This window comes from Kribbella sp. NPDC050820, from assembly GCF_040653975.1.
Taxonomy (GTDB): Bacteria; Actinomycetota; Actinomycetes; order Propionibacteriales; family Kribbellaceae; genus Kribbella.
In genome coordinates, this window is sequence record NZ_JBFAHB010000002.1 from 228598 (window position 1) to 286268 (window position 57671).

47 protein-coding genes and 1 pseudogene (2 of these 48 only partly in view) are annotated in these 57671 nt (G+C 69.2%); 31 read left to right on the plus strand and 17 right to left on the minus strand.

The window, feature by feature from the left end; translation table 11 throughout:
- From AB0H36_RS03395 to AB0H36_RS03405, 3 genes are all read right to left on the minus strand, one after another.
- On the minus strand, nt 1-879 hold the beginning of the coding sequence (locus AB0H36_RS03395) for a heparinase II/III family protein (RefSeq protein WP_360515725.1). 1089 nt of this gene lie to the left of the window's left edge; the window shows 879 of its 1968 coding nt (coding positions 1-879); it begins with the start codon at nt 877-879; its stop codon lies beyond the left edge, outside the window.
- A gap of 358 nt (nt 880-1237) precedes the next feature.
- The gene (locus AB0H36_RS03400) at nt 1238-1603 is read right to left on the minus strand and encodes a universal stress protein (RefSeq protein WP_360515728.1); all 366 of its coding nucleotides are present in this window, start codon (nt 1601-1603) and stop codon (nt 1238-1240) included.
- A 15-nt stretch (nt 1604-1618) separates the two neighbouring features.
- Nucleotides 1619-3001: a sugar porter family MFS transporter gene (locus AB0H36_RS03405; protein ID WP_360515731.1), complete on the minus strand. Its 1383-nt coding sequence runs from the start codon at nt 2999-3001 to the stop codon at nt 1619-1621.
- Between the two features lie 202 nt (nt 3002-3203).
- On the opposite strand from AB0H36_RS03405, the gene AB0H36_RS03410 reads away from it, so the two are divergent.
- Genes AB0H36_RS03410 through AB0H36_RS03425 form a run of 4 tightly spaced genes read left to right on the plus strand, consistent with a single transcriptional unit; the run spans nt 3204 to nt 7052 of the window.
- Nucleotides 3204-4142: a TIM barrel protein gene (locus AB0H36_RS03410; RefSeq protein ID WP_360515734.1), complete on the plus strand. Its 939-nt coding sequence runs from the start codon at nt 3204-3206 to the stop codon at nt 4140-4142.
- Nucleotides 4139-5122, plus strand: a complete 984-nt coding sequence (locus AB0H36_RS03415; RefSeq protein WP_360515737.1) for a Gfo/Idh/MocA family oxidoreductase — start codon at nt 4139-4141, stop codon at nt 5120-5122. The genes AB0H36_RS03410 and AB0H36_RS03415 overlap by 4 nt, the downstream gene beginning before the upstream one ends.
- Nucleotides 5119-5985: a sugar phosphate isomerase/epimerase gene (locus AB0H36_RS03420; protein WP_360515740.1), complete on the plus strand. Its 867-nt coding sequence runs from the start codon at nt 5119-5121 to the stop codon at nt 5983-5985. The genes AB0H36_RS03415 and AB0H36_RS03420 overlap by 4 nt, the downstream gene beginning before the upstream one ends.
- A gap of 20 nt (nt 5986-6005) precedes the next feature.
- Nucleotides 6006-7052, plus strand: coding sequence for a LacI family DNA-binding transcriptional regulator (locus AB0H36_RS03425; RefSeq protein ID WP_360515743.1), 1047 nt, complete (start codon nt 6006-6008; stop codon nt 7050-7052).
- A 3-nt stretch (nt 7053-7055) separates the two neighbouring features.
- Here the strand turns inward: AB0H36_RS03425 and AB0H36_RS03430 are convergent, their stop codons facing one another.
- The 3 genes from AB0H36_RS03430 to AB0H36_RS03440 are packed head-to-tail and all read right to left on the minus strand — an operon-like array spanning nt 7056 to nt 11361.
- Complete coding sequence (locus AB0H36_RS03430; protein WP_360515746.1) at nt 7056-8678, minus strand: alpha-L-arabinofuranosidase C-terminal domain-containing protein; 1623 nt, start codon at nt 8676-8678, stop codon at nt 7056-7058.
- Nucleotides 8675-10174 carry a sulfatase-like hydrolase/transferase gene (locus AB0H36_RS03435; RefSeq protein ID WP_360515749.1) on the minus strand — a complete coding sequence of 500 codons (1500 nt, stop codon included), beginning with the start codon at nt 10172-10174 and terminating at the stop codon, nt 8675-8677. Before AB0H36_RS03435 ends, AB0H36_RS03430 begins: the two co-directional genes overlap by 4 nt.
- Nucleotides 10171-11361 carry a hypothetical protein gene (locus tag AB0H36_RS03440; protein WP_360515752.1) on the minus strand — a complete coding sequence of 397 codons (1191 nt, stop codon included), beginning with the start codon at nt 11359-11361 and terminating at the stop codon, nt 10171-10173. The genes AB0H36_RS03435 and AB0H36_RS03440 overlap by 4 nt, the downstream gene beginning before the upstream one ends.
- Nucleotides 11362-11537: 176 nt before the next feature.
- Here AB0H36_RS03440 and AB0H36_RS03445 point away from each other — a divergent pair, with 176 nt between their 5' ends.
- From AB0H36_RS03445 to AB0H36_RS03470, 6 genes are all read left to right on the plus strand, one after another.
- On the plus strand, nt 11538-12566 hold the full coding sequence (locus AB0H36_RS03445) for a LacI family DNA-binding transcriptional regulator (RefSeq protein WP_360515755.1): 1029 nt from the start codon (nt 11538-11540) through the stop codon (nt 12564-12566).
- A 77-nt stretch (nt 12567-12643) separates the two neighbouring features.
- Nucleotides 12644-14137, plus strand: coding sequence for an extracellular solute-binding protein (locus AB0H36_RS03450; RefSeq protein WP_360515758.1), 1494 nt, complete (start codon nt 12644-12646; stop codon nt 14135-14137).
- Entirely contained in the window at nt 14134-15093 is a 960-nt protein-coding gene (locus AB0H36_RS03455; RefSeq protein WP_360515761.1) for a sugar ABC transporter permease, read from the plus strand. Before AB0H36_RS03450 ends, AB0H36_RS03455 begins: the two co-directional genes overlap by 4 nt.
- Nucleotides 15090-15917 carry a carbohydrate ABC transporter permease gene (locus AB0H36_RS03460; protein WP_360515764.1) on the plus strand — a complete coding sequence of 276 codons (828 nt, stop codon included), beginning with the start codon at nt 15090-15092 and terminating at the stop codon, nt 15915-15917. Before AB0H36_RS03455 ends, AB0H36_RS03460 begins: the two co-directional genes overlap by 4 nt.
- Nucleotides 15914-17707, plus strand: coding sequence for a glycoside hydrolase family 2 TIM barrel-domain containing protein (locus AB0H36_RS03465; RefSeq protein ID WP_360515767.1), 1794 nt, complete (start codon nt 15914-15916; stop codon nt 17705-17707). The genes AB0H36_RS03460 and AB0H36_RS03465 overlap by 4 nt, the downstream gene beginning before the upstream one ends.
- A gap of 10 nt (nt 17708-17717) precedes the next feature.
- Nucleotides 17718-19157 (plus strand): sulfatase-like hydrolase/transferase, encoded by a 1440-nt coding sequence (locus AB0H36_RS03470; protein ID WP_360515770.1) that lies wholly within the window; start codon nt 17718-17720, stop codon nt 19155-19157.
- On the opposite strand, the gene AB0H36_RS03475 is transcribed toward AB0H36_RS03470, so the two are convergent.
- Genes AB0H36_RS03475 through AB0H36_RS03485 form a run of 3 tightly spaced genes read right to left on the minus strand, consistent with a single transcriptional unit; the run spans nt 19154 to nt 23168 of the window.
- Entirely contained in the window at nt 19154-20134 is a 981-nt protein-coding gene (locus tag AB0H36_RS03475) for an HAD family hydrolase (protein ID WP_360515773.1), read from the minus strand. The two genes, AB0H36_RS03470 and AB0H36_RS03475, sit on opposite strands and share 4 nt — an antisense overlap.
- A complete protein-coding gene (locus AB0H36_RS03480; RefSeq protein ID WP_360515776.1) occupies nt 20131-21807 on the minus strand; it encodes a SulP family inorganic anion transporter in 1677 nt (558 codons plus the stop codon). The genes AB0H36_RS03475 and AB0H36_RS03480 overlap by 4 nt, the downstream gene beginning before the upstream one ends.
- Complete coding sequence (locus tag AB0H36_RS03485) at nt 21804-23168, minus strand: chloride channel protein (RefSeq protein ID WP_360515779.1); 1365 nt, start codon at nt 23166-23168, stop codon at nt 21804-21806. The genes AB0H36_RS03480 and AB0H36_RS03485 overlap by 4 nt, the downstream gene beginning before the upstream one ends.
- 184 nt (nt 23169-23352) lie before the next feature.
- Between AB0H36_RS03485 and AB0H36_RS03490 the strand changes: the two genes are divergently transcribed.
- Together AB0H36_RS03490 and AB0H36_RS03495 are read left to right on the plus strand one after the other, a co-directional pair.
- Nucleotides 23353-24384: an LLM class flavin-dependent oxidoreductase gene (locus tag AB0H36_RS03490; protein ID WP_360515782.1), complete on the plus strand. Its 1032-nt coding sequence runs from the start codon at nt 23353-23355 to the stop codon at nt 24382-24384.
- A 4-nt stretch (nt 24385-24388) separates the two neighbouring features.
- Nucleotides 24389-25066 (plus strand): NADPH-dependent F420 reductase, encoded by a 678-nt coding sequence (locus AB0H36_RS03495; protein ID WP_360515785.1) that lies wholly within the window; start codon nt 24389-24391, stop codon nt 25064-25066.
- Between the two features lie 226 nt (nt 25067-25292).
- Here AB0H36_RS03495 and AB0H36_RS03500 read toward each other — a convergent pair whose 3' ends face one another.
- Together AB0H36_RS03500 and AB0H36_RS03505 are read right to left on the minus strand one after the other, a co-directional pair.
- On the minus strand, nt 25293-27698 hold the full coding sequence (locus AB0H36_RS03500; protein ID WP_360515788.1) for a LuxR C-terminal-related transcriptional regulator: 2406 nt from the start codon (nt 27696-27698) through the stop codon (nt 25293-25295).
- 14 nt (nt 27699-27712) lie between these two features.
- Complete coding sequence (locus tag AB0H36_RS03505) at nt 27713-28381, minus strand: VOC family protein (protein WP_360515791.1); 669 nt, start codon at nt 28379-28381, stop codon at nt 27713-27715.
- Between the two features lie 111 nt (nt 28382-28492).
- On the opposite strand from AB0H36_RS03505, the gene AB0H36_RS03510 reads away from it, so the two are divergent.
- On the plus strand, nt 28493-28693 hold the full coding sequence (locus tag AB0H36_RS03510; RefSeq protein WP_360515794.1) for a hypothetical protein: 201 nt from the start codon (nt 28493-28495) through the stop codon (nt 28691-28693).
- Between the two features lie 859 nt (nt 28694-29552).
- On the opposite strand, the gene AB0H36_RS03515 is transcribed toward AB0H36_RS03510, so the two are convergent.
- Entirely contained in the window at nt 29553-31040 is a 1488-nt protein-coding gene (locus tag AB0H36_RS03515; RefSeq protein ID WP_360515797.1) for a DUF222 domain-containing protein, read from the minus strand.
- Nucleotides 31041-31441: 401 nt separating this feature from the next.
- Here AB0H36_RS03515 and AB0H36_RS03520 point away from each other — a divergent pair, with 401 nt between their 5' ends.
- From AB0H36_RS03520 to AB0H36_RS03530, 3 genes are all read left to right on the plus strand, one after another.
- Nucleotides 31442-33358, plus strand: coding sequence for an acyl-CoA dehydrogenase family protein (locus AB0H36_RS03520; protein WP_360515800.1), 1917 nt, complete (start codon nt 31442-31444; stop codon nt 33356-33358).
- 206 nt (nt 33359-33564) lie between these two features.
- Nucleotides 33565-35619, plus strand: a complete 2055-nt coding sequence (locus AB0H36_RS03525) for an AAA family ATPase (protein ID WP_360515803.1) — start codon at nt 33565-33567, stop codon at nt 35617-35619.
- 49 nt (nt 35620-35668) lie between these two features.
- Entirely contained in the window at nt 35669-36946 is a 1278-nt protein-coding gene (locus AB0H36_RS03530; protein ID WP_360515806.1) for a hypothetical protein, read from the plus strand.
- Nucleotides 36947-36979: 33 nt separating this feature from the next.
- Here AB0H36_RS03530 and AB0H36_RS03535 read toward each other — a convergent pair whose 3' ends face one another.
- The 3 genes from AB0H36_RS03535 to AB0H36_RS03545 all read right to left on the minus strand — a co-directional run bounded on the left by AB0H36_RS03535 (nt 36980) and on the right by AB0H36_RS03545 (nt 40391).
- A complete protein-coding gene (locus AB0H36_RS03535; protein WP_360515809.1) occupies nt 36980-39169 on the minus strand; it encodes a hypothetical protein in 2190 nt (729 codons plus the stop codon).
- Between the two features lie 29 nt (nt 39170-39198).
- Nucleotides 39199-39513, minus strand: a complete 315-nt coding sequence (locus tag AB0H36_RS03540; RefSeq protein ID WP_360515812.1) for a hypothetical protein — start codon at nt 39511-39513, stop codon at nt 39199-39201.
- A 74-nt stretch (nt 39514-39587) separates the two neighbouring features.
- Complete coding sequence (locus AB0H36_RS03545; RefSeq protein WP_360515815.1) at nt 39588-40391, minus strand: TIM barrel protein; 804 nt, start codon at nt 40389-40391, stop codon at nt 39588-39590.
- A 76-nt stretch (nt 40392-40467) separates the two neighbouring features.
- Between AB0H36_RS03545 and AB0H36_RS03550 the strand changes: the two genes are divergently transcribed.
- The 8 genes and pseudogenes from AB0H36_RS03550 to AB0H36_RS03585 all read left to right on the plus strand — a co-directional run bounded on the left by AB0H36_RS03550 (nt 40468) and on the right by AB0H36_RS03585 (nt 49882).
- Nucleotides 40468-42567, plus strand: coding sequence for an alpha-amylase family protein (locus AB0H36_RS03550; protein WP_360515818.1), 2100 nt, complete (start codon nt 40468-40470; stop codon nt 42565-42567).
- Nucleotides 42567-43400, plus strand: a pseudogene (locus AB0H36_RS03555) (2-hydroxy-3-oxopropionate reductase); the annotation flags it as partial. The gene AB0H36_RS03550 and the pseudogene AB0H36_RS03555, both read left to right, overlap by 1 nt.
- A gap of 40 nt (nt 43401-43440) precedes the next feature.
- Nucleotides 43441-45213, plus strand: coding sequence for an alpha-amylase family protein (locus tag AB0H36_RS03560; RefSeq protein WP_360515821.1), 1773 nt, complete (start codon nt 43441-43443; stop codon nt 45211-45213).
- Between the two features lie 10 nt (nt 45214-45223).
- Nucleotides 45224-46519: an ABC transporter substrate-binding protein gene (locus AB0H36_RS03565; protein ID WP_360515824.1), complete on the plus strand. Its 1296-nt coding sequence runs from the start codon at nt 45224-45226 to the stop codon at nt 46517-46519.
- Nucleotides 46519-47418 (plus strand): sugar ABC transporter permease, encoded by a 900-nt coding sequence (locus AB0H36_RS03570; protein ID WP_360515827.1) that lies wholly within the window; start codon nt 46519-46521, stop codon nt 47416-47418. The genes AB0H36_RS03565 and AB0H36_RS03570 overlap by 1 nt, the downstream gene beginning before the upstream one ends.
- A 10-nt stretch (nt 47419-47428) precedes the next feature.
- The gene (locus AB0H36_RS03575) at nt 47429-48253 is read left to right on the plus strand and encodes a carbohydrate ABC transporter permease (RefSeq protein ID WP_360515830.1); all 825 of its coding nucleotides are present in this window, start codon (nt 47429-47431) and stop codon (nt 48251-48253) included.
- The gene (locus tag AB0H36_RS03580; RefSeq protein WP_360515833.1) at nt 48250-49167 is read left to right on the plus strand and encodes a D-2-hydroxyacid dehydrogenase; all 918 of its coding nucleotides are present in this window, start codon (nt 48250-48252) and stop codon (nt 49165-49167) included. The genes AB0H36_RS03575 and AB0H36_RS03580 overlap by 4 nt, the downstream gene beginning before the upstream one ends.
- A gap of 49 nt (nt 49168-49216) precedes the next feature.
- On the plus strand, nt 49217-49882 hold the full coding sequence (locus AB0H36_RS03585; protein ID WP_360515836.1) for a GntR family transcriptional regulator: 666 nt from the start codon (nt 49217-49219) through the stop codon (nt 49880-49882).
- Here the strand turns inward: AB0H36_RS03585 and AB0H36_RS03590 are convergent.
- Nucleotides 49879-51417, minus strand: a complete 1539-nt coding sequence (locus AB0H36_RS03590; RefSeq protein WP_360515839.1) for a PucR family transcriptional regulator ligand-binding domain-containing protein — start codon at nt 51415-51417, stop codon at nt 49879-49881. The genes AB0H36_RS03585 and AB0H36_RS03590 overlap by 4 nt on opposite strands.
- 111 nt (nt 51418-51528) lie before the next feature.
- Here AB0H36_RS03590 and AB0H36_RS03595 point away from each other — a divergent pair, with 111 nt between their 5' ends.
- The gene (locus AB0H36_RS03595; protein ID WP_360515842.1) at nt 51529-53031 is read left to right on the plus strand and encodes a CoA-acylating methylmalonate-semialdehyde dehydrogenase; all 1503 of its coding nucleotides are present in this window, start codon (nt 51529-51531) and stop codon (nt 53029-53031) included.
- Nucleotides 53024-54370, plus strand: a complete 1347-nt coding sequence (locus AB0H36_RS03600) for an aspartate aminotransferase family protein (protein WP_360515845.1) — start codon at nt 53024-53026, stop codon at nt 54368-54370. The genes AB0H36_RS03595 and AB0H36_RS03600 overlap by 8 nt, the downstream gene beginning before the upstream one ends.
- Here the strand turns inward: AB0H36_RS03600 and AB0H36_RS03605 are convergent.
- Nucleotides 54367-54720, minus strand: coding sequence for a hypothetical protein (locus tag AB0H36_RS03605; RefSeq protein WP_360515848.1), 354 nt, complete (start codon nt 54718-54720; stop codon nt 54367-54369). The two genes, AB0H36_RS03600 and AB0H36_RS03605, sit on opposite strands and share 4 nt — an antisense overlap.
- Nucleotides 54721-54786: 66 nt before the next feature.
- On the opposite strand from AB0H36_RS03605, the gene AB0H36_RS03610 reads away from it, so the two are divergent.
- The 5 genes from AB0H36_RS03610 to AB0H36_RS03630 form a co-directional block, all read left to right on the plus strand.
- On the plus strand, nt 54787-55980 hold the full coding sequence (locus tag AB0H36_RS03610) for a protein kinase (protein WP_360515851.1): 1194 nt from the start codon (nt 54787-54789) through the stop codon (nt 55978-55980).
- A gap of 160 nt (nt 55981-56140) precedes the next feature.
- Nucleotides 56141-56353, plus strand: a complete 213-nt coding sequence (locus tag AB0H36_RS03615; RefSeq protein WP_360515854.1) for a DUF6458 family protein — start codon at nt 56141-56143, stop codon at nt 56351-56353.
- Nucleotides 56354-56370: 17 nt separating this feature from the next.
- Entirely contained in the window at nt 56371-56598 is a 228-nt protein-coding gene (locus tag AB0H36_RS03620) for a hypothetical protein (RefSeq protein ID WP_360515857.1), read from the plus strand.
- A gap of 84 nt (nt 56599-56682) precedes the next feature.
- Nucleotides 56683-57525: a hypothetical protein gene (locus tag AB0H36_RS03625; RefSeq protein WP_360515860.1), complete on the plus strand. Its 843-nt coding sequence runs from the start codon at nt 56683-56685 to the stop codon at nt 57523-57525.
- Between the two features lie 5 nt (nt 57526-57530).
- Nucleotides 57531-57671 carry part of the coding region annotated (locus AB0H36_RS03630; RefSeq protein ID WP_360516045.1) for an SRPBCC family protein on the plus strand (this coding region is incomplete at its 3' end). The annotated region continues 965 nt past the right edge of the window, so 141 of the 1106 annotated nt are shown.

Sequence of the window (57671 nt, forward strand, 5' to 3'; positions counted from 1 at the left end):
GGCGTACCCGATCGACTGCTCGTTCGTCGATCCCTGCACGTCGATCGCGGTCGTGATCGCCTCGGTCAGCCGTTCGACGGCGAGCGTCTTCAGCTCGGGCCGGCCGAGCGTGCAGCCGACGCCGAACATCGCGATGCTCTCGTCCGTGCCGTGGTTCGACGGCCCGCTCCAGACCTCCGTCATGAACCTGGCGTGGTCGAGCAGCGCCTGATCGAGCCAGGCGTACTGCGGCGGGAGTTGCCGGACCTTCAGACCCGACAGCACCGCCTGGCGCGCACAGATCAGCACGTTGGTCCGATGCATGGTCGACTCCCACGCGCCGACGTCGCCCTTCCACGAGTACGGGTTGTCCCGCACCCAGTCCTGGATGATCGCCATGACGTGCGTCAGTGCCTGTCGGTCACCTTTCCCGCCGGCGGTGATGCCCTGCCCGAGCCACCGCAGCGAGTGCAACCACATGTACCAGCTCGGCTTGCTGTACGGATCCGACCGCCACCGGACGTCGCCGTTCCCGTCACCCACCTGGTACGGCGGATCGTCGCCCCAGGCAAACGTGTCCCGCAGCAGCATCGGCAGCGGCACCTTCGCTTCGATCCCGCTGAAACCGGCGCACTGATAGGTCCCGGTCCGCGCAACGGGCGTCGACCCGGAGGAGGACGGCGACTTGGACGGCGACGGCGCTGGGCTGCTGACTGGTGGCTCACTGGGGCTGGGCGACCCCGGAGCCGTGGCCGCCACACTCCGCTCTCGCTGCTTCGGCATCAGCACCGTCACCGCGCCCGCAAACGCGACAGCGCACACGACCAGGCACACCACAGCCAGCCCGACCGTGCTCCCCGCCCGCCGCGACGACACCCCAGTCACCCCCACCCGCCCCACCGGTCTAACGGTGTATACCAGAACCGTCCCAGCCGATCCAGTACCAGTAAAGACGCAGTGGACCCCACCAAAGGCTGCACCGCCGCCCGAACTCAGTCGTACTGCGCTTGCACGATGTCGAGAAGGAGCTCGTCGTAGCCCCGGTAGCCGACCCCGAGCAGCCACTCACTGCGGACCCGACCAGCCCGATCACGGTACTGGCCGGGGATCCACCGACGTGGCCGATCAGCTCCTGAACCCGTTCGACGAACACCAGCCGGTCCAGCCGGTCCGAGCCCAACGACTCGATCGGCTCGTCGACCCACCAGTTCCCCTCCCCACCCCACATGCCAGAGCATGCCCCACCACGAGCACTTCGTCAGTCCCGGTCCTCATTGATCTTCACGGCGAGGACCGGGATGGGGGATTCGAGCAGGAGGCGTTGGCTGATGCTGCCGAGGAGAGCCTTGCCGACCGGGGACCGGCGCTTGACCCCGATCACCAGCCGGCGCGCGCCGTACTCCTGGATGTCGGCAAGCACCGCGTCGGCCGGGTCCCGGTCGGACCTGCCGTGCCGCTCCAGGACGGTGACCTTGGTGGTCGAGGGGATGGACGACGTGTCCAGGGGTTTGAGCGCGAGGTTGACGGCGACCAGATCGGTGCCGAGCAGGTCGGCTTCGGCGGCCGCGGCGGCAAGGGCGGCGACGCCTTCGGGGCTGTCGGGTACGGCGACCATCACAGTCATCGGGGTACGACCTTTCTACGTGTGCGCGGCCTTGAACGAGTCCTCGAACTGTTCGAGGGTGACGCCCCGGGTTTCGGGGACTGAGGTGGCGATGAAGATCAGGGCGAAGACGCCGAGACCGGCGAAGATGAAGAAGGTGGGGGCGATGCCGACCGAGGACACCACCGGGGGGAAGCCGAAGGCGACGCCGGCGTTGGCGATCCAGAGGCAGAAGACGCAGACGCCCATCGCGAAGCTGCGGATCTTCAACGGGAACATCTCGGCCAGCAGCAGCCACACCAGGGGGCCGATGGTGCCCTGCATCGAGAACACGAACAGGACCGCGAACACCAGCAGCACGTACGGTTTTGCCGCGTTGTCCGGCATCAGCAGCGCGGTCAGCCCGACCAGCAGGTGGAAGCTCGTGGTGAGAGCGAAGCCACCGAGCAGCATCGTCCGGCGGTTGATCTTGTTCATCACCAGGATGCCGACCGAGATACCGAGCACGCTGGCCAGACCGAACAAGGTGTTCCCGAGGATCGCGGCCTCCGCCGAGAAGCCGGCATCCTCGAGCAGTTGACTGCCGTAGTACATGATCGAGTTGATCCCGGTGAATTGCTGGAACACCCCGAGCCCGATCCCGATCAGCAGCAACCGCCGGATCCACGGCACCGCCAGGTCCGCCCAGCCGCCGGTCTGCGCCGCCTTCTCCTCCTCAGCGAGCGCCCGTACTTCGGCCAGCTCAGCCTCGGCCCGCTCGGGCGAGCGCACCTGCTTCAGCACGGCCAGCGCCTGCGGGTCCCGGTCCTGTGACGACAACCACCGCGGGCTCTCCGGCATCCGCAGCATGCCGAGGAACAGCAGGATGGCCGGCAGTACAGCGACCAGCAGCATGAACCGCCAGACCGAGTCGTGCTCACCCCAGAGCTGGAAGATGATCGCGTTGACCACGAAGGCCGCGAACTGACCGGACACGATCATCACCTCGTTGCGGGTGACCAGGCTGCCGCGTCGTTCGTACGGCGACACTTCGGCCAGGTACACCGGGACGGTCGCGGAGGCGCCGCCGACCGCCAGCCCGAGGATGAACCGGAAGATCGCCAGCACCTGCCAGGTCGGCGCGAGCACGCAGCCGAGCGTGCCGAGGGCGAAGATCGTGGCCAGCATGAGGATGTTGTGCCGGCGGCCGTACCGGTCGGACAGCCGGCCGCCGATCAGCGCGCCGAACGCGGCGCCGAAGATCAGGATGCTGACCACGAAGCCCTCGGTGAACGCGGTCAGGCCGAGGTCTTCCTTCATCGGGGCCAGCGCGCCGTTGATGACCCCGGTGTCGTACCCGAACAGCAGGCCACCGAAGGTGGCGACCACGGCGATCAGTCCCAGCCGGCGTGAGTGCGGGCCTGGGACGTCGGCGGGCAAGGTTGGATGGTGCTCCCCGGAAGTGCTGGTGGACTGTGTCATGGCGTACCTTCCGTTCCGCTACTAGCACGTGCTAGGCGTGATGTGGTCCGAGACACTAGGGCGGGGTCCGGAGTGCGTCAATAGCTCGTGCTGCCGTGGATTAGCACGTGTTAGTAGCTGAGGTCTTGACAGGACTAGCACGTGCTAGTTCTGATGAGGTGTGACCAAACTTTCCAAGCTCCGGCTCGGTACGGCGCCCGACTCCTGGGGTGTGTGGTTCGCCGACGATCCACACCAGGTGACCTGGGACGTCTACCTCGACGAGATCGCCGCGGTCGGCTACGTCCACACCGAGCTCGGTCCGCAGGGCTTCCTGCCGCAGGACCCCGAACAGTTGAAGGACGAGCTGGCCAGGCGCGGCCTGTCGGTCTGCGGCGGCACGGTCTTCGCCGCGCTGCACCAGGGCGCCGACGCGTTGCAGAAGGCGAAGGCCGACTTCGGCCGGGAGGCCAAGTTGCTCGCGGCCCTCGGCGCCGAGTACCTCGTGCATGTCCCGGAGCAGTACACCGACATGCACACCGGCGCGGCAACCCAGGATGCCGAGATCGACCCGGACCAATGGAAGAACCTGGTCACCGGCACCGACGAGTTGGCCCGCTACCTCTACGAGTCGTACGGCGTGAAGCTCGTCTTCCACCCGCACGTCGACACGCACGTCGACACCCAGCAGCGCATCGAACGCTTCTTGGCCGACACCGACCCCGAGTTGGTGAACCTCTGCCTGGACACCGGCCACATCGCGTACTGCGAGGGCGACAACCTCGAGATCGTCGAGCGCTTCCCGGAGCGGATCACCTACGTCCACCTCAAGTCGGTTGACCCGGCGGTCCGGGCCCGCGCCCTGGCCGAGAACCTGCCGCTGTCCGAGGCAGTCAAGCTCGGCGTGATGTGCGAGCCGCCGTACGGCGAACCCGACATGCCACCGCTGCTGGAGGCACTCGGCGGCCTGGACCGCGAGATCTTCTGCGTCATCGAGCAGGACCTCTACCCGGTCGAGCCGCACATCCCACTCCCGATCGGGGCACGCACCGCCGGGTACTACGCCGGCTGCGGCCTCGGTCCAATCCGCCGCTGGCCCTACGCGCCGGAGCAGTCATGACAGTCGCCATCGGAGTCATCGGCACCGGCATGATCGGTACGTCGCACATCCGTCGGATCACCGGCTCACTCTCGGGAGCCCGGATCAGCGCCGTCACCGACGCGGATCTCGCAGTGGCGAAGCAGGTGGCCGAGGATCTGCCGGACGCCGAGGTGTTCGACACCGGCCAGGCGCTGATCGGGTCCGGCCGCGTCGACGCCGTACTCGTCACCTCGTGGGGACCGACGCACGAGGAGTTCGTGCTCGCGGCGATCGCGGCCGGCAAGCCGGTGTTCTGCGAGAAGCCGCTCGCCACCACCGCCGACGCGTGCCGGCGCATCATCGCCGCCGAGGTCGCGGCCGATCGTCGGCTCGTCCAGGTCGGATTCATGCGCCGCTACGACGCGGCGTACCGGCGGCTCAAGGCCGAGATCGAGTCGGGCGCACTCGGTGCACCGCTCATCTACTACTCGGCACACCGCAACCCGGCCGTGCCGAGCACCTACACCCGTGAGATGGCGATCGTCGACACCGCCGTGCACGACTTCGACATCGCTCGCTGGCTGCTCGGCGAGGAGCTTGTCGCGATCCGCGTCGTACCGGCGAAGCCGAACAGTCTCGGCAACGGTCTCCAGGATCCGCTGCTGATGATCGTGGAGACCGAGAGCGGCGCCCTGGTGAACGTCGAGACGAGCGTCAACATCCGCTACGGCTACGACATCCGCGGCGAGGCCGTGGGGGAGAAGGGGACCGCCACGCTCGCGGGTCCGGCCCGGGTGCCGGCCGACTGGCGGGAGCGGTTCACTCCCGCCTTCGACACCGAACTGCAGGAGTGGATCGACGCGATCGCCTCCGGCGCGGAGCCGGCCGGGCCGTCGTCCTGGGACGGTTACGCGGCCACGGTGGTCTGCGACGCAGGCGTGAAGTCCCTGGACACCCTCGACCGGGTGCCCGTCGTCCTCGGCGCCAAGCCGGCGCTCTACGAAAGGTCCGTGCGATGAAGATTGCCCTCGACCCGTACATGTTCCGTACGACGCCGTTGCTCGAGCTGCCCGGTCTCGTCGCCGACCTGGGCTACGAGTACATCGAGCTGTCCCCGCGGGACGACTTCACCCCGTTCTTCCTGCGCCCGCGCGCCAACGACGCAACCGTCAGCGCGTTCAAGAAGGCCCTCGACGCGGCCGGCGTCCAGGTCGCCTGCCACTTGCCGCTCTACAGGTGGTCCGGCCCGGACGAGGACGAGCGCCAGGCCGCCGTCCGGTACTGGAAGCGGGCGATCCAGCTGACCGTCGAGTTGGACTGCCGGGTGATGAACTCGGAGTTCAACGGCCGCCCCGAACAGGCGAGTCGCAGCGAAGGCATGTTCTGGAAGTCGCTCGAGGAACTCCTCCCGGTCTTCGAACGCGAGGGAGTCGAGCTCAGGCTGGAGCCGCACCCGGACGACTTCGTCGAGAACGGCCTGGTCGCCATCGACATGATCCGCGGCATCAACTCCCCGCTGGTCAGCTTCCTGTACTGCGCCCCGCACACCTTCCACATGGGCGGCAACATGGTCGAGATCCTGACCTACGCCGGCCCACTCCTGACGCACCTGCATCTGGCCGACTCGTTCGACCACACCGCGTCGTCCGGACTGCGCTACATCGTCAACCCACCCGGCTCGACCGCCCGCGTCCACCAGCACCTCGACATCGGGCAAGGCGAGGTCGACTGGGACACCTTCTTCACCACCCTCGGCCAGCTCGGCTTCGGCGACCGCGACGACACGATCATGACCTCGTGCGTGTTCGCCTGGGAGGACCGCGCCCGCGACTCGGCGACGTTCATGCGCGAGACCATCGCGAAATACGTCAGCGCCTGGTGATCGCAGGTTAGCCTTCCCCGATGAGCGAAGGAGATCCGATGGAGGCGCGCCGCCCGCCTACCATGGCCGACATCGCGGCCCACGTCGGCGTCTCCCGGCAGCTCGTCTCGCTGGTGCTGCGCGATGCGCCAGGTGCGAGTGACGAGACGCGGCGACGGGTTCGCGATGCGGCGAAGGAGCTCGGGTTCAGTCCGCACGTGGGCGCGCGGTCGCTCCGGCGCGCCCGCAGCAAGGACCTCGGCGTTGTCTTCGCGCCCGCTCACTCGACCGAGCCGGAGATCGTCGAGGCGATCTACCCGGCGGCCGCCGCGCGCGGGTACGACGTGATCCTCAGCGCGCAGACCTCGACGCACAGCACGGACCAAGCCGTCGACGAGCTGCTCGGCCACCGCTGCGCCGCGCTGATCGTGATCGGCTCGGACCTCGACCACTCCGGCCTCCGGTCACTCGCCGAGCGGAGCCTCGTGCCCGTGGTCGACGTCGGCCAGGGCAAGCGCAACCAGTACTACGACATCGTCCGATCCTCGGGAGACAAGGGAATCGAGGAACTGGTCGACCACCTGGCCGAGCTGGGCCACCGCGTTGTCACCTACGTGGACCCATCCGCCATGCCGGCGGGCGCGCTGCGCCGCCGCGGGTACGAGCGCGCGATGAAACGCCACGGCCTGCCCACCGACATCCTGTCCATGCCGGGCGACTACACAGCAGGCAACTACTTCGAGGAAGCCGGCTCGACCGCCGCACACCAACTCCTGCGGCGACGCAAGCTTCCGACGGCCGTGGTCGCTCCGAACGACGACACCGCCGTCGGCCTTCTCCACACCCTCGTCCGCAACGGCGTCCGCGTCCCCGACGACGTGTCCGTGGCCGGCTTCGACGACGCCCCCATCGCCCGCCTCACCTCGGTGGACCTGACCAGCGTGCGCCAGGACCCTGGCCTGATGGGCGTGTCCGCAGTCGAGGCCGCCGTACGGCGAGTCGAGCAGGGCGGCGTACGGCCGCGGGAGACCGTCGTCGAGACATCGCTCGTCATCCGGAGCAGCACCGCGGCACCCCGCCGCCGATGACCTCTAGAGCACGTACGACAGCAGCGTGATGCTGTGCGGCGGGAAGTCGTAACCGTCGACCGGGACCTTGACCGTTCCGCGGTCGCGGAGTGCGACCCGATCGGGGGCGCTCAGGCTGTTCGAGGCCAGTACGTCGTCGACGTCCACGCCGAGGTCCTTGATCGACACCTCCGGCGGAAGCGCGTTGGCCCGGCCGTCCAACGCGATTGTGGCCCGCACCGTTGAGCTCCGATGCCGGTTGATCACCGCCAGCCGGACCGACCTGCCGTCGGCGGTCTCCGTAGCGGTCACGTCGAGGTCGGGGATGGTCGCCGTACGGGTCTGGAAGCCGCCGGTGTGGTCCCGCTCATCACCCTGCCGTACGGCGGCCAGCCGGCTGGGCGACCGTACGTCGGCAGCGAGCGCAACCGGACCGAGGTGGTTCTGGTACAGGTCCCACACGTGGTACGTCGCCGCGCGGACAGCCCCACCTGGTCGAGCCACGACGACGCCGTTCGCGTTGAGCAGGTTGACCGTGTTGGCCATCGTCACCGGCACTTCCAGCCCGCTGGCCCGGTGCAACGCGTGGAACACGCCGGCGTAGAACAGCGCATCCGCCAGCGTCCGCGGGCTCCAGCGGTTGACGCGGTGCGGGCCGTCCGTCGCCAGGCCATGCAGGTCGCGGTCGGCGGTCCCGCCGTCGTCCGACGGCTGTGGCGCGGGCCAGGCCGAGGGCTCGACGTGCCGGATGTTCCACTCGTCCAGCGCCAGGCCGAGCGGTCGTTGCGTCCCGTTGCGGGCGGCCAGGTCGGTGACGAGTGCCGAGTAGTTCTGGATCTCCTGCTCGAAGTACTGCGACTGGGCAACGATCGCGTCGTACTCGTCCGCGCCGTCGATCAGTTGCGTGGTGGCGCCGTAGAGGTGGAACGAGAGGTAGTCCACCTGGTCGCCGACCGCCTCGAGCACAGCGCTCGTCCAGCCCTGCCGGTCGTCGGTCAGCCCGACCGCGATGAACTTCAGCGACGGGTCGACCGCACGCATGAATCGAGCGTGCTCCCGAGCATCCGCGGCGTACCGGCTCGCGGTCCGGTGACCCATCTGCCAGCGCCCGTAGACCTCGTTGCCCAGGCCCCAGTACTTCACGCCGTACGGCGAGGGATGGCCGTTCGCGGCGCGTTGCCGGGTGAACGACGTGTCGCCGGCATAGGTGGTGTACTCGACCCAGCGGACTGCCTCGTCGACATCCCGGCAGCTGTGTGCGAGGTACGGCTCGGTGCCCACCTCAGCGCACCAGGCGAGGAACTCGTCGGTCCCGAAGTGGTTCGACTCCTCCTCACCCCACGCCAGCTCCAGCCGGCGCGGCCGGGAGTCCCGCGGACCGATGCCGTCCTGCCAGTGGTAGGCCGACGTGAAGTTCCCGCCCGGCCAGCGGACGACCGGCAGTCCGAGCTCACGGCACAGCTCCACCACGTCACGGCGCAGCCCGTTGCGTACGTCGGGGTCGTCGTACGACAGCGGCGAGCCCTCGTCGAAGACGCCGCCCTCGATGTTGCCGAAGAACGCCGACTCGAGGAAATGCCCGTAGATGAAGGGATCGATGCGGCTACGGCTGCCGCGGCGGATGTCGATGGTGGCGTCTGCGTTCACTGGTCACCCCGGTTCGTGTACGTCGCTTCGTCGAGCCCGCTCAGCGTCGGGTCGTAGGCCACCTCGCCGACGTCGTACATCGACGTCATCCAGTGGTAGAAGTTGTCTCCCCGGTCACGCAGGACGGCGTACAGGCGATGCATCATCTGAGTGCGGATCTCCTGCTGCTCCGGGTGCTCGTAGACGTTCAGCAGCTCGTCCGGGTCGACCTCGAGGTCGTACAGCTCGTTGACCGAGTCCGGGTTGACGACGAGCTTGTAGCGGTCGGTCCGCAGCATCCGCTGCGGGTACGGGAAGTGGTGCCCGTGGAACTCGCAGACAATGTCCTGGTCCCACTCGACCTCCGCGTCGCCGGCCAGCGGCAGCAGGCTGCGCGAGTCGACGGCGAGCTTCGGGTCGAGGCCGGCCAGGTCGAGGATGGTCGCCGTACAGTCCAGCAGGCTGACGAACTCGTCGCGGACCACGCCCGGCTGCTGACCCGGCACGCGGAGCAGACCGGGTGTCCGGTAGATGTCCTCGTACATCGCCGGGCCCTTGTCATGCAGCCGGTGCGAGCCGGTGAACTCGCCGTGGTCGCAGGTGAAGAACACCGCGGTGTCGTCGACCAGGCCGAGCCGCTCCAGCGCGTCCATCACCCGGCCCAGCTGCTGGTCGATCAGCGCGACGTACCCCTGGTAGACCGCGATCAGCTTGCGGGTGGTCTCGATCGGCATCGTGTCGAAGGTCCAGTGCGCGCTGTAGTTGCGCTGCACGGGCGGCTTGCCCTCGAAGGTCTCGGCCACCGACCGCGGCAGCTCGACGTCGGTCGGGTCGAACAGGTCGAAGTACTCGTCGGGCAGGATGTAGGGCAGGTGCGGGCCGAAGAAGTGCAGGGCCAGGAAGAACGGCTGCCCCTGGTTCTCGACGTCGGCGGCGTACCGCTCCAGGGTTTCGATCGTCCGGGTGGCGAGGTAGTACTCGAACGTCGCCTCGACCGGCTGGTGCAGGCGCGCGGCGAGCAGGTTGCCGGGCCCGCCGTTCGGCAGCGTCCCGCGGACCCGGTCCGAGATCCGGTACGGCGGCAGGTCGTGCTCGGCGAGGTAGTCCAGGTAGTCGGGGTGGTCGACCGGGTTGTGCCAGCCGGGCAGGTCGGGTCCGTCGAAGCCGAAGTCGCCTGCAGTCTTGTTGGTGCCGACGTGCCACTTGCCGATCAGGCCGCAGTTGTAGCCCTTCTCGCGCAGCGCGTGCGAGAAGGCGAACTGGCCGTCGGCGAGGTCCTCGATGTAGCCGACGTTGCGCTCGTGGTTGGCGAGCAGCTTGTGCCGAAACGGGGCCTGCCCAGTGAGCAGGCTGGCCCGCGCCGGTGTGCAGATCGCGGTCGGCGTGTACCACCGGTCGAAGCGGGTGCCGGTCCGGGCCAGCTCGTCGAGCACCGGCGTCATCGCCCGCTGGTTGCCGTAGGCCCCAAGCGTGTCGACCCGGTGCTGATCGGTCATCAGAAACAGGATGTTCGTCACTTGGCGGCCGCCCGGAAGTCGTCGAGCAGGGAGTAGCCCTGCCCGGTGAGACCGTTGCGGCCGGGCTGCACGGTGTACGGCGCGAACACGCTGTTCAGCAGCCATGGGGTGGACGCCGCGGTGAAGTCCCGCACCATGAGCGTGTCCTGCCGGAAGCCGTACGACGCGAACGCGAGCCGGCCGGTGTCGCGGAACCGCTGCACCTGCTCCTGCACGAAGTCCTTGTGGCTCTCGTACCACGGGCTGGCCGACAGGAAGTCGTTCCACTGCTCCTGCGAGAACGGCTGCTGGGTCGCCGCCCGGATGACCTCCCAGACCTGGGTCTCGGGCGCGTACCCGTAGCGCTGCGCGAAGCCCGCCGGGATCGTGTCGGTCAGATGCGCCTTCCACAGCCAGACCAGGGAGAACTCGGTGACGAGGAACTTCTGGTCCGGTCGCATCCGGGGCAGGATGTAGTCGAGGAACGGCTCGATGGCCGCCACGCTGGGCACGTGCGGGTGGATGTCCACCCCTTCCAGCTCGGGCGTCTCCCGCACGAACGTCATCCAGCGCTCCGCGGCCGGCGTCTGCCGGTCCGGCAGGTCGAGCCGGTTGAGAGCGCCCATGTAGAGCCTGGTCCGGCACCGCTCGCCGCAGTGCGTACGACGGTAGTCGATCACGTAGTCGGCGACCGCCTCGTAGAAGGCGTTCAGTCGGTCGTCGCGCTCGTCCGGCCGGCTCTCGATGAACGGCTCGTTGCCGATAGCAAGAATATCGACGCGGCCGACGACCAGCGGCAGGATCTTGTCCAGCCGGGCCAGCTCGGTGGCCAGCTCCGGGCTGCCGGCGGCGGGGAACGCGCGGTCCGCGAACGGGAACTTCAGGCTCAGTACCGTGCCGTAGCCGCGTTGGCCGGCGTCGTGGACGGCCCGGATCGCGAAGTGGTTCGCCGGATCCGGCTCGTCGGCCCACGGCATCGCGAAGAAGCCGCGGATCCAGCCGGCGTCCGCGGCCCGGAGCTCGCGGTAGTCCACGCTGTCGAGGTTCTGGTTGTAGTTCGCCCCGAGGGCGCCGTCGGCGGCGCGCGGACCGGGGCTCGTCTCGGGGGTCGTCTGGGGGGCCGCGGTGGGGGCCGACGCGACGGCCGGGGACACGGCGGTGAGTGCGAGCGTGGCGCCGAGCGCCGTGAGCGTCATCAGACGAAGCATCGCCATTCCTTTGATCGGCTGACGGGAGTGCCCGGGGCGGAGCTGCGTCGCCTCGGCGGGCTCGGTCAAGTTAGCGCTAACATGGATGTCGGTCAAGGTTTCGGGCAATCCGGGGCCTACGATCAGGCGGTGGCCGCGCCGGCAGGTGCGGCCGAGACGACAGGAGGGGGTTGCCGATGCCGCGTCGAGCCGGCGAGCGCCGTCGCCTGGTCCAGCAGCCCTCGATGGCCGATGTCGCCGCGCAGGCCGGCGTGTCCGCGGTGACGGTGTCCCGTGTGGTCAACGGCCACGCGTCGGTCACCCCCGAGACCCGCGAACGCGTCGAGCAGGCGATGCGAGCCCTGGGCTACCGGGCGAACACGGCAGCGCAGGCCTTGGCCACCGGGCGGTTCGGCACCATCGGCGTGGTCTCCTTCGACCTCACCGCGACCGGCAACCTGTACATCGTCGACGCGGTGATCCGCGAGGCCCAGCAAGCCGGGTACGGCGTCAACCTGGCGACTCTGGACGCCGCCATCGACGCCCGGCTCCAGGCCGCCGTACGACGGCTCACCAGCCTGGCCATCGACGGCCTGGTCGTGGTGGAGGCGCGGATCCTGGACGCGCCGAGCCTGCGACTGCCGGACAACGTGCCCGTCGTCGTCGCCGAAGGCGCCTCCGACGTGGGGTATCCGGCGGTAGGCGCGGACCATGGCGCCGGTGCGACCGCGGCGGTCGAGCATCTGCTGAACCTGGGGCACCAAACCGTGCACCACGTGACCGGGCTGGCGGACTCCTACCCGGCCGTCCGCCGGAAGGAGGCGTGGCAACGGGCGTTGCGGCGCCGCGGGTGTGGCATCCCGGAGCCGGTGACGGGCGACTGGACCGCCGCGTCCGGGTACGCGGCCGGGCTCGAGCTGCTCCGCGATCCCGGGGTGACCGCGATCTTCGCCGCCAACGACCAGATGGCGGCGGGTGTGCTGCGCGCAGCCGCGGAGCTCGGCCGGCGCGTGCCGGACGACCTCAGCGTGGTCGGGTACGACGACGCCGAGGTGGCCGGCTTCCTGAATCCACCGCTGACCACGGTGCGCCAGGACCTGGCCGGCGTCGGCAAGCACTGCGTGAACGTGCTGCTCACGGCCATGCGTGGCGAGAAGCTCGACTGGTCGACCCGGTTGCTCGCACCCGAGCTGGTGATCCGCTCCAGCACGGCGCCGCCGGCCTGACTTCGCCGTTCCCACCCTCTTGACGGGCTCTGGGGTGCTGCCTATGTTAGCGCTACCAAGAGCCCAAGGGAGTCGGCATGACAGACCAGAGAATCTCCCGCCGCCGGTTGCTCGGCCTGTCGGGCGCACTCGGAGCCTCCGCGCTCCTTCCCGCCTGCACCGGCGGTGGGCAGTCGAGTGAGGCCTCGCAGGCCGCGACTGCCGCAGCCTCCGGACCGGTCTCCGGCGCGGTCACCTGGTGGGACCAGTACCGGCCGCTGACGAAGCTGTTCACCGAGGACGTCTTCGCCGGCTACATGAAGCAGCACACCGCCGTGAAGGTGACCCGGCGGGAGATGCCCGCCCCCGATCTCGCCCAGGCCCTGCAGATCGGGCGACGCAGCAAGCAACTTCCGGACGTGCACTCGATCGCCGGACTGGAAGCCGCCCCGGCCGCGCTGGTGAGCGAGGGCTGGTTCAGTCCGATCGGCGACCTCGTCGACGTCGAGAACAGCCCGGTCGGCCCCTACCTGTACGACGGCATCCACCGCTTCGACGGGAAGGTCTACACGTTCCCGGTCTTCACCGGCCGCTGGCACGACGCGATCCCGTGGACGAACACCGCGCTGCTGAAGTCGGCCGGCGTCGACCCCGCGACGTCACCCGCCACCTGGGACGAGTTCCGGGCGACCGCGCGCACCTTGACCGAGAAGACGCCTGACGACGTCTTCGGACTCGTTGTGCCGGGCAAGGAAGCGCCGTACCTGGACGCCCTGGTGAACCGGTTGGCGATGACCGCCGGGGGATCGGGTGGCGTCGACTGGAAGACCGGTGAGTACGCCTACGGGTCCCAGCCGTACCTGGATGCCTTCGAGTACCTGGTGTCCCTGAAGACGGACAAGGTGGTTCACCCCGCCTCGCCCTCGATGGGACCGCGGGACGCGCGGGCCAGGTGGGCGGCGGGCCAGGCAGTCGTCTACATGTGGGGCCCGTGGTTCATCGGCGGGCTGAACGTCGAGGAGCCCGAGGCGGTCCAGCGAGGTGTCGGCGTTTGGCATGTGCCGACGCCGGAGACGACGCGCAACCTCGTCTACAGCTCGCCGGCCTCGGGACCGTTCTGGGTCTCCAGCGCGTCGAAGAACCCCAAGACCGCGGCGGACCTGATGCTCCGGCTGGCCACCGAGGAGGTGCAGTCCAAGCTCGCTTCGACGATGGACGTGCCGCCGGTGCTGCTGGACCGGGTCAAGGGGTCGAAGGCGCATCCGACGTACCAGCAGAACGTCGCGTTCATGGAGCAGGACGTCCGGATCGCGCCGGTCCCCGAGGTCGGCACCCCGGGCGTGGCGAAGGTGCTGGCGACCATGCGCGACATCCACCCGAACGTCGGCGAGATCGCGCAGTCCGTGCTCAGCGGGTCCGACGTCGACTACAAGAGTGCCTTGAGCAACTACGCCGGCAAGGTGACCGCCGAGCGGGAGCGGGCCCTGAAGGCGGCGAGCAAGGGCGGCGCCGAGGTGGACGTGAACGCCTGGGTGTTCGCCAACTGGGACCCGAAGCAGGACTACACACAGAAGTCGTACGACGGCCGATGACGACCCTGCTCGATCGGAAGACCGCCCCGCCGCGCGATGTCCCGGCGCGCGGCGGGCGGGCCGCGCGGCGGCGCCGTACCTGGTGGATGTATCTGTTCCTGTTGCCGACCGTGCTCGGCTACGGCGCCTACACCGTGTACCCGCTGGTCGCCTCGTGGTGGTACGCCCTGCTCGACTGGCCCGGGTTCGCCGAGACCGGCACCTTCATCGGGCTGGAGAACTTCCGGCGGCTGTTCGAGGACGACCTGTTCTGGAACGCCTTCGGCAACTCGCTGGTCTTCCTCGTCGTCGCGGTTCCGCTGCGCGTGGGGCTGGCGCTGGCGCTCGCGCTGGTGCTCAACTCCCGGCGGACGCCGTTCCGCGGCTTCTTCCGCACGCTGTTCTTCCTGCCGGTGGTGACGACCGGCGCGATCGTCGGGATCGTGTTCACGCTGCTGCTCGACGCGAGCGGGCCGATCAGCCTCGCCATGGTGAAGTCCGGCCTGCTCGACAACCCGGCCAACTTCGCCGCCAACGCCGGCACCTCCCTGTACGCCGGCATCGCCGTCTGGGTGTGGAAGTGGCTGGGCATCACGCTGATCTACTGGCTGGCGGCGCTGCAGACGATCCCGCAGGACATCCACGAGGCGGCGCTGGTCGACGGGGCCGGCGCGTGGCGGGAGTTCCGGCACGTGACCCTGCCGTTGATGGTGCCGTTCCTGGTCATCATCACGCTCATCGACACCGTTGCCGCACTCAACGTCTTCGACCTGATGCAGACGCTGACCGCGGGCGGCCCGTCCTTCTCCTCCGAGGTGATCGAGATCTACATCTTCCGGACCGCGTTCCAGGCGACCGTGCCCGAGCTCGGCTACGCGTCCGCGGCCGCGGTGCTCTTCGGTGTGCTGACGATCGCACTGGCCATCGGGCAAGCGGTGGGCGTGCGGTGGGCCCGGCGGCGGATGGGGACGTCGTGACGAGCAAGCGACGCAGCTGGCTGACCGGTGTCGGCCTCGCTGTGGTGGCCGTGGTGTGGATCTACCCGTTCGTGTGGCTGGTCTCGGCCTCGCTCAAGTCGTCCAGCGAGGTGTTCGGCAAAGGACTCGATCTGGTCCCCAGCGAGGTGCGGTGGGAGAACTACGCCCGCGCATGGACCGACGTCGGGTTCGCGTCGTACATGATCAACACCGTCCTCATCACGCTCGGTACGGTGTTCCTGGTGATCGTGCGCAGTGCGCTCGCCGGGTACGTGCTGGGGCGTCACGACTTCGCGGGGAAGAAGGTGCTGATCGGGGTCTTCCTGCTGACGTTCTTCATCCCCGAGGGGTACACGATCATCCCGATCACCCAGCTGACCGACCAGCTGCACCTGCTCAACACCCACGTCGGCGTCATCCTCGGCCTGGGCGCCGGCGGGCACGTCGCGGCCACGCTGCTGTACGCCGGGTACTTCCGCAAGCTCCCGAAGGAGCTCGAGGAGTGCGCCGAGCTGGACGGCGCCGGACCGATCACGATCTTCTTCCGGGTGATGCTCCCACTCGCCTGGCCGATCACCGCGACCGTCTTCATCCTGACCTTCCTGTTCGCCTGGAACGTCTACCTGCTCCCGCTGGTGTTCACGTTGAGCGATCCGGACCTGCGCACCCTCGCGGTCGGCATGACCGTCTTCGTCGGCGAGCAAAGCACCGACTGGTCGGGCCTCGCCGCGGCCGCGGTCATCTCGCTGATTCCGGCGATCGCCGTCTTCGCCGTCCTCCAGCGCCGCTTCGTCGACAGCATCGCCGGCGCGGTGAAGCAGTGAGCGAGGAGTACCCGCGTCCGCTGCTGAAGCGTGACCACTGGCAGGACCTCTGTGGGCCGTGGGACTTCGCGACCGGCGACGGATCGCCGTACATGCGAACCATCCAGGTCCCTTATCCGCCGGAGAGCACGCTGTCCGGGATCGACGACCAGTCCCCACATCCGGTGGTGCGGTACCGCCGGACGGTGCGCCTCGACCGACAACCGTTGCCGGGCGAACGCGTCCTGCTGCACGCCGGCGCCGTGGACTACCGAGCGGACGTGTGGGTCAACGACGTCCACGTCGGCGGTCACGAGGGTGGGCACACCCCGTTCACTCTCGACGTCACTGCAGCACTGGCCGGCCACGACGATCACGTGATCGTGGTCCGCGCCGAGGATCCACTCGACGACGGCACCCAGCCGCGTGGCAAGCAGGACTGGCGCGAGCGCCCGCACGGGGTGTGGTACCACCGCACCACCGGCATCTGGCAGCCCATCTGGCTGGAGATCGTTCCCGCACTGCACGTACGCCGCCTGCACTGGACGCCCGACGTGGTCTGCGGGTCGGTCACCGCCGAGGTGGAACTGTCGCACCCACCGGCACCTGGTGCCCGCGTGCGCATTGTGCTGTCCCACCAAGACCGGGTTCTCGCCGACCAGACCGCGCTCGCGCAGGGACAACGCCAGCGCTGGGATGTCGCGATAGAGGCGGCCCGGCACCAGCTCGACCAGCGTCTGCTGCTGTGGAGTCCGGATCAGCCGACGCTGCTCGACGCCCGGGTCGAGGTCATCGAGGGAGACCGGGTCGTCGACAGCGTCACGTCGTACGTCGGCCTGCGCAGCGTCGGCGTGCGGGACGGGCGGTTCCTGCTGAACGGGCAGCCGATGTTCCTGCGGCTGGTGCTCGCGCAGAACTACTGGCCCGAGTCCCGGCTGGCCGCTCCGAGCGCGGCCGCGCTGCGCCGCGAGGTGGAGTTGATCAAGGAGTTGGGGTTCGACGGCGTGCGCGTCCACCAGAAGGTCGAGGATCCACGGTTCCTCGCCTGCTGCGACCGGCTCGGGCTGGTGGTCTGGGACGAGATGCCGAGCGCGTACGAGTACGCGCCGCGTACGGTCGAGCGGCTGACCAAGGAGTGGCTCGAGGTGGTCGAGCGGGACCGGAGCCATCCGTGCGTGGTGACCTGGGTGCCGTTCAACGAGAGTTGGGGCGTTTGGCACGCGACCGAGTCGGCGCAGCAGCGACATGCGACGACCGCCCTCTACCACCTGACCCATGCGCTCGACGGCACCCGGCCGGTGATCTCGAACGACGGTTGGGAGCACACCGAGAGCGACATCTGGGGCTTGCACGACTACGCGCCCACAGCCGAATCGCTGCGAGCCCGCTACGCGGATCGGGCGGCGGTCGAGCGGGTGTTCGGTGACCGGCCGCCGGCGCGTCGTACGGCGTTGCTCGGCGACCCGGTCCGCCGGGGACAGCCGCTGATGCTCACCGAGATCGGCGGGCTGAGCCTGCGTCCGCCGGAGGGGGAGGAGTGGCACGGGTACGCCGCTGTGGATTCGGTCGCCGAGTTCACGAAGACGTTCCAGGACATGGTCGACGCGATGCTCGACAGCCCGGAGATCGCCGGGTTCTGCTGGACGCAGCTGACCGACACCGACCAGGAGACCAACGGACTGCTGACTGCCGGCCGGGAGCCGAAGCTGCCGGTCGAGGTGGTCCGGGCGATCCTCGGGCGGCCCGCCCGTTCCACCCCGGCCGAGGCGATCGACGCCGCCCGCCGGGAGGCCCGTCGTACCGCTCGATGAGAGGAGACCTGTGAACCGGCCGAACATCCTGGTGCTCTGCACCGACCAGCAGCGGTTCGACGCGTTGGGTGCCGCGGGCAACCCGCACATCCGCACCCCGCATCTCGACCGGCTCGCCGCCGAGGGGGCGAGGTTCACGAACTGCTACGTGCAGGCGCCGGTGTGCGGTCCGTCCAGGGCCAGCCTGATGACGAGCCGGTACCTGCACAACCACGGGCTCTGGGCGAACGGTGTCGACATCTCGCCGGCCGAGCGGGTGTTCACCCGAGACCTGGCCGACGCCGGGTACGACTGCGGCCTGGTCGGGAAGTTCCACCTCGGAGCCGCTGCCGGAGGCCGGGTGGAACCGCGGATCGACGACGGCTTCCGGGTCTTCCGGTGGGCGCACGATCCGTACCTGCCCTGCGACGAGAACCACTACCACGGCTGGCTCGACACCAACTTCCCCGGCCTGCTGGAGAAGACCCTTGCCGAAGGCAACGGGGCGTTCGACCGGCTGCCGACCGAGTCGCACTACAGCCACTGGATCGGCGACGAGACCATCGACTTCCTGCGCGCCGCCGGGCGTGCGGACACGCCGTTCTGCTTCGTCGCCAACTTCTTCGACCCGCACCACGGCTTCGGCGCGCCGGCAGAGTACCGCGAGCTCTACGACCCGGACAGCCTGCCCGCGCCGATCGGCGACGAGCAGGAGCTGGCCGGCAAACCGCCGATCTACACCGAGGCGTCGATCAAGTCGTACGCCGGCCACAGCCCCGGGTTCCGCGACTTCACCGCCGCCGAGATCCAGGAGATCAAGGCCCAGTACTACGCGATGGTCACGCTCGTCGACGACGAGGTCGGCCGGATCCTCGCCGCGCTCGACGACGAAGGCCTGTCCGGCAACACGCTGGTGGTCTTCACCAGCGACCACGGCGAGCTCCTCGGCGACCATCAGCTGCTGCTGAAGGGCCCGATGATGTTCGACTGCTCGGTCCGGGTCCCCTTGCTCGTGCGATGGCCAGGGCGGGTGGAGCCAGGACTGGTGCGCGACGAGCTGGTCGAGTGGATCGACCTCGCCCCAACGCTCCTGGCCGCAGCCGGTGTCGACGGGCTGCCAGGCGCGCAGGGCCGCTCGCTACTGCCGCTGGTCACCGCGCAGGAGCAGGACTGGGTACGGCGGGACTGGGTCCTGAGCGAGTACCGGAACAGCGGCTCGCCCTACGATCCGCCGGTCCACACGACAATGCTGCGCCACGACCGCCACAAGATCGTGGTCCACCACGGCGACCCTGCATCGAGCCGGCCCCGTGACGGCGAGCTGTACGACCTCGAGGCCGACCCTCTCGAACTGGTCAACCTGTGGCACGACCCTGCCTGCGCTGCCCTCCGCACGACCCTGCAGGAAATGCTCCTCGACGTGCTGGTCGCAACCGAGGACCGCTCCAGCCCCCGCGTCAGCAACTTCTAGCGGGAGGTCTCGGTTTCGTCGGCGAAGACCGTCGCCCAGTCGTTCTTGATGCTGACCACCGTCCAGTCCTGGCTGCGGGCCCGCTCGAGTGACGTCTCGGCTCCGGCGGTGTAGCTGAACTCGCGTTCCCCGTCGTCGTGCAGGACCAGCAGCCGAAGCCCGGGGCGCGCGGGCAGTCCGGCGTACTGAAGCATCGGGATGTCGCCGTTCGAGTTCCCGCCGGCGACGACCGGCCGCCGGCCGAGCCTGCTCCAGATGCGCACGGGCTTCATGGGGCCGTCGTCGAAGGTGTCCATCTCCGCCTGGTAGACGAGCGACCCTCCGGTGTCGTCGTCCTGGTACCGGAGCGCGGCCGAGCTGCCGATGACCCGCTCGGAAGGAATGCCGTAGATCTCCTCGGTGATCGGCCGCATGAAGTCGCGGTCGCCCCCGGAGGCGATGAAGGTGCTGAACCCGTTGGCCTCCAGGTAGCGCAACAGCTGGACCATCGGGAGGTAGGCGCAGTCTCGCAGCGGCCGGCCGAGGGTCGGGTGGCGCGTGGTCCGGAGGTAGCTGCCGGCCAGCTCGGCGTAGCTGTCGACACTCATCGCTGCGAACGCATGGAGGACGCCGCCGAGGAGCACCTTCACGTCGTGGTCGTCGCCGTGGTAGTGCTTGGTGATCGCGGCCCCGAGCCAGGCATAGTCCCGGTCGTGAGCGGCCTGCCACGGCTGCCGGTCCCGGAGGCTCGGGTCCTGTTCGGCCATCTCGGCGAGCCGCTGCAGGATGAAGCCGAGCTCGACCGGCATGGGCTTTTCGCACCAGAGCGTGCCGTCGTTGTCGAAGACGGCGATGCGCTCGGCCGGTGGAACGTAGTACGGCCCGTCCTCCTCGAGGGCGCGTTCAACGTAGTCCACCAACGCCTGCCGGGTCGCGTTGTCGTTCCAGGCCGACAGCAGGTCACTCGGCCGCAGCGTGCTGTCGTGATCGGTTGTCATCGCAGGACCTCCTCGCGGTAGGCGGCGAAGGCGGCGTCGAGGGTTGGGAAGATGGCGTCTTCGCCGATCGCGTCGAGCGTGCCGTACGTGCGCAGCGTCGACAGCAGTTGGGTGTCCGGCCGGACGAGAACGAAGCGGGCGCCGTGCGCCCGGGCGTAGTTGACCAGGTTGGACAGCGTCACCCCGGCCGAGTAGTCGATGTCGTCGATCGAGCCGCAGTCCAGCGCCACCCAGCGGACAGGGTCGGGCGCGGCGGAGATCACCGACTCGAGATGGTCGGCGAAGCGGTTGGCATTGGCGTAGAACAGGTCCGCGTCGTACCGGAAGACCACGAGCCCTGGCAGGCTCTGCGCGCCCGGCACCGCCGGCAGGTACGTCGGCTCGCCGGCCTGGTCCTGGCCGATGACGTAGTCGCCCGGCCGGTACTGCCGCCGGACGAGGTCGAGCAGCGACAGCACGACGGCCAGGATGATGCCCTGCTCGACGCCTATGGCGAAGACCGTCACGGTGGTGATCAGAGCCACGACGAACTCGTCCCGGCGTCGCCGCCACAGCCGCTGCAGGCCGGGCACGTCGATCAGGCTGACGCCGATGAGGAAGACGATCCCGGCGAGCACCGCCTTCGGCATGTCTGCGAGTAGCCCGGTGAAGAACAACGTGAACAGCAGCACGACTGCCGCCATCGTCAGGTTGGCGAGCTGGGTGCGCCCCTTCTGCTCGTCGAGGATCTGCGTCTTGGTCGGGCTGCCGTTCACCACGAACGCGCCGCTGAGGCCGGCGGCGATGCTGGCGCCGCTGAGCCCCACGATGTCGCGGTTGATGTCGACCGAGTCTCCGTGCTTGAACGCGAAGCTCCGGGAGGTGGCGGCACTCTGGGCGACGATGAGCACGAAGCACGACAAGGCGGTCGGCAGCACCTTGCCCACGTCCGACCAGGAGATGCCCGGGGGCAGGCCGATCGGTGGGAATCCGCCCTGGACGGCGCCCACCACGTCGACACCGTGTGCCTGCGCGTCGGCCAGGGCGGAGATCGCGGTCAGCAGCACGACCGCGACGATGGCGCCCGGGACGACCGGGAGGAAACGCTTGAAGAGCTGGATGATCACGATCGTGCTCAGCCCGAACGCGAACGTGCCGAGGCTGATCGAGGACAGCGAGCTGATCCAGTGCCACTGCTGCTCGAACCATCCGCCGTCGCCTTTGGGGATCCCCAGCAGGTCCGGGATCTGCCCGGACAGGACCTGGATGCCGACACCGGTGAGGAAGCCGATCAGCACCGACGCGCTCAGGAAGTCCCCGATGAAGCCCAGCCGCAGCAGTCGCGCCACGATCAGCAGCCCACCGCAGACCAGCGCGGTCAGGCCGGCCATGGCCAGCCAGTCGGGCGACCCGGGCGTGACTCCCGCGATGCCGAGACCGGTCAGCCCCGCGGCGAGGACCGCGGCGGTGGCCGAGTCTGCGCCCACGACCAGCAGCCGCGACGAGCCGAGCAGGGCGAAGACGAGGGTGGGGAAGATGACGGTGTAGAGCCCGGTCACGATCGGCGTGCCGGCGATGGAGGTGTAGCCCATCACCTCGGGGATCGCGACCGCCGACAGGGTCAGACCGGCGATGATGTCGCGCGCCAGCCAGGCTCGTTGGTAGCCGCGCAGCGGCTCGGGGACCAGGTTCATGTCGCCCCGTGCGACTTGGCTGCTGGGGCGGGGTCGTGGGCGGCCGGTTGCGGACCTGGCGTCGGCAGCATGTTGGTGACGACGAACGACACTGCTACGGCGACCACGACCTGCGGCGTCACCACCACACCGTCCGTACCGAGCAGCAAGGTGGCCAGCAGCGTCGAGGTCAGGGGCAGTCGCAGCATCGCGGCGCACATGGCTCCGATGCCCATGCCGATGGCCGGCGCGAGACTCATGCCGGGCAACTCGTTCGCGGCGATGCCCAGCACCGCGCCGATGAACATCGCGGGAAAGACCGGTCCGCCCCGGAACGCGCTCAGCGACAGCCCGTAGGCGAGCGTCTTGCAGGCTGCGAGCAGTATCAGTACGCCGAGCGAGTAGTCCGCGGCGTGTTCGACCAGCTCGGGCAGGGCGTCCTGGCCGGAGTACAGGACCTGGTTGAAGCTGTTGCCGGAGATCAGCTGGTAGGCCATCGCGGTCAGGCCGATGACCAGGCCGAGCCCCGCTGTGACCAGTAGTCGGGACGCATGCACGACTGGACGTAGCGACAGCCCGATCCAGCGGATCAGCCAGCCCAGCAGCGCCCCGGCAGCACCCATCGCCAGGGCCCAGGACATCGTCGCCACTGTCGGCTCCACCGCCGGCGGCACCGAGGGGAGGGCCAGCGAGAAGGTGCCGAGTCCCGTCCAGTTGTCCAGGCCGATGAAGACCAGAGCGCCGACGCCGGAGGCCAGCAGCCCGGGCAGCGCCACCAGGCTCAGCGTCGCACCCCCGATACCGGCGGCCTCCATGATCAGGAACGCGCCGAGGACGGGAGAGCCGAGCAGCGTGCTGATCGCCGCGAAGCTGCCGGCCGACGCCATGATCGTCAGCGCCATCGGGGGCGCGTCCTTCCGGATCAGATGCACGGTCAGCGCGGCGAGGCCACCACCGATGGCGATCAGGGGAGCTTCGGGCCCGAGGACCGCGCCGAGACTGAGCGTGGCCAAGGCGGCCAGGATGATGCCGGGGAGCTCGCGGTCAGGCGTCGGACCCCCGCCGGCCTTGAACCCGAAGGCCGGTGAGTGACCGCAGTTGCCGGGCAGGTACCGGATGGTCGCCCCGGTCAGCAGCCCACAGAGCACCAACCAGGGCACCGGCCACCACGCCGGGACACCCCCGGTGAAGATCGCCTGCGGAAGATCGTCGAACAAGGCCTCCTGGATCGCGCTGACCAGCGCCAGGAAGCCGTACGCGACAGCCGATATCGGAATACCGAGGATCGCGGCGAGCACCAACGCCATCAGGTACGGCTTCGAACGGATGACTGCGGCCGGGTCCCGCACCGCGGGCGCAGCAGCACGTTGCGAGTCGCTCATCGGACGCGGGCACTGATCGGCACGACTGTCTCCTCTCGGACGCCCCCACCATCATGGTCCGGGCCGCCCGCCCACATCGTCCGGGCCGGATGATCGACCGGCTGCACCCGGGAATGATCCCGGCGGAGTTCGTGTTGACATGTCAACCTAGACTAGTGCGGGTGACAGGACAGGAGATGGGTTCATGACGGACGTCGTGTTCGGCCTCGACACCTTCGGTGACATTCCGGAGGACGACGCCGGCGTGCCGGTGTCGGATGCGGCCGCGATCCGGCAGGTGGTCGAGGAGGCCGTGCTGGCCGACGAGCTCGGCGTGGACGCGATCGCGCTCGGCGAGCACCACCGCCCGGAGTACTCGATCTCCACACCGGAGACCGTGCTGGCCGGGATCGCGTCCCGGACCTCGCGGATCAAGCTCGGGTCGGGCGTGACCGTGCTCAGCTCGGACGACCCGGTGCGGGTGTACCAGCGGTTCGCGACCGTGGACGCGCTGTCGAACGGGCGCGCCGAGGTCATCCTGGGCCGCGGTTCGTTCACCGAGTCCTTCCCGTTGTTCGGCTACGACCTCAAGGACTACGACGTCCTGTTCGAGGAGAAGCTGCAGCTGTTCGTCGAGCTGCTCGACGAGAAGCCGGTGACCTGGAGCGGGACCACCCGGGCCGCCCTGGACAACGCGGACGTCTACCCCAAGACCGAGTCCGGCCGGCTGACCACGTGGGTCGGCGTCGGCGGGTCACCGCAGTCCGTCGTGCGTACGGCGTACTACGGTCTGCCGCTCATGCTGGCGATCATCGGGGGAGCTCCGGACCGCTTCGCGCCGTACCTGGACCTGTACCGGCGGGCTGCCGAGCAGTACGGCACGGTCGCGCACCCGGTCGGGATGCACTCGCCCGGCTTCATCGCCGACACCGACGAGGAGGCCAAGGAGCTGTTCTGGCCCCGGTACAAGGTGATGCGGGACCGGATCGGCGCGCTGCGCGGCTGGCCGCCGGTCAAGCGGCAGGAGTTCGACTACGAGGTCGCGCACGGCTCGATGTACGTCGGTTCGCCGCAGACCGTGGCCCGCCGGATCGCCGGCGCCATCCAGCGGCTCGGCGTCGGGCGCTTCGACCTGATCTACACCGCCGGCCAGCTGCCGGTCAGCGCACGGCTGAAGGCAGTCGAGCTGTACGGCGAGAAGGTCGTCCCACTGGTTCGCGACATCCTGGCCGGGTGACCCGATGCCGACCATTGCCATCCTCGGCGCCGGGAAGCTCGGCACCGTGCTCGCCCGGCTCGCGGTCGCGGCCGGGTACCGGGTGCTGATCGCCGGCTCCGGTGACGTCTCGAAGATCGCGCTGATCGTCGAGATCGTCACGCCCGGCGCGGTCGCCACCACCTCCGCCGAGGCGGTCGCGCAGGCCGATGTCGTCGTTCTGGCTCTGCCGCTGGGCAAGTACCGCACGATCCCGGCCGAAGCGTTGCGCGGCAAGCTCGTGATCGACGCGATGAACTACTGGTGGGAGATCGACGGGGTCCGTGACGACCTGACCGATCCGCGGACCTCGTCGAGCGAGACCGTGCAGGAGTTCCTGCCCGAGTCACGCGTGGTGAAGGCGTTCAACCACATGGGTTACCACGATCTCGAGGACGGCGCCCGGCCGGCCGGATCCGCGGACCGCAAGGCGATCGCGATCGCCGGGGAACCCGCCGACGCCGCTGCGGTGGCAGAGATCGTCGACGCGCTCGGCTTCGACCCGGTGCTGGCCGGACCGCTGGCCGAGGGCATGCGCCTCGAACCCGGCACCGAGCTGTTCGGTGCGAACGTCGACGCGGCCGAGGTCCGGGCGATGCTCGATCGGTTCCCGGGTACGGCGCGTGGTCGGCTGGTCGCCGAGGCCCGCACGGACGCCGCCTAGGTGCCCAGCACGGACCAGGATTTCCGTGCGCTGCACGGATGTGGGGCGGGCGGCGAGACCGGACGCTGAAGGCAAGAGTCCTTCAGGGAGATGGTCGAAATGATGATGTCGGGCGATATCGCCGCCGCCGTGGCCGCCGAGCGCCGTACCGCACTGCTGGCCGAGGCCGAACAACACCGCCGGGCGCGGGAAGCGCGCCCACCGCGCCGGAGGGTCGCCGCCGCGGTCATCCGGCAACTTGCACGAGTCGCAGTACCTGCAGCGCGCCCACGCGTGAGCCCTCGGAGTGCGCGGTGACGAACGCCGCCTCGCCGAGGGCGTCGAGCAGGGAGGTCCGCAGCTCTTCGTCGGGTGGCTCGTCGTGGAGCATCGGGCCACCGGCCGACTGCCGGGCGTCGGCCGCCGTACCGAGAACCATCGCCGCCTGCCGTGCGTGACCTTGGGCTGCGAGTACGGCGGCCAGCGCGTCGAGCGCCCGCACGAGGATGACCGACTGACCCGCCTGCGCGACCGCCTCGACACTGCCGGCCAACTGCTTCGCGGCCGTTGCGAGATCGTGTTGCTCGAAAGACCACTCGCCGAGCAGGAACAACGCCCGGCCGGCACATCGCCGGTCGCCTAGTCGGCGGAGGGTCGGGAGGCATCCGTCCATCAGCTCGGCCCCACCTTCGTGGTCACCGCGCAGCCACGCGAGCTGGCCGAACGCGACGCTTGCGTGCGCCCGGTCCTCGTCACTGTCGACAGTCTCCGCGAGCTGTCGGCTCTCGGTCAGCCACTCGTCCACCTCGCTGGTCGTGACGCCGGCGAACATCGCGCGCTGCGCCATCAGGTACAGCCCGTTCGCGGCGAAGCTCAGGTCACCGACCTCGCGGAACAGCGCCACGCTCCGGTGGCCCCAGCGCACCGTTTCGGACAGCTCGGTGTGAGCCTGTCCGATCCCCTGCATGACGAGGGCCTGCTCCCACGGATGATCGTCGTCCAGGAGTTCGAGTGCTTTCTCGAGGCTGGGCAGCATCAGCTCGGGCCGGACCCACATCGCGCCGAGACCCAGCTCGCGCGCGGCGACCGCCCGGGTCAGGTTGTCGAGTCCGGCGGCCAGCTGGACCGCCTGCTGGGCCAGGGCGAACGAGCCTTGCGCGTCCGCCGAGTGCTGCAGTGCGCTCGCGGCCGCGAGTCCGGCAACGGCCCTCGGCGTGGCGGGCGGATCGCCCAGCCCCTGTGCTTTGCGAATCCAGTTCTGAGCTTCGACGTGCTGTCCGGTGATGTCCCAGAAGCGTTGCAACGTCGCCACCCAGTGCCACGCGGTCTCGACGTCGTCGCAGGTCGCCATCGCGGTGCGCAGGTTGGCTTGCTCGGCCGTCAGGCGGTCGGCCCAGGCGCGCTGGTCGGTTGTCCGCAGCTTCGGCGCGGCCTGCTCGGCAAGGGAAAGGTAGTGGGATGCGTGCTTCGCTTTGGCATCGTCATCGGCTGCCAGGCGCTCGACGGCGTACGCACGAATGGTCTCGAGCAGCCGGTAGCGGCCACGGCCGACCGTCGACACGAGTGACTTGTCGACGAGCCGGGGGAGCAAGGTGATGGCATCCGCGCCGCACACCGCCCGGACGGCGTCGAAGTCGAAGTCGGCCGGGAACACCCCGAGCCGGTCGAACATCCGGCGCTCGTCTTCGTCCAGGAGTTGGTAGCTCCAGTCGATCGCACCACGCAGGGTCTGCTGACGCGCCGGGGCGGTCCGGGCACCTGCGGAGAGAAGCTCGAACCGTTCGTCCACATGAATCAGCAGCTCGGCCGGCTCGAAACTGCGGATCCGCGACGCCGCCAACTCGATCGCCAACGGCAGCCCGTCGAGCCGACGGCAGAGCGCCGCGACTGCAGGCGCAGTGTCAGCGGTGAGCGTGAAGCCCGGGGCGGCCGCGGCCGCGCGATCCACGAACAGCCGTACGGCGGCGTACGTCCCGGCCTCGGCATCCGCCGGCGGGACGGGCAACGTCGGCACCTGATAGCTGACTTCGCCCGGTACGCCGAGCGGCTCGCGACTCGTGGCGAGCACCCGCAGACCGCTCCCCGCGGCGAGCAGGTCATCGACCAGCCCCGCAGTCTCCGCGATCACGTGCTCGCAGTTGTCCACCACCAGCAGGCCTTGCATGTCTCCGACGACGTCACGCAGCACCCAACCCGGCTGCGGTACGACGCCCAGCGCGCGAGCCAACGTGTCGCCGACGAGGTCCGCGCCGACCGGAGCCAGGTCGGCGAACCGCGCGTGGTCGGCGACCAGCAAAGCCAGCCTGGTCTTGCCAACCCCGCCGGGCCCGGTCAGCGTGACCAGGCGATGTGCGTCGAGCAGTTGCCGGAGTTCACCGGCCTCGTGGTCCCGGCCGACCAGGCTGGTCAGTGGTGTCGGAAGGGGAGAGCCTGGGTCTCGCCGTACCTGGTTCCCCAGCTCGACCAGTGCGGCGCGGCCGGTGACGCCGAGCTTGCGCATGAGGGCCGCAATGTGGCTCTCGACGGTCCGCACCGAGACGTGCAGGTGCTCGGCGATCTCGCGGTTGCGAAGCCGATCGGCGATCGCCGAAAGAACCTCCGCCTCCCGCTCGGTGACGCCGTACCGGCCCAGCCCACCCTGCAGGCCCCCCATTCCTGCATTGTGACCTACGCGGCTGGGACGAACCTCAGTTGGTTGCCGTCCGGGTCCTGCACGTCTCCGCCTGGCTCAGTCACTTCGAGGCCGAGGTGGCTGACCGGAGTGCCGGCGGTCGGCAGCAGCTTCACGGCGTCGGCGCCGAGCCGGAAGTAGACCGCTCCGTCCGGCTGATTGGGCGTCCAGCGCTCCATGCCGAGGTGGTCGCCGTAGAACTCGATCGCCGCGTCGAGATCGGGTGCGGACAGGGCGACGTACGACAACCGCCGTACCGGACCGGAGGTGATCGGCGGCACCCGGAACTCCTCCGAACGCTGGAGAAGCTCGATGCGGACGCCGTTCGGGTCGGAGAGGAACGCGAGCCGGCCCTGCCCGCTGCCTGCGACTCGCGGCGCGGACAACTCGCCGTGCCCGGCGTCGATCAGCCGCGCGTAGTCGCTGTCCAGGTCGTCGGTCATGAAGCCGACGTGGTTCAGCCCGTACGTCGCGCCTGGGTCGTCGTCCCGGTTGTGCAGGAGCTCCACCAGGCCGGTCGCGATCTGGATGTGCACCCGGTCGACGTTCGCGCTCGCCATGAACAGCCGGTCCACCACCTCCGCCCCGACCGTCTCGCCGTAGAACGCCAGACTCGCGTCCAGGTTCCGGATCCGCCCACCGACATGGTTCAGCTCGTAGATCACCCGCCGATCATGGCAAACGCTTGCCGGGAGCTGTCAAGGATTGGCCGGGGGTACTGGGAGAGTGTTCGTCCAGCAGCGGGCGGTTCAACGACCGGCATCCCGGAGGCGACCGTGATCACGGTTGGCGGCGTAGACACCTATTACGACTACAACGAACAGTGCTGGAAGTACCGCCGCCTGGGCGGCGGCCCGATTCGTCCACAGCCCACCTCAGCCGGTACCAAGCACCGTCCGGAGGACGCTCACGGCGCCGAGCAGCAAGCCAGCGGCTCCGATGAGGTCAGCGACCGCAAGCGCAGAAACCACCGCTGAACCCGCGGCCGCGACTGGTGCCAGAACGCTCGCCACAACCGCACGTGATTCCTGAGACGAGGTGGCCGCTCGCGTTGACGTCGTGCTCCTACGCCCATGAGCCAGGACGAAGGCCGTTGCCATGACGAGCAGCCCCACGGCGGCAGCACGCCGAGTCCCGGCCAATGGTGGTGCGGCGAGCCCTGGCCTGCGTCACGGTGGGGAGTGGCCGGCGTCGTGGTGGGCGTGGTCGGGGTGGTGGTCGGGTTGGGGTGGTCGTGTGGTGGCGTTGGCCGGGGTGGCCGTGTGGCCGTGTGGTGGCGTTGACCGGGGTGGGGGTGGCCCGGGGCGTGGTGCGGCGAGGGCGGGTGAGGTGTCGATGCGGCGAGCGGCGATACGGCCGACGCACGTGGACGGCGCCCACGGAACGGAGGCGAACGAGGTCCCGACGCGAGAGCACCCGAGAGTTTCGACGCGAGAGCACCCGAGGAACCGGCGGCGCGGACGTGCTGGCCCGGAGGTGCTGCAGGTAAAGCGTCGCCGGAGCTCAGCCCGCTGACGTCGCCCCGCGTTGGCGACGATCGCGAGGCCGCCCGGATAGGCCGGAGGCGGGGATCGCGGCAGCATCCAGGACGATGTGCAGCAGATCCCGGCGCGGCGCTCCTGTCGATAGGTGGCCGTCAGCCAACGTCGACGGCCCGGGGGCGGCGAGCGCGCAGTACCCGGCGATCGGTACGGCGCGAGCAGCCAGGCAGCGCTGTGGTATGCCGGGCGACCCCCGCCGCACTGGAGCAAGCCCCGCGACGATTGCCCGGCGACATTCCTGGACCGCCCGTGCCCAAGATCGCGTGACTGCTTGGGCCCAGGATTGCGAACCTGCTCAGCTCAGGATCGCGAAGGTGGCGGCCTCGTTGCGTGCCTGTTCGTCCGCGACCCAGCGACTTGGCCGTGAGGATGGATCGCCGGTCGCGGGTTCGGGGCGCGGCGGGTCGGGATCGGTAGGTGCTGGTGGGCGCGATCGCTCGCCGGGTGGCTGGTGGGTTGGGCGCGGTGGTGGCGGGTCTGCCCAGGTTGGGCGGATGACGTGGACGGTGCCGTTGGTGATGGTGATGTGCCAGTGGCCGTCGTGGAGGTCGCGGTGGTCGCGGCGGCAGAGCAGGGCGAGATTGTTGATGGCGGTGGGGCCGCCGTCGATCCAGCTCCGCACATGGTGGGCGTCGCACTGGATCGGTGGGGCGCCACAGACGACGCAGCCTCGATCGCGGGCGTTGAGGGCGCGGCGCATCGCTCGGGTGACAAGGCGTTCGGCGCGGCCGACGTCGAGTGGTTCGGAGTTCGAGCCAAGCACCAGCGGGATGATCTTCGCGTCGCAGGCGAGGCGGCGGATCGCGGTCGCGGACAGGTCGTCGCCGTACACGAGTTTGCCGGTCGCGTCGGCGGTGGCGGCCTTCAGGTCGGCCAGGTCGATGGTGACGGTGATGTTCGCCTTGGCCCCGAACCCGGGCACCAAGCCGTCGGCCGGGCGGGTCGTGGTGTGGGGCGTGCGGCCCGTGTCGGTGGCTGCGGCGGCGGTCGTCAGGGCACTGGTGAGGGCGTCGGCCTGGCGCTTGTCACGGGGGCGCGGATCTGCTTGGCCGTCGAGGGTCTTGTGTGGCCGCGCACCGGCGTGGATCAGTGCGCGGAACAGTTCGGCGTTCTCGTTGGCCAGGTAGCCGCGGAACGTGACGCCGTGGTCGGCGGTGCTCAGGGTGAGGGATTCACGGGCGTAGGCCTTGCGTTCGTCGGGTTCTGGGCCGTCGGTGTCCAGGAGATCGCGGATCTGCTGGGCTGCGTGGCGAAGCTCGGCCGGGGACAGGTGGCGGGCGAGGTTGACCAGTTGCTGCTCGGCGACCTCGAGGTCCTCGGAGGGCACGGTCGACGGGACGCGCTCGAGGGCCGACACGATCGCCTCGGCCTGCGCCGGCCGCAGCAGCCACCGGCCCTCACCGCCGCCACACTCAGACCCACCCACGCCATCGGCAGCTCCGTCGGCGGTGGGGCTCGTTGCCTCGGTGGCCTGCTCGGCGGAACCGGAGTACTGGACGGTCGGGTCGGGGAGCGCCGCGGCTACGTCTTGGTATTTCGGGAGAGCGAGTGCGAGTCGTAGGTCACGGCGGGCGTCGGTGCTGTTGATGCGGTATCGGAAGGCGAGCAGTCGGGCCGTGTCGTGGGCGCCGAGTTCCTCGGCGTAGCCGACGTTCTCCAGGCCGGCGATGAGCTGGAGGCGGTAGGTCTGGAGCCGGGCCAGCTCGGCGTCGAGCGTGTCGAGAGTCGACAGCATCTCGCTGCCACTCATCGACCACACCGGCCGCTCGCCCAGATCTTCCATGCATCAACCCTAGACACTCCCACCGACAGTATTCAAACCGGAATCCCCTTGTTTTCAAGGGATTCCGGCGATGTCCGGTTGTCCACAAGCTGCCGTCCCTGTGGACAACCGGAGGTCTCCTCGCGGGCGAAGACCACGATGGCAGCGATATGGTTGCCGGGTGCAACGTTCGTCAGGTCGCAGCTGCAGGTGGAGCGAGCCCGACCGAGGTCCAGGGTGCCCGGCGCCGGACAGGTCCAGGTAGTCCCAGGCGCTGTCGTCGCCGGTCGGCGCGAATGACGCGACCGGCGAGGCGCTGAGATCTCGATCTGCGGCAAGACGTCGGCCCAAGGGTTCCGGTTTGGCTACTTCCGGGTAAGACTGGTGGGTAGTGTGCGCGCCCCAGCCAGGAGGGATGTGGCATGACCACCCACGTCAGTGAGCGCGAGGCCCGGAAGGTCGCGGAGGCTGCCCGCGAGACCGAGTGGACCCGGCCGAGTTTCGCGAAGAAGTTGTACCTCGGCGACTTCGACCTGTCGCTCGTCCACCCGCACCCACGGCCCGCCGCGGACGACGTCACCCGGGGCGAGGAATTCCTCGGCAAGCTCCGCGCCTACTGCGAGACCCTCGACGGCCTGCTGATCGAACGCGAGGCCAAGGTCCCCGACGAGTACCTGCAGGGGTTCGCCGAGCTCGGCGTGTTCGGCATCAAGATCCCGGCCGAGTACGGCGGCCTCGGCCTGTCGGCGTCGTACTACGGCGAGGCCCTGATGCTGGTCGCGTCCGTGCATCCCAGCCTCGGCGCACTGGTCTCCGCGCACCAGTCGATCGGTGTGCCCGAGCCGGTGAAGATGTTCGGCACCGACGAGCAGAAGCAACGGTTCCTGCCGCGGTGCGCGGCCGGAGCGGTGACGGCGTTCCTGCTCACCGAGCCCGACGTCGGCTCGGACCCGGCGCGGCTGGGCTCGACCGCGACGCTGACCGAGGACGGCGACGCCTATGTGCTGGACGGCGTGAAGCTCTGGACCACGAACGGCGTGATCGCCGAGCTCGTCGTGGTGATGGCGCGCGTGCCGGCGCACGACGGTGGCAAGGGCGGGATCAGCGCGTTCGTGGTCGAGACCGACTCACCGGGGATCACGGTCGAGAACCGCAACGCGTTCATGGGACTGCGCGGGATCGAGAACGGCGTCACCCGCTTCCACCAGGTCCGGGTGCCGGTGGAGAACCGGCTGGGCCGCGAAGGCGCCGGCCTGAAGATCGCCCTCACCACGCTGAACACCGGCCGGCTGTCGATCCCGGCGACCTGTACGGCGGCCGGCAAGTGGTGCCTGAAGATCGCCCGGGAGTGGTCGGCCGAGCGTGTGCAGTGGGGCCGGCCGATCGGCGAGCACGCTGCCGTGGCGGAGAAGATCTCGTTCATCGCCGCGACCACGTTCGCGCTCGAGGCGGTGCTCGACCTGTCGGCGCAGCTGGCCGACGCGGGCAGCAAGGACATCCGGATCGAGGCCGCGCTGGCGAAGCTGTGGTCCAGTGAGATGGCGTGGAAGATCGCCGACGAGCTGGTGCAGATTCGTGGCGGGCGCGGGTACGAGAGCGCTGACTCGCTGGCTGCCCGGGGCGAACGCGCCGTACCGGCGGAGCAGATCCTGCGTGACCTGCGGATCAACCGGATCTTCGAGGGTTCGACCGAGATCATGCACCTGCTGATCGCCCGGGAGGCGGTCGACGCGCACCTGGCCGCGGCCGGCGACCTTGCGTCGGCCGATGCCGATCTGCAGGCCAAGGCGCGCGCTGCGGCGAGTGCGAGCCGGTTCTACGCGAAGTGGCTGCCGCAGCTGGCGGTCGGGAAGGGCGCCGTTCCCACGTCCTACGCGGAGTTCGGTCCGCTCGCCAAGCACTTGCGGTTCGTCGAACGATCGTCGCGGAAGCTTGCGCGGCAGACGTTCTACGGGATGGGGCGGTGGCAGGCGAAGCTCGAGTACCACCAGGGGTTCCTGGCCAGGATCGTGGACATCGGCGCCGAGCTGTTCGCGATGGCCGCGTCCTGCTCGCGGGCCGAGATGCTCCGCACGGACGACCCGTCCCGCGGCGAGGCGGCGTACGAGCTGGCCGAAGCGTTCTGCGAGCAGGCCCGCCTCCGCGTCGACCACCTCTTCGACCAGCTGTGGAGCAACACCGACAGCGCCGACCGCCGCCTGGCCCAACGCGTCCTCGCCGGCGCCCACACCTGGCTCGAAGAAGGCATCCTCGACCAGTCCGAAGGCACCGGCCCCTGGATCGCCCAATGGCAAGCAGGCGAGTCCAAAGCCAACAACACCGCCCGCCGCTACCGCTGACGCACTTCTCTCCGCGCAGCGCCGGGTGCAGGGCGCTGCGCGGATAATCGGTGGCAGGGGTGGTGGGGGTGGTGGTAACTTGCTGGGCTTCTCGGTGGCTTGTGTTGTGAAGGATCGCAACGAACCGGATGGATCCGGGGCGGGACCCTGTTGATCGCCGCCAGTCCGTCGTTCGTCGACCTGCACCCACGAGACGAGGCTTCCCGATGGTCGAATCCGCACTGATCCCGCCCGCTGAGCTCGAGGCCGAGCGCGTCTTCCTGGCCGAGGCGCGGTCCGCGCTGGCCCGCATGCACCGTGACGTGGCCACCCGCGACGTCCCGATGATCGGGGGTGAGGACAACGACGAGCGCTTCACCAACGAGGCCAACACCCGCGCGCACGAGCAGCGCACCCTGGCCCTGGTCGACATGCCGGACGTGCCGCTGTTCTTCGGCCGGCTCGACTACGAGCACGGTGCGATCGAGGAACTGGACCAGTTCTACATCGGCCGCCGGCATGTGCACGACGGCACCGGCGCCCCGCTGGTGATCGACTGGCGAGCGCCGGTCTCGGTGCCGTTCTATCGGGCCACCCGCAGCGACCGCCAGCGCGTCCTGATGCGCCGCCGGTACGGCTTCTCCGACACCGCCGAGCTGACCGGGTTCGAGGACGAGCCGCTGATCGGAGCCGACGAGTCCGATCAGGCCGACGCCTTCCTGCGGGCCGAGATCGAGCGCCCGCGTACCGGGCCGATGCGCGACATCGTGGCCACGATCCAGCCGGAGCAGGACGACCTCGTCCGCGCCCCGCTGCACCCGAGCGTCTGCGTCCAAGGCGCTCCCGGCACCGGAAAGACCGCCGTCGGCCTGCACCGCGTTGCCTACCTGCTCTACACCGAGCGGGAGCGGCTGAGCCGCGGTGGCGTGGTGATCGTCGGACCGAACCGGTCGTTCCTGTCCTACATCCGCAAGGTCCTGCCCGCGCTCGGCGAGGTCGACGTACGCCAGATCACCATCGACGAGCTGATCAACCTGCCGGCCGCCGCGTCCGACGAGCCGGAGGCCGCGCGCGTCAAGGGCGACGCCCGGATGGCCCGCGTGCTGCACCGCGCCCTGTGGTCGTACGTCGGCAAGCCGACCGCCGGAATCCTGTTCAGCAAGGGATCCCAGCGCTACCGCGTGCACGACTACGAGGCCGAGGAGATCGTCGCCGCCCTCCGGGAGTCGACCCGCTACGCACCCGGCCGGGCTGCCCTCGCGCAGCGGATCGCCCACGCCGTGCTGGTGCTGATGGAGCGCCGCGGGGAGTCGCCGGACGACCGGGTGCAGAACGCCGTGGCGCGTTCGAAGCCGGTGAAGGAATTGGTCGACGCAGTGTGGCCCCGCGTCGCGCCCGAGCAGGTGCTACACCGCCTGCTCTCCGACGCCGACGTCCTGGCTGCAGCGGCTGGTGACGAGCTGACGGAGGAGGAGCGCGCGGCTTTGCTGTGGCGTAAGGCTCCGCGGTCCTGGAAGTCGGCGAAGTGGTCGGCAGCCGACACGATCCTGCTCGACGAGCTCGACGACCTGATCGAGCGCCGTACTGGTTCACTCGGTCACCTTGTGCTGGACGAGGCGCAGGATCTCTCGGCGATGCAGTTGCGCGCGCTGGGCCGCCGTTGCCGCACCGGCTCGGCGACCGTGCTCGGCGATCTGGCCCAGGCGACGACTCCGTGGGCCGCGGGTTCCTGGGACCGGGTTCTCGGTCACCTCGAGAAGTCGGACGGCGTCGTGGCCGAGCTCGACCGCGGGTTCCGGGTGCCGGACCAGATCATCGACTTCGCCGCGAAGCTGCTGCCGCAGATCGCGCCCACGCTGGGCATTCCGAGCGGCGTCCGGGCGGTCACCGATGCGCTGAGCATCGTCGAGACCGACGAGGACTCGTTGCCGGAGGCACTGATCGCGTCCTGCCGGCGCGCGCTGGCCGGCGAGGGCTCGGTGGCAGTCATCGCCGCCGACGACCAGGTCGCGGCTCTGCGTGACGCACTGGCCGCCGCCGGTCTCGAGCCGGGGCTGCTCGGCGAGGCCGAGGACACGATGGACACCGCGCGACTGGTCTGCGTCCCGGCCACGCTCGCGAAGGGCCTGGAGTTCGACGCGGTCGTGGTGGCCGAGCCCGCCCGGATCGTCGCCGCCGAACCACGCGGGCTGCACCGCCTGTACGTCGTCCTGACCCGAGCCGTCAGCCGCCTCCAGATCGTCCACGCCGCACCGCTGCCGACGGCCTTGGCGCCGTCCTGAGGACCTCCGCGCGGTTATCCTCCGAACCGGAGTCACCAAGGAGGTGGGCGTGAGCTCAGGGTCGATCGTCGTACTGTTCCTGCTACTGCTTGTCGGGGCAGGAATCGCGGTGGGCATTGTCGCGCTCGTGCGCCGGCAGCAGTACATCAAGTCGCTGCGGGAGCGAGGCTGGACGTTCGTAAACAGCCCCGCGTTCGACTCCATCGCCCGCCTCGGCAATCCGCCGTTCGGGATCGGCTTCAACCGGCGGCCGGACGACCAGATCACCGGCCGGACGAGCTCGGGCCGGCTGTTCCAGGTGATCGAGTACAAGTCCGACCACTGGTCGGGCTGGGTCGGCATGGTCACGCTGTCCAGGCGGCTGCCGGAGCTCTGGATCACCGGGGGCGCGACGCAACCGCGGTTCGGCGTCGAGGCGACCGCGGTCCAGACCCCGCCGCAGCTGGGTCCGGGGTGGCAGGTCGGCGTACTCGATCCGGCGTTTGCCTCGGAAGCGCTGACTCCGCAGGTGTGTGAGCGGCTGACCGGGTTGGCCGCCGGTCAGCCCGGCGTGAACCTCAGCATCGACGCCGACCAGCTGGTTGTCCTGGACCCGCCGCGCAAGGACCCTGAGCTCCTCGCGCCGTGGCTGGACCAGCTCGCCACAGTCGCCGACGCGATCGACGCCGCGCCGCTCGACCGCTGGATCATCCCGGAGCCACCCCAGCGGCTGACCTTCTACCATCACCCGGACTGGCACTGGGTTGGTGAGGACGACAGCCTGCTGCACCTCCCGTCGGTCACTCAGTCCGGTCACGGCCACAGCACCAGTGAGGTGATCCGTGGCCGCGACGGGAACGGGCCGCCGTTCGTCGCCTTCACGCACCACTGGAAGACCACGCGCACCGAGACCTACACGGACTCCGAGGGCCGGTCCCAGACCCGGACCGTGACCGAGAACCACAGCGAGGCGATCCTCGGGTTCCAGCTGCCGCTCGTGATGCCCCCGCTGGAGGTCAGCCGCAAGGGCTGGGGCCGCGGGATCAGCTTCGAGTCCGAGGCGTTCAACGAGAAGTTCGCGGTCAGCGCGCAGGACCTGAAATACGCGTACGACGTGATCCACCCGCGCCAGATGGAGTACCTGATGGCGAACCCGCCGACCCCGTTCCGGATGGCCGACGGCTGGGTCTGGTTCTCACCCGGTCAGCACAGCCACCTGGTGATCGCCCACTGCTCCGCCTTCCTGAACGGCTTCCTCACCCGCATCCCGCGCTTCGTCTACCGCAACCTCGGCCTCCCGGAACACCCCTACCCGGCCCTCGACCCGGTCTCCACGCCGGGTGCGTAGCTGCTGCTGGCAACTACGCACCCATGGTCTGCCCTAGCGACCGGTCTTCTTGGCCGTCTTGCGGACTGTCGCCTTCTTGGCCGGGGCGCGGCGGGTCCGCTTCGCGGTTGAGTCACCGGTCTCGGCGCCGCGGTCGGGCAGCAGGCCGGCGAAGGCTTCTGCGACTCGTGAGGACGGGGCGGCATCGGCAGCCCGGCCTTCCGGGCCGGCTCCGCCACCGGCCAGGGCGGTCAGCCGGTCGACCGCTTCGGTGAGGTGATAGGCGCCGCCGCCGAGGGCGACCCACTTGCCGACCTCCGGGTTCATCGCCAGCGCGGCGTCCCGGTTCTCGGCGTCGTTGGTGGGGTGGTCCACCCACAGCTCGACCTGGCCGGTGGCGCCGACCGGTACGCCCGCGGTCGACCAGGTCACTGCCACGCCGACGAGGTGCCGGCCGGGCCGGTCGAGGGCGAACCCGGCGGTGCTCCAGAACAGCCGGTAGCTCGCTGTCAGTTGGCCACCAGGGGCGAGCGGCGCGAGCCGAACGGCCTCGCATTCGATCACGAACGGCCGGACGGGGCGCTCGCTGCCGCGGTCGTCGGTGACGGTCATGGTGGCGAACAGCCCTTCCAGCCGGACGTCGTTGGGCACGACGAGCTCGGTGTCCGAGGTGTTCGTCAGCGTCCAGGTCACCGTGACCGGTGCACCGAAGGCGGCTCGGGCGGTGTCGACGGTGACCTCGAGCGACAGCTCGGACGCGTCGAACAGTTCACGGTCACCTGCTTGCGGCGCGCCGGAGGGGAACCAGCTGGCGAACGGCCAGCCGCCCGGCCTGATCACCGGGTCCGGCATGTGCGCCAGGTGGTTGCGGACAGTGGTGTTGAACCCGAGGTTGATCTGGTCCGGGAACACGCCGGGCGCACCGGTGGCGGGTCCGCCGAGCACGTCGGCCACGCTCGGCGTCGTGGTCATGATCGAGTTGTCCGCCGAGGTCTCGCTCTCCTGGTGGATCTGGTTGAACGCGTGGGTGACCTCGTGGCTTGCCGACCGCAGGTACGCGCGCGGCACCTCGCGCTGCATCTCGTCCTCGGCGGTCCCGAAGTTGCTGGAATGCGAGGCCGGGTAGCCGTCGTCGGAGAAGCTCGCCGACCCTTCCCGGGGTACGTCGATCTGGTCGTACATCACGCCCCGGGAACACCCCATCGCGGCCGGCACCACGATCAGATGGGTCCGCCACTCGGCGTCCAGGTTCGTCGACGCCCTGCGAACCGTCGCCATCAGGTTGTGCAGGTCGGCACTCGACCAGCAGACGTTCGGGTCGACGCCGCCCGGCACCGGCACATTGACCTGGTCCTCCTCGACGGTGAGCTCCCAGCGGGCGCCGGCGAAGACGGTGTCGAAGTACTCGCTGCCGGTCCCTGACGGGTGCGGGACCGGAGCCGGCGCGACGGCTCCGGTGAGTACGTCGATCTCCAGGACGGCCCGGCGCAGGTACGCCGAGACCCACGTCAGCGTGATCGACCCGCGGTCCACGCCGCCCTGGAACACGCGGCCCTGGAAGCTGGGACCGCCGAAGACCGGGTGCGGGAAGCTCGGGCTGCTTCGATGCAGGACGAAGCGCAGACTGCGGCTGGGGGACGCGGGGAAGGAACCCTCGAAGGATCCGGCGGCCGGATGCGTGTAGTCGAACTGGTCGACGTCGATGGTGACCTGGCATGGACGGTTCCCGAGCGTGAACGCAGGCACCGAGAGCCGGGTGCCGCTCAGGTAGGAGTCATAGCGATGCCTGGGATGGATGGGAATCCTGCGGACCGGCAGTAGCTCGAACGGCAGGCCGCCGCGACTCAGCGATGCGGCGACGGATCCACTCTGCCCGGCCGCGGGGCTCGCTTCGGGCTGGACGACCCACGGCGGTGTCCCCGTGTAGAGGTCGCCGCTCACGATGACGCCGTCCGGCCCGGCGTCGGGGGCGCCGCGGTCCACCCGGAGCGTGCCCACCAGCGGCCGGACCACGCCCTTGGGCTTGAACGTCACGGCGTAGCAGCCGTCCTTGAACCCGAGGTTGCACGGCTTGACCGGTGGCAGCTCCGGCGGACCGGACGGCGGGAACGGACCAGGATCCGGCCCCGGAATCGGCGGTGCGTCCGAGCCGGGTTGCTCGGACTCGAACGCGATCGGCACAGCGAGCGGGACGCCCGGCAGCTCGACAGCGGCGGTGCCGGACAGTTCGTGACCAGTGGACATCTTGCTCCCCCTTGGAAATGGACCCGTGCCTACGGAGGGGGAGATGTCACGCGCTCGTACACGACCTCACACCCATCCGGGTCGGTGAATGTGAAGCGCTGCGGCGTGAGCTCGACGGCGTACTCGACCAGTTCGTCGGTCGCCGTGCTCAGGACCAGGGTCCGGTCATCGGCGAGGCGATAAGTCCCCGCATCCCACCAGATCATTCCCTGATCGGGACCACGGACGCCGCGATACGTCGCGGCGACGAAGGTGAGCTCGGCCGGATACCGCCCGGCGCACTCAGCAGTGGACAGCCGTCGCCACTGGCCTTGTAAATAAGGCAGTCCAGACGCCCCCGGCATGATTCCCCCTCGGCATTCTCATGCTCCCCCAACGATCGACGTCCAGCGTGACCTCGTCAAGGCGGTGCGTCGGGTCAATCGAGCCAGCTGAGGCTCGAGGTGGTGTCGGTGGTGGGTTTGTACTCGCAGGCGACCAGGCCCTGGTAGCCGGCGGACTTGAGGGCGTCGAGGGTCTGGGTGAGCGGGAGGGCGCCGGAGCCGGGTTCGCCGCGGCCGGGGGCGTCGGCCAGTTGGACGTGCGCGAGGCCGGCGCCCAGGACGGTGGCGGTTTCGACGAGGTCCACGCCGTTGCTGCCGAGGTGGAAGGTGTCGAAGAGCAGCGAGAGGTTGCCGACGTCCTTCAGCGGTCCGTCGAGGATCGCGAGTACGTCGTCGGCGGTCAGCAGGGGATAGCTGCCGTTCAAGCCTTTCGTGAGCGGCTCGATCAGGATGGTTCCGCCGAAGTGGCTGACGGCTGCCGCGGCTGAGCGGATGGCCTCGACCGCCGTGTCGGCCTGCAGCGCCGGTGACCAGCGGTCGTCGAGCTGGCCGTAGAGCAGGTTGAAGAGCCGGCACCCGGTGCGCTCGGCGATGGCGACCACGGCCTGCGTGTTGGCGGCCAACTGGTCCTGCCGGTCGGGATGGGAGGCCACGCCGCGCTCGCCGGCCGGGATGTCGCCGCCGTAGAAGTTCAACGCGCTCAGCGACACCCCCGCCGCCTCGACCGACTGCACGAACGCATCGATCTCGGCCGCCGGCGGATCCGGTACGGCGAACGGCCACCACGACTCGACCGTCGTGAAACCGGCCTGCGCGGCCGCCGCGAACCGCTCCGGATAGGGCAGCTCGGTGAACAGCATCGAGACGTTCGCACTCAGCCGATGTCCGCGGTACTCCACGTGAGAAGCCTAACACCGGCTCTTGCCAGGCGTGCAATCTTGTCTGACAATCGACGAACCCGGCGATGGAGGTGCAATGCACACAGAGTCCGACCGTCAGGCGACCAGGACGACGGGGGAGCGCAGTCCGGACTGGCCGTCGGAGGCGACCCGATGGGCGCAGATCACGCTGGCCGAGGACGATCCGCTGCACTTCGACGCCGACTTCTGGCTGGACCTGATGCGCAGCAGCCGGTCCAACGCGACCTGCATCAGCGCGGGCGGCTACATCGCCTACTACCCGACGCAGCTCGAGTACCATTACCGCAGCAAGTACCTCGCCGACACCGACCCGTTCGGGACCCTGGTCGAAGGCGCCCGCAGTCTAGGGATGAGCGTGATGGCCCGCGTCGACCCGCACGCGGTCCATGCGGACGCGGCGGCCGCCCATCCCGAGTGGCTGGCCCGCGACCTGGACGGCAACCCGCTCGAGCACTGGGCGCATCCGGACATCTGGCTGACGTGCGCGTTCACGTCGTACCACCGGGAGTTCGTCACCGAGGTGGCGCGCGAGATCGTCCGCGAGTACGACGTGGACGCGATCTTCGCGAACCGCTGGGAGGGGTACTACGGCATCTCCTACAGCGAGGCCGCCCGCCGGTCGTTCCGGGACGACACCGGTCTGGACCTTCCGGTCGCCGAGCAGGCCGAGGGCTGGCACGAGTACGTCGGCTGGCGGCGCCGCCGGCTGAGTGAGCTGGTCGGGATCTGGGACCAGGCGGTCCGCGACATCCGCCCGCACGCGCGGTTCATCCCGAACCTCGGCGCGCTGGCCGCCCGCGATCTCGACCGCGGGCTGGCCGCACGGCTCTACCCGATCTTCATCATCGACAAGCAGGGCCGGTCCGGGATCGAGGCGCCGTGGGGCGCCGGCCGCAACGGCAAGCGCAACCGCGGCGTCTTCCCCGACCGCCCGGTCCGCCTGATCACCTCGGTCGGTCCGGAACACCACCAGTACCGCTGGAAGGACTCGGTCGCACCGGGCGAGGAGGTGAAGACGTGGATCGTCGACGGCTTCGCCCAGGGTGCGTTGCCGTGGTTCACCAAGTTCAACGCCAGCGTGCCGGACCGGCGCTGGGTCGAGCCGATCGTCGAGGCGTTCAACCTGCACGCGACAGTCGAGCCGGTGCTGAAGGATCTGCGGATCACGGCCGAGGTCGCGCTGCTCGACCCGACCCGCGCCGGCCAGCTCCGCAACGACCACCGCGGTGACCACGAGGACGGCTTCTACCAGGCGCTCGTCGAGGCCCGGGTCCCGTTCGAGTTCATCTCCGACCAGGTGCTGTCCGCCGAGCGGCTCCGCCCGTTCAAGGTCGTCGTCCTGGCGAACGCCGAAGAACTCAGCGACGACCAGTGCGCCGTACTCCAGGAGTACGTCGGCGCCGGCGGCTCACTCGTGGCGGCGTACGAGACCTCCTTGTACGACGAGCGCGGCCGGGCGCGCGACGACTTCGGCCTCGGTGCGGCGCTCGGGATCCGGCTGACCGAGTCGAGCCGGGCGGTGAAGAACAACTACATCGCGCTGATGGACGCGCACCCGCTGAACGAGGGGTTCGAGGGCGCGAGCCGGATCATCGGCGGCACCCGCATCCTCGGCGTCGAGGCTGATGAGCGCGCGGTCGTGCCGTTCCGGTTCATCCCCGACTTCCCGGATCTGCCGATGGAGGAGGTCTACCAGCGCGAGGCGCCCGACCGGCCGGCGGTGATCTGCACCGAGAACGCGAACGGCGGCCGGACCGTCTACTTCCCGTTCAACCTCGGCGCGATCTTCTGGGAGGCGCTGCAGGCCGATCACGGCCAGTTGATCGCGAACGCGGTCGGCTGGGCGCTCGGCAAGAAGCCCGAGGTGACCGTCGACGGCGCCGGCCTGCTCGATGTCGCCGTACACCGAGGTGAGACGAGCGTGGCCGTTGCCTTGGTCAACCTCACGAACCCGATGGCGATGCGCGGCCCGATCCGCGAGACGCTCCCGCTGCCTCCGCAGACGGTGTCGATCGCCGTACCCACGGACAAGGTGAAGGCGCGGCTGCTGGTCGCCGGTGTGGATGTCGAGCCGGCGGTCGTGGACGGCCGGGCCGAGGTGGTCATTCCGACCGCGGGGCTGCTGGAGATCGTGTACGTCGATTGGAGCGCCTGATGAAGATCGGTTTCGTCGGACTCGGTGTGATGGGCCGGCCGATGGCCGAGCACTTGCTTGCCGCCGGCCACGAGCTCTCCGTCTACCGCGGCCGGACCGACCTCGAGGCGCACGTGTGCGGGTCGGCCGAAGAGGCGGCGGAGCGGTCCGAGGTCGTGATCCTGATGGTCCCGGACACTCCGGATGTCGAGGACGCATTGTTCGGATCCCAGGGTGTCGCCGAAGGTTTGCAACCCGGGTCGCTGGTGATCGACATGAGCTCGATCTCGCCGACCGCGACCCAGGGGTTCGCGCTGCGAATCGAGAAGCAGGGGTGCGACTACCTGGACGCGCCGGTGTCCGGCGGCGAGGTCGGCGCCCGGGACGCAACGCTGACGATCATGGTCGGCGGGCGGCCGGAGGTCTTCGAGCGGGCCCGGCCGCTCTTCGAGACGCTCGGCAGGAACATCACGCTGATCGGCGGGACGGGCGCCGGCCAGACCGCCAAGGTCGCGAACCAGATCGTCGTCGGGCTCACGATCGAGGCCGTCGCCGAGGCGCTGCTGTTCGCGAAGACGGCCGGCGCAGATCCGGGCGTCGTCCGCGAAGCCCTGATGGGTGGGTTCGCGAGCTCGCGCATCCTCGAGCTGCACGGCGAGCGGATGGTCCGGGAGACGTTCGATCCCGGCTTCCGGATTCGCCTGCACCGCAAGGATCTCGGCCTCGCCGTCCAGGCCGCGGCCGACCTCGACCTCGCCCTGCCGAACACCGCCGCGACCCAGCAGCTGATGAACGCGGCGATCGCCGACGGCGACGGCGACCTCGACCACTCGGCGCTCTACAAGACGCTGCGGAGGGACGCCCATGAGGCTGTGGTGGCACGAGCCGTTCCGGATGTTCCAGACCAACCTGCGCGAGATCGACGCCGGCCTGGACGTCGAGAAGGTGCTGGACTACCTGGTGGAGTTCGGCGCCGACACCTGGCTGCTGAGCGTCGGCGGGATCCTGTCGAACTACCCGACCGACCTCGACTTCCAGACCCGCAACCCGTACCTCGCCGAGCGTCCGTCCGGCGACCTGGTCGGCGACGCGGTGAAGGCGGCGGCCCGGCGCGGGATCCGGGTGATGGGCCGGATGGACTTCTCCAAGATCGACCGTCGCCGCGCCGAGGCCCATCCCGACTGGTGCTTCGTCGCGCCCACCGGGGAACACCAGGTCTACAACGGGCTGACGAGTGTGTGCCCGAGTGGTGACTACTACCAGGTGAAGTTGTTCGAGGTGCTCGACGAGGTGCTGGATCGGTATCCGCTGGACGGCTTCTTCTGCAACTGGATGTCGTTCAACGAGGTCGACTACAGCCGCCGGTACTGGGGTGTCTGCCATTGCGTCGCGTGTGCTGAGGCGTACGGGAAGCCGTTGCCGGAGAGCCGAGATGGCGACTGGCAGCGTTTCTCGAAGGGTGTGCTGGCCGACCTGACCCAGCGGATCCGGGACCATCTCGCCGCCCGGCGACCCGAGGCGCCCCTCGTGCTCGGCGACCAGGCCGACATCGTCTTCCACGAGGCGAACAACGCGGTCGGCCGGCCGCTGTGGCACCACCTCACGAGCGAGAGCGTGAGCGCCGCGAAGACCTACCGCCCGAGTGTGCCGGTGCTGACCAACTCGGTCGGGTTCGTCGACATGCCGTACCGGATGGCGAGCGAGGACCCGAACCACTTCGCGCAGTACTTGCTCCAGGCAATCGCCCGCGGCGCGAACCCGTCGACGTACATCATGGGCACGCCGTCGGACAATCCGTACGCGTGCCTGCAGGTCGCCGGGGAGCTGACCCGGTTCCACCGGGACCACGCCGAGGTCTACACCGACCTCGTCCCGGCGGCCGAGACCCTGCTGGTCCGGGACGACTCCGCGGAGTTCCAGGGGTTGTACCTGTCGTTGCTGCAACGGCACGTGCCGTTCGACGTACTGCCGCGGGATCGGCTGCTCGAAGCCGACCTCGGTCGCTACCGGGTGGTCGTGCTGCCGGATCTCGGGGCGGTCGATCTCGGTGGCTACGGTGGCGGAATCGTTGCCACCGGCGGCACGGAGGTGGCGGGGGTACGACGGATCGCCAGCTACGACGACGAGGAGTCGACGCGGTCGCTGCACCTGGAGGGCGGGATCCCGGTGTTCGGCGCCTTCCACGTGGTCGAGACGTCGGGTGAGGTCGGCCTGCGGGCCTTGTCGAGAGCGCCGTACGGGCCGCCGGAGAAGTGTCACGGGCACGTACAGCTGGAGCATCCCGGGGTCGTGCGGCAGGGCAACGTGGTACTGCTGCCGTGGACCGTCGGGCGGTCGTACCGCGAGGTCGGGCTGAGTGTGCACCGCGACCTCTTCGTCGACGAGGTGGTGAGAGCCGGTGGTCCGCAGGTGGAGACGGACCTGCCGGAGCAGGTGGAGATCGTGCTCGGCCGGTCCGCGGCCGGGTTCGTCGTACACCTGCTGAACAGATCGGGGGACACCGACCAGCGATTCGCACCGCCCGTGCGGATCGGTCCGGCCGAGCTCCGGCTCCCGGACGCCGTACACGAAGTACAAGCCCTGCGGTCGGGTGCGCGGCTGCCGATAGCCGACGGGCGAGTCCGCCTGCCGGAACTCGACTTGTTCGAACTACTGATCTGTGTGTGAGGAGAGCGTCATGGATCGACGAGGGTTTCTCAAGCTTGTGGTGGTGTCGGGCGCCGCGGGTGGGCTGGTCGGCTGTAGTGGGAGCGGCGGTGGGCCGGCGGGTGGTGGGGACAGCGTCACGCTGCGGTATGCGTGGTGGGGGAACAGCATTCGGCAGCAGAACTACACCAAGGCGCTGAAGCAGTTCAGCACAGCGAACCCTTCGATCACGATCGAGCCGGAGTTCGCCGACTACACCGCCTTCCAGGAGCGGATGACGACGCAGATCGCGGCTCGCGACGTGCCGGACATCTTCTGGATCGCGTCACCGCAGGTGATGACGTACCACAAGAGCAAGCTGTACCGGAAGCTGGACGACCTCCCGACGTTCAAGTGGGACGACTACAGCAAGGAAGACCTCGAGACGTTCAAACTCGCCGGTGAGCTGAACACGTTGCCGTTCGGCATCTTCACACCAGTGATCCGCTACAACGAGACGGTCGCGCAGGCCGACGGCGTGACGATTCCGGCCGAAGGTCCCGGCTGGACCTGGGACAGCCTCGCCGACCTGCTGGTTGCCTACAGCAAGAACAACCCGGGCAAGCGGAAGGGTGTGCCCTACGCACCCGACCACGACCTGACCTTCGAGGCGTGGCTTCGGCAGCGGGGTGAGCAGTTGTGGACCGAGGACGGGCAGGTCGGGTTCACCGTGGACGGACTGGGCAGCTGGCTCGACTGGTGGGAGAAGCTGCGCAAGGCCGGCGCCGCGTTGTCGCTCAGCGAGCAGGAGGGGATGGGGCCGGACTGGGCCCAGGTCGGCAAGAAGGTGCTGGTCAACTTCGGCAACTCCAACCACATCATCGACGACGCGAAGATGTTCCCGAAGGAGCGGTTCCGGCTGCGCCCCGCCCCGGTCGCGCCGACCGCGGTGGACGGGCACAAGTACCTGTACTTCCCGCGGATGGCGATCTACCAGCGGATCGACGACGCCAACCTCGAGGCGGCCGGCAAGGTGCTCGACTACAGCGTCAACAACCCGGAGATGCTGAAGACGGTCCGGCTGACGATGGGCGCGCCGACCAACCCGAAGGTCGCCGAGCAGGCCCAGGAATTCGCCAGCCAGGACGAGAAGGAGATGCTCGCCCTGGTCGCGAAGGAGCGCGCCGCGCAGCGCAAGCCGCGCTACGAGGCGCCGCCCGGGTCGAGCACCTGGCGTACGGCGACCAGCCGCATCTGCGAGGAGATCGCGCTGAGCAAGACCACTGTGCCGGACGGCGCGAAGAAGCTCGTGGACGAGATCGCGGCCGGTATCAAGCGAGCTCAGTGATGAGCCGGAGGCCAACCTTCCACCTGAATCGGCAGGGCCGGGCTGCGCACGTGTTCCTGATCCCGTGGCAGCTCGGTTTCCTGCTGATCACCGCCGTACCCCTGTTCGCGTCGTTGTACCTGGCGTTCACCGACTACGACATCCTGAACCCGCCGGAGTGGTCCGGGCTGGAGAACTTCCAGCGGATGGTGCACGACGAGCAGTTCTGGGCGTCGGTCCGGGTGACGCTGGTCTACGTCGTGGTGTCCGTCCCGCTGCAACTCGGGTTCGCGCTGCTGCTGGCGTTGATCCTCGACCGCGGGCTGCGCGGCCTGGCGTTCTACCGCAGCGCGTTCTACCTGCCGTCGCTGCTCGGGTCGAGTGTCGCGATCGCGATCCTGTGGCGGGAGATCTTCGGTGACGACGGCCTGATCAACAAGGGCCTGGCGCTGATCGGGATCGAGGGCGAGAGCTGGCTGCAGAACCCGAGTACGGCGCTGGCGACGCTGATCGTGCTGAACGTGTGGACGTTCGGTTCGCCGATGGTGATCTTCCTGGCCGGCCTGCGGCAGATCCCGGACGAGCTGTACGAGGCGGCCCGGGTGGACGGGGCCGGGGTGGTCAAGCAGTTCCGCCACCTCACCGTGCCGCTGCTGACGCCGATCATCTTCTTCAACCTGATCCTGCAGACGATCGGCGCGTTCCAGACCTTCACCCAGGCGCACATCATCAGCGGCGGCACCGGTGGGCCGGCGAACTCGACGCTGTTCTACACGCTGTACGTCTACCAGCAGGGGTTCGTCGCGTTCGACATGGGCTACGCGTCCGCGCTGGCCTGGGTGCTGATGGTCGCGATCGCCGCGGTCACCGCGCTGCACTTCCTGATCTCGAAGTACTGGGTCTTCTACGGTGACAATTAGGGGACAGCTGATGGAGACACGCCCTCTTCTGAAGCACACCGGGTTGCTGGTGTTCGTGGCGCTGATGATCTACCCGCTGGTGTGGATGGTGGTGAGCGCCTTCAAGCCACCGGAGCAGATCCTGACCGAGCCGGGCCTGATTCCGCGTGAGCTCACGTTCGAGAACTTCAAGGAGGGCTGGCACGCGCTGAACCGGCCGTTCTCGGTGTTCTTCGTGAACTCGCTGCTGGTCACCGTCGGGTCGATCGTGGGCAACCTGTTCTCCTGCTCGCTGACCGCCTACGCGCTGGCCCGGCTGCAGTTCCGGATGCGGAACGTGTACTTCGCGATCACGCTGGCCTCGGTGATGCTGCCGTTCCACGTGCTGGTGATCCCGCAGTACATCTTCTTCTCCCAGTTCGGCCTGGTGAACACCTACTGGCCGCTGCTGATCCCGAAGTTCCTGGCCACCGACGCGTTCTTCGTCTTCCTGATGGTGCAGTTCATCCGGACGCTGCCGCGCGAGCTCGACCGGGCCGCCTGGATCGACGGCGCCGGCCCGTTCCTGACCTTCTGGTACGTCGTCCTGCCGCTGATGCGGCCCGCCCTGGTGACGACCACGATCTTCACCTTCATCTGGACCTGGAACGACTTCTTCGTACCGTTGATCTACCTGACCAGGACGCAGGTGTTCACCGTCCCGGTGGCACTGAACTCCATGGTCGACTCCGAGACCCAGAGTGGGGTGGGCATGCTGTTCGCCATGTCGCTGCTGTCACTGATCCCGATCCTGATCTTCTTCGCGCTGGCCCAGAAGCACCTGATCCGCGGTATCGCCACCACGGGGCTGAAATGATCGTCGTCGTGGTCGGCAGGCAGCCGGCCCGGTTCCAGGAGACCGCCCCGGACGTCGACTTCCGGTTCGTCGACACGCTCGACGACGCCGCGGACGTCTTCGGCGAGATGGAAGCCGTCATCGGCCGGGTGCGGCCGGACGTCCTGGCGAAGGCGCCGCGGCTGCGCTGGGTGCACAGCCCGTCGGCAGGTGTCGACGCCGACCTGACGCCCGAGATGAAGGCGTCGCCGGTTGTGCTCACCTCGTCGGCGGGCAACGGCGGGATCTCGCTCGCCGAGCACTCGATCCTGCTGATGCTCATGCTCGACCGCGACGTGCCGCGCTGGATGCGGGCCCAGGCCGACCGCCGTTGGGACCACTACCGGCACGGCGAGCTGGCCGGGAAGACCGTCGGGATCTACGGCCTGGGCAACTCAGGTCTCGACCTGGCCCGCAAGGCGAAGGCCTTCCACATGCGGGTGCTCGGCGTACGGCGCCGGCCCGAGCTGCCCTCGCCCGATGTCGACGAGCTGTGCGATGTCGACCGCCTTCTCGCCGAGTCGGACTTCGTCGTGGTCACGGCCCCGCGGACACCGTCGACGGCAGGGGTCTTCGACCGGGACGCGTTCGCCCGGATGAAGGAGACGGCGTACTTCATCTGCATCTCGCGCGGCGGGATCGCGGACGACGACGCGCTGCTGGAGGCCTTGCAGAGCGGGCAGATCGCGGGCGCCGGACTGGACGCGCACGGCGTGGAGCCGTTGCCGGCCGACAGCCCGTTCTGGTCGTTGCCGAACGTCATCGTGACCCCGCACAACGGCGCGACCAGCCATGGTACGGCGCGCCGCGGAGAGGAGATCGTGCTGGAGAACCTGCGCCGGTTCGTCGCCGGTGAGCCGCTGCACAACGTGGTCGACAAGGCTGCCGGGTACTGAGTGAGTTGACCAGTACACTTGCCAGACATTTCGTGGTAGAGGGGGTGCCATGGGTACCGAAGCCGGCCTGGAGCTCGGTCCGTCCTCGCTGACCGATGCGATGTACGAGTCCGTCCGCAAGCGCATCGTGAACGGCGACATCCCGCAGGGGGAGAAGCTCACCGAGGTCCGCCTCGCCACCGAGTACAAGGTGGCGAGGCCGACCGCGAAGGCGGTGCTCGAGCGACTGACCGCGCTCGGCCTGCTGCGTCGTACGGCGCACAAGACCGCCGTCGTCCCCGTGCTGGACCAGGACGAGATCCGCGACCTGTTCTTCAGCCGGGTGACCATCGAGCGGGCCGCGGTGTCGACACTCGCCGAGACCGGCGAGGTCCCGCCGGCCGCGGCGCGGGCGCAGGTCGCGATCGAGTACGCGGCCCGCGACCACGTGTTCGAGAACCAGGTCGAGGCCGACATCGCGTTCCACACCGCGCTGGTGGCGGCGGTCGGCAGCCGGCGGCTGTCCCGGATGCACGAGCTCATCATCGGCGAGGTCCACCTGACGATGGGCCAGTACCAGGCGCATCGCACCGCGGAACCTTCCACGGTCGCCTCCGAGCACGCAGCCATCCTCAAGGCGATCCAGGACGGCGATCCGGCTGGGGCTGCGGAGCACCTCGCCTACCACTTGGAGCAGGCTCAGGGCCGCCTGCTCGACTCGCTGCCCAAGGACTAGTGCGCCTGGAGCTCGTCTGCGACCAGGGCGACGTGCAGAGACACCCGGATGTCCGGGTCGTCCAGGTCGACGCCGAGCACCTGCCCGGCCTTGGCCAGGCGGTCGTAGAACACCGGCCGGGAGATGTGCAGGCTCGCGGCGGCGTCGGACTTGCTCGTCGGGTGGTTGACGAGGGCGCGAACCGCATCGACCAGGCCGTGCTGCTTGAGCGGGCCGAGCTCGCGCGCGACGAAGAGGCGGAGCCGCTCGTCGTCCCCGAGCAGGGTGATCAGGCCGCGCAGATGGACGTCTTCGAGGCGATGCACCACGCGGTCCGACGCGTCCGCCTGGACCGACTCGACCACCTGCTGAGCCTCTTTGAGCGTGCGGTCCAGCTCGGCTGTCCTGGCGGTTGGACGGCCGGCGCCGATCGCGACCGAGTGACGCCGGGCGACGTTCGCCGCCAGGCTGTCGGCCACGCGGTCGGCGTTCGCGGACGCCGTACAGGAGAGCAGCACGCGGACGTCGCGGTCGATCTCGCAGACGAGGGCCGGGACCTTCAGCTCGTAGGCCGCATGCACCACGGCGGCGAGCACGTCTTGTGCGTCGACTCGGGGGCGCACCGCCAACCCGATGAACTGACGCTTGGTCAGCGGGACGCCGGACAGCTCACACCGGCGCAGTACCTCTGGGTCAGTGGGATCCGCGAGCAAGCCGAGCAGTAGTTCGTGGTGGACGCGCCGGACCAGACTGTCGCGATGCCGGTCGTGCAGCCTATGCATGGCCAGTGCCGCAGCGGCGCGTTCGGTCAGCGCGATCAGCCGTTGCGAAGGGCGCATCGGCGCTTGGACGACGAGGCGACCCCAGCCACGGTCGCGCTTCCCCAGCCGGGTCACGAGCCACCCGGCGCGCTCGTCCCACCCGGTACGGCCGTCGACCTGCACACCCCGCGACCGGGCGGCCCAGTCGGCAAGGAACTCCTCGACGTCTCCGGGCCCTGACCGGTAGTCGAGGATCTGATGCTGCTCGCTCTCCAGTACGACGGCCGACCCGGCGAGCCGCTGGACGGCCTCGAGGATCTCCTGCGGACCGGCCTCCGCGATGCTCAGCTCGGTGAACGTCTCGTGCACCCGATGCGTCTCGCGCAGCTCCTGCAGTTGCTCGTCCACGATCCGTTCGCCGACGGCCTGAATGATCGCGGCGAACCGCACCTCGCTGTGCAGCGCGACCAGCGGCAGCCCGACCGCCTCACAAGCGTCGACCAGCCCGGCGGGGACCTGCTGCCAGCGACGGCCCAGCTCGATCACGAGCCCGGCCGCCTCGCTCTCGCGGAGACTGGCCGCGAAGTCCCGCAGCTCATCGGCGGTGTCGGGCAGTGCGATGCCGGTGCTCAGGAGAAGGTCGCCGCCGCGCAGCAGTGGCGCGATGTCGGCGATCTCGCCCGCGTGGACCCAGCGGACCTCGCGATCGAGCCCGGCGGCACCGGCCAGGACCTCGGGCCGGGCGCCACGCAGTACAGGCATGTCCAGCACCTGCGTGACGGTCAGGATCGCCATTCCTCCACCTCCGACATATCGTCGGGTATTGAGGAAGAATCCTACATTCTGCAGTGCCTGGCGCAGGTCGGTGGCGGTGACCATGAGGGCTCACCCCGAAGGAGCTGCCTCATGACCTCAACCATCACGCACTGGGCCGACGGCGCCGGGTACGACGGCACGTCGCACCTGTGGGCCGATGTCACCAACCCGGCCACCGGCCGTGTCTCCGGTCGCGTCGCCCTCGCGAGCGACCGCGACGCCCGCTTCGTCATCGACTCCGCCAAGAAGGCGGCCGAGTCCTGGGCGTCCACCTCGCTGGCTCGCCGTACCCAGATCTTGTTCGCGTTCCGCGAGCTGCTGAACAGCCGCAAGGACGAGCTGGCGACGCTGATCACGGCGGAGCACGGCAAGGTGCACTCGGATGCGCTGGGTGAGGTCTCGCGTGGTCAGGAGGTCGTGGAGTTCGCCTGCGGGATCGCGCACCTGCTGAAGGGCGCCCAGTCCGGCAACGCGTCGACCGGTGTCGACGTGCACTCCCGGCGCGATCCGCTCGGCGTGGTGGGCATCATCAGCCCGTTCAACTTCCCGGCCATGGTGCCGATGTGGTTCTTCCCGATCGCGATCGCCGCGGGCAACACCGTCGTACTGAAGCCGAGTGAGAAGGACCCGTCGGCCGCGCTGTGGATCGCGAAGCTGTGGAAGGAAGCCGGGCTGCCGGACGGCGTGTTCAACGTGCTGCAGGGTGACAAGGTCGCGGTCGACGCGCTGCTGCAGAGCCCGGACGTCGCGGCGATCAGCTTCGTCGGCTCGACGCCGATCGCGGAGTACGTCTACGAGGAGGCGAGCCGGCACGGCAAGCGGGTGCAGGCGCTCGGTGGCGCCAAGAACCACATGGTCGTCCTGCCGGACGCCGACCTGGACCTGGCCGCGGACGCCGCGGTCAACGCCGGGTACGGGAGCGCGGGGGAGCGGTGCATGGCGATCAGCGTGCTGGTCGCGGTCGAGCCGATCGCCGACGACCTGGTCGCCCGGATCGCCGAGCGGACCCGGACCCTGCGCACCGGCGACGGTACGGGCGACGTCGACATGGGCCCGCTGGTCACCAAGGCGCACCGCGACCGGGTGGCCGGGTTCGTCGAATCCGGTGAGCAGGCCGGCGCCAAGCTCGTGATCGACGGCCGCGAGGTCGAGGCCGAGGGTGAGCGGGACGGTTTCTGGCTCGGCCCGACGCTGTTCGACCACGTGACGCCGGAGATGGACATCTACCGCGAGGAGATCTTCGGCCCGGTGCTGTCGGTCGTCCGGGTCTCGTCGTACGACGAAGCCGTTGCCCTCATCAACGGCAACCAGTACGGCAACGGGACCGCGGTGTTCACCAACGACGGCGGCGCGGCCCGCCGGTTCGAGAACGACGTCCAGGTCGGGATGATCGGCGTGAACGTGCCGATCCCGGTGCCGGTCGCCTACTACTCCTTCGGCGGCTGGAAGCGCTCGCTGTTCGGCGACACCCACGCGCACGGCGCCGAGGGCGTGCACTTCTTCACCCGCGCGAAGGTCGTCACCTCGCGCTGGATCAACCCGGCCGCCCGTCCGGCGGGTGGCCTCGAGCTGGGGTTCCCGCAGAATGTCTGACCGCACCTACGACCTCGACCGCAAGCACGTCTTCCACTCCTGGTCCGCGCAGGCGAACCTCGACCCGATGGTGATCACCAAGGCGGCCGGCTCCTACGTCTGGGACGGGCAGGGCAACCGGCTGCTGGACTTCACCTCGCAGCTCGTCTACACCAACCTCGGCCACCAGCACCCGCGGATCGTCAAGGCGATCCAGGAGCAGGCGGCCACCTTGTGCACGGTGGCTCCGGCGTACGCGAACAGTGCCCGGTCCGAGACCGCCCGGCTGATCGCCTCGCACACCCCGGGCGATCTCGACCGGATCTTCTTCACCAACGGCGGCGCGGACGCCAACGAGCACGCGATCCGGATGGCCCGGCTGCACACCGGCCGGCACAAGGTGCTGTCGACGTACCGGTCGTACCACGGCGGCACCCAGTTGGCCGTCAACGTCACCGGCGACCCACGCCGATGGCCGAACGACAACGGCTCGACCGGCACCGTGCACTTCTTCGGGCCGTTCCTCTACCGCAGTGCGTTCTCGGCCACCACCGAGCAGGAGGAATGCGACCGGGCGCTGGCGCACCTCGAGCAGGTCATCACGCTCGAAGGACCGGCGACGATCGCGGCGATCATGCTCGAGTCGATCCCCGGTACGGCGGGCATCATGATCCCGCCACCTGGTTACCTCCGGGGCGTGCGGGAGCTGTGCGACCGGCACGGCATCATGCTCATCGCCGACGAGGTGATGGCCGGGTTCGGCCGGGCCGGCAAGTGGTTCGCGATCGAGCACGCCGACGTCGTCCCGGACCTGCTGACGTTCGCCAAGGGAGTCAACTCCGGCTACGTGCCGTTGGGCGGTGTCGCGATCAGCGAGCCGATCTACCGGACCTTCGCCGATCGGCCGTATCCGGGCGGTCTGACGTACTCCGGTCATCCGCTCGCGTGTGCGGCCGCGGTCGCCACGATCGAGACGATGGAGGACGACCGGATCGTCGAGCACGCTGCGGCTCTCGGCGACGACGTACTCGGGCCGGGCCTGCGGGAGCTCGCGGCCAAGCACGAGTGGATCGGTGAGGTCCGGGGGACAGGTGTGTTCTGGGCCCTGGAGCTCGTGTCCGACCGCGCGACGCGTGAGCCGTTGGCGCCGTACGGCGGGAGCAGTCCGCAGCTGGCCGCCATCGTCGCCGGCTGTCAGCGGCGAGGCCTGCTGCCGTTCGCGAACTTCAACCGGGTGCACGTCGTCCCGCCGCTGACGATTACGGCTGCGGAGGCCCGGGAGGGACTGGAGATTCTCGACCAGGCTCTCACCGAAGCGCGCGAGAAAGTGCCGGCGGCTGCCTTGGACGACGAAGGCTAGGCGTGGTCGCCGTCCAGGAGTTTGTGGAGATCCGCGACCGCCTTGGCGATGTCCGTGTAGTCGTTCTGGGCGGCGCGTGACTCGGCGCTGATGACACCGCAGCGGTGAACTCGGCGGAAGTCGCCGTACGGGAACTTGTAGTGGCCCTTGGTGTCCTCGTCCATGTCGGTGTCGACGCCGAGGTACCACTGCCCGTACTCCGACCAGCCGTGCTTGTCGACGTACGCGTTCTCCTCATCGGCGCTCGGCGCGTGCTCGCTCCAGTCGTCCCGCTCGTCCATGACTGTCTGCCCCTTCCGGGCCAGCGTCTTCGCATGGTCGAACGCAGCCTTGTTCAGCTTCACAGTCATCGCCACCCGGTGCCCGGACCCCGCGGCCGAAAACCGTGAGGATTAGGGCGGGGGTACCGACAGGCGGTGAGGCGTGTTGGTGAGGGTGGTCGGTACCGGTTGGGGGAGTTGCTCGGGCGCGGTGGGATGGGGGAGGTGTACCGCGCGACCGACGAGGTGATGGGCCGTGAGGTCGCGGTCAAGTTGATGGTTTCCCAGCCGCGGACGCTGGCGGTGTCGGCGCGATTTCTTCGCGAGGCGCGGGCATCGGCTCGGATTCGCAGCCCGCACGTGGTGACGGCCTACGATTTCGGCGCGTACGGCGACGACGGCTTCTACCTCGCGATGGAGTTGGTGAGCGGCCGTTCGGTGGCCGACGAGCTCAAGCGCAACGGGCTGTTCCCGGCGGGGCGGGCGCGGCACGTCGTCCGGCAGGCGGCGGCCGGTTTGGCGGCCGCGCACGCGCAGGGGGTCGTACATCGCGACATCAAGGCGAGCAACCTGCTGCTGGCCGACGACGGGACGGTGAAGATCGCCGACTTCGGCATCGTCAGGTTCCTGCACGAGACCACGACGCTGACGGCGACCGGGCAGATCGTCGGCACGAGCCACTTCCTGGCGCCCGAACGCGCGATGGGCACTCCCGCGGAGCCGCCCTCGGACGTGTACGCGCTCGGCTGTGTTCTCTATCAGCTCGTCACCGGCTATCCGCCGTTCACGGGCGAGTCCCCGGCGGCGATCATGTACCAGCACGTGCAGAACGAGCCGACCCCGCCGAGCGAGCTGCTTCCCGGCCTGGACGATGAGCTCGAGGCGCTGATCCTGTGGATGCTCGCGAAGGACCCGGCATGGCGGCCGACTGCTGCACAGGTGGCCCGCGGCGAGCGGGCGCCGGACCGCCAGACGACCAGCTTGCTCCCGGTACGGCGAACGAGGGCGAAGCCCGTGATCGCCGGGATCGCCGCGGGCATCGCCTTGGTGGCGTCGGCAACCATCGGCATCATCCTCGAGACCAGAGGCGTCGAGCTGCCGGCCACGAACGATCTGCAGCCCGTGACAACACCGGATACGCCGACAGCACCGCAGCCGACCCGCCCAACTCCAACCGCACCAAGCACCCGGCCGACGACAGTGCAGGAGCACGCCGGCCCTGCCAAGGCGAAGGCCGGCCCGAAGCCGAAGACCGGACCGAAGGCGGACGCCAAAGCCGAGCCGAAGGGTGCGCAGAAGGCGAAGCCGGGCGCGCCGAAGACCCGGAAATCAGGGGCCGCAGGCAATTGAATGCGGTGCTGAATTCAAGTGAGCGTTTACTTGAACCGCTGCGTATTGCGTCGGTTTCTTCGCGGAAAGTAGGCGGCTTGATCGTCGTTTTGCGGAATTACGGGTGGGTACCGCGTTCTTATCGCAATTTCGGAACGGGGCGGGTCGTTAGGAGGATTCCATGGGGATCGGTGTATCCGTTTTCCTGCTCGCCGTGGGTGGCGTGCTGGCTTTTGCCGTGTCCGACCGTCTGAGCGGCGTCGACCTGACCGCGGTCGGGTGGGTGCTGATGGGCGCCGGCGCGATCGGTCTCGCGGTCGCGTTGATCTTCGCCAACCAGCGCAGCCGGACGACGCACACGTCCGTCCATGAACGCCGCGACCTGCGCGACTGAGCCGGGACGGAGCGATCATGGCTGACACCCGCAAGCCGCCGGAAGCCCGCGAGCTGCTGCTCGACGCACTGCTCGACAAGGTGTCCGAGGACAGGTTCCCGTCGGTGTCGATGCTCGACCTGATCGAGTCGCTGCTCAGACCGGACGAGGTCCAGATCTACGTCCGCCTGCTGCTGCGCAAGGTCCGTCGTGAGACGTACCCCAGCATTCCGATGCTCCGGCGGATCGCCGCACTGGCGGAGTGATCCGCAGCCACCGTCCAACATTCGTTGCCTAGAGCCACTTGGAGAACCTCCGAGGCGGCACCACCACTGTTGTAGGGAGAATCCATGAATACCAGCGCCAAGGTGGCGGCTGCCGTCGCGAGCGGTTACCTGCTCGGCCGCACCAAGAAGCTGAAGCTGGCGATCACCGTCGGTGGACTGCTGGCCGGCAAGCGCATCGCAACGGATCCACGCGCCATCGTGCAGCAACTGGCGACGGTGGTGGAGCAGAACCCCGAGCTGTCGAAGCTTTCGGACCAGGTCCGCGGCCGGCTCGTGACAGCAGGCCGGGAGGCCGCGGTCGCAGCGGCCAGCAACCGGTTGAACCGGGTCAGCGACTCGATCCGGGACCGGACCGATCGGATGCTGTCCCTCGGCAGTGGCCAGGACAAGCAGGACGAACAGGACGAGGCCGAGGAAGAGGAGCGTCCGCGGCGCCGCAGAAGGCCCAGCGGCAGCAGGCCGAGCGGTAGGCCGAGCAGCGGCACAAGGCCGAGTGGCCGTGGCCCCAGCAGGCGCCGGAGCGAGAGCAGTTCCGAGTCGGACGACAGCGAGTCCGCCGAGCGGTCGTCGGCTGACGAACGCAGTGGCTCGTCGAACGGGAGCTCCGGACGCTCGCGTCGTGCCGCCAAGAAGACCGCCGCCAAGGCGGCGAGCAGCAACTCGACCTCGAGCTCGAACGACAGCTCGAGTTCGGGCGGCGCGCGGAAGGCCACGGCCAAGAAGACGGCGGCCAAGAAGACGGCGGCCAAGAAGACCGCGCCGGCCAAGAAGTCGGCACCGCCGCGGAAGGCCGCGGCGAAGAAGACGGCCGCGAAGAAGACCGCGGCCAAGAAGACCGCGCCGGCCAAGAAGGCCGCCGCGAAGAAGACCGCTGCCAAGAAGACCGCGGCGAGGAAGCGCGGGTGACCGAGATGGCGGAACGATCGCGGACCGAGGAGCACAACGGCTTCAAGTCCATCCTCGACGAGCTTCCGGTCGACCGGTTGAAGGGTGAGCTGCAGGACGCGCTGTCGGTGTACGCCGAGCGCGCGACCGACGCCGCCTCGGACAAG

Excerpts from the sequence above, each read along its gene's own strand:
- AB0H36_RS03400 (WP_360515728.1), bottom strand. The coding sequence starts at position 1,603 with ATGACTGTGATGGTCGCCGTACCCGACAGCCCCGAAGGCGTCGCCGCC.
- AB0H36_RS03415 (WP_360515737.1), top strand. The coding sequence starts at position 4,139 with ATGACAGTCGCCATCGGAGTCATCGGCACCGGCATGATCGGTACGTCG.
- AB0H36_RS03420 (WP_360515740.1), top strand. The coding sequence starts at position 5,119 with ATGAAGATTGCCCTCGACCCGTACATGTTCCGTACGACGCCGTTGCTC.
- AB0H36_RS03425 (WP_360515743.1), top strand. The coding sequence starts at position 6,006 with ATGAGCGAAGGAGATCCGATGGAGGCGCGCCGCCCGCCTACCATGGCC.
- AB0H36_RS03440 (WP_360515752.1), bottom strand. The coding sequence starts at position 11,361 with ATGCTTCGTCTGATGACGCTCACGGCGCTCGGCGCCACGCTCGCACTC.
- AB0H36_RS03445 (WP_360515755.1), top strand. The coding sequence starts at position 11,538 with ATGCCGCGTCGAGCCGGCGAGCGCCGTCGCCTGGTCCAGCAGCCCTCG.
- AB0H36_RS03450 (WP_360515758.1), top strand. The coding sequence starts at position 12,644 with ATGACAGACCAGAGAATCTCCCGCCGCCGGTTGCTCGGCCTGTCGGGC.
- AB0H36_RS03455 (WP_360515761.1), top strand. The coding sequence starts at position 14,134 with ATGACGACCCTGCTCGATCGGAAGACCGCCCCGCCGCGCGATGTCCCG.
- AB0H36_RS03475 (WP_360515773.1), bottom strand. The coding sequence starts at position 20,134 with ATGACAACCGATCACGACAGCACGCTGCGGCCGAGTGACCTGCTGTCG.
- AB0H36_RS03480 (WP_360515776.1), bottom strand. The coding sequence starts at position 21,807 with ATGAACCTGGTCCCCGAGCCGCTGCGCGGCTACCAACGAGCCTGGCTG.
- AB0H36_RS03485 (WP_360515779.1), bottom strand. The coding sequence starts at position 23,168 with ATGAGCGACTCGCAACGTGCTGCTGCGCCCGCGGTGCGGGACCCGGCC.
- AB0H36_RS03490 (WP_360515782.1), top strand. The coding sequence starts at position 23,353 with ATGACGGACGTCGTGTTCGGCCTCGACACCTTCGGTGACATTCCGGAG.
- AB0H36_RS03495 (WP_360515785.1), top strand. The coding sequence starts at position 24,389 with ATGCCGACCATTGCCATCCTCGGCGCCGGGAAGCTCGGCACCGTGCTC.
- AB0H36_RS03500 (WP_360515788.1), bottom strand. The coding sequence starts at position 27,698 with ATGGGGGGCCTGCAGGGTGGGCTGGGCCGGTACGGCGTCACCGAGCGG.
- AB0H36_RS03515 (WP_360515797.1), bottom strand. The coding sequence starts at position 31,040 with ATGGAAGATCTGGGCGAGCGGCCGGTGTGGTCGATGAGTGGCAGCGAG.
- AB0H36_RS03520 (WP_360515800.1), top strand. The coding sequence starts at position 31,442 with ATGACCACCCACGTCAGTGAGCGCGAGGCCCGGAAGGTCGCGGAGGCT.
- AB0H36_RS03525 (WP_360515803.1), top strand. The coding sequence starts at position 33,565 with ATGGTCGAATCCGCACTGATCCCGCCCGCTGAGCTCGAGGCCGAGCGC.
- AB0H36_RS03535 (WP_360515809.1), bottom strand. The coding sequence starts at position 39,169 with ATGTCCACTGGTCACGAACTGTCCGGCACCGCCGCTGTCGAGCTGCCG.
- AB0H36_RS03540 (WP_360515812.1), bottom strand. The coding sequence starts at position 39,513 with ATGCCGGGGGCGTCTGGACTGCCTTATTTACAAGGCCAGTGGCGACGG.
- AB0H36_RS03550 (WP_360515818.1), top strand. The coding sequence starts at position 40,468 with ATGCACACAGAGTCCGACCGTCAGGCGACCAGGACGACGGGGGAGCGC.
- AB0H36_RS03560 (WP_360515821.1), top strand. The coding sequence starts at position 43,441 with ATGTTCCAGACCAACCTGCGCGAGATCGACGCCGGCCTGGACGTCGAG.
- AB0H36_RS03565 (WP_360515824.1), top strand. The coding sequence starts at position 45,224 with ATGGATCGACGAGGGTTTCTCAAGCTTGTGGTGGTGTCGGGCGCCGCG.
- AB0H36_RS03570 (WP_360515827.1), top strand. The coding sequence starts at position 46,519 with ATGAGCCGGAGGCCAACCTTCCACCTGAATCGGCAGGGCCGGGCTGCG.
- AB0H36_RS03575 (WP_360515830.1), top strand. The coding sequence starts at position 47,429 with ATGGAGACACGCCCTCTTCTGAAGCACACCGGGTTGCTGGTGTTCGTG.
- AB0H36_RS03580 (WP_360515833.1), top strand. The coding sequence starts at position 48,250 with ATGATCGTCGTCGTGGTCGGCAGGCAGCCGGCCCGGTTCCAGGAGACC.
- AB0H36_RS03585 (WP_360515836.1), top strand. The coding sequence starts at position 49,217 with ATGGGTACCGAAGCCGGCCTGGAGCTCGGTCCGTCCTCGCTGACCGAT.
- AB0H36_RS03590 (WP_360515839.1), bottom strand. The coding sequence starts at position 51,417 with ATGGCGATCCTGACCGTCACGCAGGTGCTGGACATGCCTGTACTGCGT.
- AB0H36_RS03595 (WP_360515842.1), top strand. The coding sequence starts at position 51,529 with ATGACCTCAACCATCACGCACTGGGCCGACGGCGCCGGGTACGACGGC.
- AB0H36_RS03600 (WP_360515845.1), top strand. The coding sequence starts at position 53,024 with ATGTCTGACCGCACCTACGACCTCGACCGCAAGCACGTCTTCCACTCC.
- AB0H36_RS03605 (WP_360515848.1), bottom strand. The coding sequence starts at position 54,720 with ATGACTGTGAAGCTGAACAAGGCTGCGTTCGACCATGCGAAGACGCTG.
- AB0H36_RS03615 (WP_360515854.1), top strand. The coding sequence starts at position 56,141 with ATGGGGATCGGTGTATCCGTTTTCCTGCTCGCCGTGGGTGGCGTGCTG.
- AB0H36_RS03620 (WP_360515857.1), top strand. The coding sequence starts at position 56,371 with ATGGCTGACACCCGCAAGCCGCCGGAAGCCCGCGAGCTGCTGCTCGAC.
- AB0H36_RS03625 (WP_360515860.1), top strand. The coding sequence starts at position 56,683 with ATGAATACCAGCGCCAAGGTGGCGGCTGCCGTCGCGAGCGGTTACCTG.